Annotated in this window: 52 protein-coding genes (1 of these 52 only partly in view); 22 read left to right on the forward strand and 30 right to left on the reverse strand. The window is 66.6% G+C overall.

Translation table 11 applies throughout. The features are described 5' to 3' along the window. From AC5P7E_RS17965 to AC5P7E_RS18030, 14 genes are all read right to left on the reverse strand, one after another. On the reverse strand, window positions 1-140 hold a 140-nt coding region (locus AC5P7E_RS17965; RefSeq protein ID WP_482995120.1), incomplete at its 3' end, for a flagellin N-terminal helical domain-containing protein. Between the two features lie 72 nt (window positions 141-212). Beyond that, window positions 213-1,433: a flagellin gene (locus AC5P7E_RS17970; RefSeq protein ID WP_005413267.1), complete on the reverse strand. Its 1,221-nt coding sequence runs from the start codon at window positions 1,431-1,433 to the stop codon at window positions 213-215. 417 nt (window positions 1,434-1,850) lie between these two features. Next, complete coding sequence (flgL, locus tag AC5P7E_RS17975; RefSeq protein ID WP_005409566.1) at window positions 1,851-3,053, reverse strand: flagellar hook-associated protein FlgL; 1,203 nt, start codon at window positions 3,051-3,053, stop codon at window positions 1,851-1,853. Further along, the gene (gene flgK, locus AC5P7E_RS17980; RefSeq protein ID WP_114618422.1) at window positions 3,050-4,930 is read right to left on the reverse strand and encodes a flagellar hook-associated protein FlgK; all 1,881 of its coding nucleotides are present in this window, start codon (window positions 4,928-4,930) and stop codon (window positions 3,050-3,052) included. The genes flgL and flgK overlap by 4 nt, the downstream gene beginning before the upstream one ends. An 8-nt stretch (window positions 4,931-4,938) precedes the next feature. After that, window positions 4,939-6,138, reverse strand: a complete 1,200-nt coding sequence (gene flgJ, locus AC5P7E_RS17985) for a flagellar assembly peptidoglycan hydrolase FlgJ (protein ID WP_005409568.1) — start codon at window positions 6,136-6,138, stop codon at window positions 4,939-4,941. A gap of 1 nt (window position 6,139) precedes the next feature. Then, window positions 6,140-7,282 (reverse strand): flagellar basal body P-ring protein FlgI, encoded by a 1,143-nt coding sequence (locus AC5P7E_RS17990; RefSeq protein ID WP_111118370.1) that lies wholly within the window; start codon window positions 7,280-7,282, stop codon window positions 6,140-6,142. Window positions 7,283-7,284: 2 nt separating this feature from the next. Next, window positions 7,285-7,977 carry a flagellar basal body L-ring protein FlgH gene (flgH, locus tag AC5P7E_RS17995; protein ID WP_043033568.1) on the reverse strand — a complete coding sequence of 231 codons (693 nt, stop codon included), beginning with the start codon at window positions 7,975-7,977 and terminating at the stop codon, window positions 7,285-7,287. A gap of 22 nt (window positions 7,978-7,999) precedes the next feature. Next, entirely contained in the window at window positions 8,000-8,785 is a 786-nt protein-coding gene (gene flgG, locus AC5P7E_RS18000) for a flagellar basal-body rod protein FlgG (protein WP_005409571.1), read from the reverse strand. Window positions 8,786-8,887: 102 nt separating this feature from the next. Then, entirely contained in the window at window positions 8,888-9,637 is a 750-nt protein-coding gene (locus AC5P7E_RS18005; protein WP_111118371.1) for a flagellar basal body rod protein FlgF, read from the reverse strand. Between the two features lie 32 nt (window positions 9,638-9,669). Then, a complete protein-coding gene (flgE, locus tag AC5P7E_RS18010; protein WP_111118372.1) occupies window positions 9,670-10,893 on the reverse strand; it encodes a flagellar hook protein FlgE in 1,224 nt (407 codons plus the stop codon). A gap of 32 nt (window positions 10,894-10,925) precedes the next feature. Next, window positions 10,926-11,609, reverse strand: a complete 684-nt coding sequence (locus tag AC5P7E_RS18015; protein WP_012480127.1) for a flagellar hook assembly protein FlgD — start codon at window positions 11,607-11,609, stop codon at window positions 10,926-10,928. Window positions 11,610-11,632: 23 nt separating this feature from the next. Beyond that, complete coding sequence (gene flgC, locus AC5P7E_RS18020; protein ID WP_005409575.1) at window positions 11,633-12,040, reverse strand: flagellar basal body rod protein FlgC; 408 nt, start codon at window positions 12,038-12,040, stop codon at window positions 11,633-11,635. Window positions 12,041-12,043: 3 nt separating this feature from the next. Beyond that, window positions 12,044-12,439, reverse strand: a complete 396-nt coding sequence (gene flgB, locus AC5P7E_RS18025; protein WP_005409576.1) for a flagellar basal body rod protein FlgB — start codon at window positions 12,437-12,439, stop codon at window positions 12,044-12,046. Window positions 12,440-12,576: 137 nt separating this feature from the next. Beyond that, entirely contained in the window at window positions 12,577-13,521 is a 945-nt protein-coding gene (locus AC5P7E_RS18030) for a chemotaxis protein (RefSeq protein WP_005409577.1), read from the reverse strand. Window positions 13,522-13,787: 266 nt separating this feature from the next. Here AC5P7E_RS18030 and flgA point away from each other — a divergent pair, with 266 nt between their 5' ends. From flgA to AC5P7E_RS18050, 4 genes are all read left to right on the forward strand, one after another. Further along, the gene (gene flgA, locus AC5P7E_RS18035; protein WP_062606981.1) at window positions 13,788-14,444 is read left to right on the forward strand and encodes a flagellar basal body P-ring formation chaperone FlgA; all 657 of its coding nucleotides are present in this window, start codon (window positions 13,788-13,790) and stop codon (window positions 14,442-14,444) included. 75 nt (window positions 14,445-14,519) lie between these two features. Then, a complete protein-coding gene (gene flgM / locus AC5P7E_RS18040) occupies window positions 14,520-14,825 on the forward strand; it encodes a flagellar biosynthesis anti-sigma factor FlgM (RefSeq protein ID WP_005409579.1) in 306 nt (101 codons plus the stop codon). Continuing rightward, window positions 14,822-15,160 (forward strand): flagellar protein FlgN, encoded by a 339-nt coding sequence (locus AC5P7E_RS18045; RefSeq protein ID WP_005409580.1) that lies wholly within the window; start codon window positions 14,822-14,824, stop codon window positions 15,158-15,160. Before flgM ends, AC5P7E_RS18045 begins: the two co-directional genes overlap by 4 nt. 91 nt (window positions 15,161-15,251) lie before the next feature. Beyond that, on the forward strand, window positions 15,252-16,469 hold the full coding sequence (locus tag AC5P7E_RS18050; RefSeq protein WP_005409581.1) for an ATP-binding protein: 1,218 nt from the start codon (window positions 15,252-15,254) through the stop codon (window positions 16,467-16,469). Between the two features lie 621 nt (window positions 16,470-17,090). Here the strand turns inward: AC5P7E_RS18050 and AC5P7E_RS18055 are convergent. Both AC5P7E_RS18055 and AC5P7E_RS18060 read right to left on the reverse strand, forming a co-directional pair. Next, the gene (locus AC5P7E_RS18055; protein WP_005409582.1) at window positions 17,091-18,863 is read right to left on the reverse strand and encodes an EAL domain-containing protein; all 1,773 of its coding nucleotides are present in this window, start codon (window positions 18,861-18,863) and stop codon (window positions 17,091-17,093) included. A gap of 4 nt (window positions 18,864-18,867) precedes the next feature. Further along, window positions 18,868-20,970 carry a sensor histidine kinase gene (locus AC5P7E_RS18060; protein ID WP_114618421.1) on the reverse strand — a complete coding sequence of 701 codons (2,103 nt, stop codon included), beginning with the start codon at window positions 20,968-20,970 and terminating at the stop codon, window positions 18,868-18,870. A 131-nt stretch (window positions 20,971-21,101) separates the two neighbouring features. On the opposite strand from AC5P7E_RS18060, the gene AC5P7E_RS18065 reads away from it, so the two are divergent. Continuing rightward, complete coding sequence (locus AC5P7E_RS18065) at window positions 21,102-23,861, forward strand: bifunctional diguanylate cyclase/phosphodiesterase (protein ID WP_005409584.1); 2,760 nt, start codon at window positions 21,102-21,104, stop codon at window positions 23,859-23,861. 142 nt (window positions 23,862-24,003) lie between these two features. On the opposite strand, the gene AC5P7E_RS18070 is transcribed toward AC5P7E_RS18065, so the two are convergent. The 7 genes from AC5P7E_RS18070 to AC5P7E_RS18100 all read right to left on the reverse strand — a co-directional run bounded on the left by AC5P7E_RS18070 (window position 24,004) and on the right by AC5P7E_RS18100 (window position 28,999). After that, entirely contained in the window at window positions 24,004-24,510 is a 507-nt protein-coding gene (locus AC5P7E_RS18070; RefSeq protein ID WP_012480131.1) for a hypothetical protein, read from the reverse strand. A 137-nt stretch (window positions 24,511-24,647) separates the two neighbouring features. After that, window positions 24,648-24,863 (reverse strand): hypothetical protein, encoded by a 216-nt coding sequence (locus AC5P7E_RS18075; protein WP_032966708.1) that lies wholly within the window; start codon window positions 24,861-24,863, stop codon window positions 24,648-24,650. Between the two features lie 98 nt (window positions 24,864-24,961). Beyond that, window positions 24,962-26,152: a methyl-accepting chemotaxis protein gene (locus AC5P7E_RS18080; protein ID WP_005409587.1), complete on the reverse strand. Its 1,191-nt coding sequence runs from the start codon at window positions 26,150-26,152 to the stop codon at window positions 24,962-24,964. A 163-nt stretch (window positions 26,153-26,315) separates the two neighbouring features. After that, window positions 26,316-26,930 carry a high frequency lysogenization protein HflD gene (gene hflD, locus AC5P7E_RS18085; RefSeq protein WP_005413279.1) on the reverse strand — a complete coding sequence of 205 codons (615 nt, stop codon included), beginning with the start codon at window positions 26,928-26,930 and terminating at the stop codon, window positions 26,316-26,318. Continuing rightward, window positions 26,927-28,069, reverse strand: a complete 1,143-nt coding sequence (gene mnmA / locus AC5P7E_RS18090; RefSeq protein ID WP_099497870.1) for a tRNA 2-thiouridine(34) synthase MnmA — start codon at window positions 28,067-28,069, stop codon at window positions 26,927-26,929. The genes hflD and mnmA overlap by 4 nt, the downstream gene beginning before the upstream one ends. Beyond that, entirely contained in the window at window positions 28,066-28,527 is a 462-nt protein-coding gene (locus tag AC5P7E_RS18095; protein WP_005409590.1) for an NUDIX hydrolase, read from the reverse strand. Before AC5P7E_RS18095 ends, mnmA begins: the two co-directional genes overlap by 4 nt. Window position 28,528: 1 nt before the next feature. Next, window positions 28,529-28,999 carry a hypothetical protein gene (locus AC5P7E_RS18100; protein ID WP_114618419.1) on the reverse strand — a complete coding sequence of 157 codons (471 nt, stop codon included), beginning with the start codon at window positions 28,997-28,999 and terminating at the stop codon, window positions 28,529-28,531. Between the two features lie 112 nt (window positions 29,000-29,111). On the opposite strand from AC5P7E_RS18100, the gene clpS reads away from it, so the two are divergent. Next, entirely contained in the window at window positions 29,112-29,438 is a 327-nt protein-coding gene (clpS, locus tag AC5P7E_RS18105; protein ID WP_005409592.1) for an ATP-dependent Clp protease adapter ClpS, read from the forward strand. Between the two features lie 137 nt (window positions 29,439-29,575). On the opposite strand, the gene AC5P7E_RS18110 is transcribed toward clpS, so the two are convergent. Then, window positions 29,576-30,388, reverse strand: coding sequence for an APH(6) family putative aminoglycoside O-phosphotransferase (locus tag AC5P7E_RS18110; RefSeq protein ID WP_060380214.1), 813 nt, complete (start codon window positions 30,386-30,388; stop codon window positions 29,576-29,578). A gap of 138 nt (window positions 30,389-30,526) precedes the next feature. On the opposite strand from AC5P7E_RS18110, the gene clpA reads away from it, so the two are divergent. Beyond that, on the forward strand, window positions 30,527-32,812 hold the full coding sequence (gene clpA / locus AC5P7E_RS18115) for an ATP-dependent Clp protease ATP-binding subunit ClpA (protein ID WP_005409594.1): 2,286 nt from the start codon (window positions 30,527-30,529) through the stop codon (window positions 32,810-32,812). A gap of 78 nt (window positions 32,813-32,890) precedes the next feature. Here clpA and AC5P7E_RS18120 read toward each other — a convergent pair whose 3' ends face one another. The 3 genes from AC5P7E_RS18120 to aat all read right to left on the reverse strand — a co-directional run bounded on the left by AC5P7E_RS18120 (window position 32,891) and on the right by aat (window position 34,520). Next, a complete protein-coding gene (locus AC5P7E_RS18120) occupies window positions 32,891-33,274 on the reverse strand; it encodes a hypothetical protein (RefSeq protein WP_032966709.1) in 384 nt (127 codons plus the stop codon). A gap of 200 nt (window positions 33,275-33,474) precedes the next feature. Further along, window positions 33,475-33,693 (reverse strand): translation initiation factor IF-1, encoded by a 219-nt coding sequence (gene infA / locus AC5P7E_RS18125; RefSeq protein ID WP_005409596.1) that lies wholly within the window; start codon window positions 33,691-33,693, stop codon window positions 33,475-33,477. Window positions 33,694-33,779: 86 nt separating this feature from the next. Beyond that, window positions 33,780-34,520, reverse strand: coding sequence for a leucyl/phenylalanyl-tRNA--protein transferase (gene aat / locus AC5P7E_RS18130; RefSeq protein WP_032966047.1), 741 nt, complete (start codon window positions 34,518-34,520; stop codon window positions 33,780-33,782). A 72-nt stretch (window positions 34,521-34,592) separates the two neighbouring features. Between aat and AC5P7E_RS18135 the strand changes: the two genes are divergently transcribed. Beyond that, window positions 34,593-35,861 carry a hypothetical protein gene (locus tag AC5P7E_RS18135; RefSeq protein ID WP_114618418.1) on the forward strand — a complete coding sequence of 423 codons (1,269 nt, stop codon included), beginning with the start codon at window positions 34,593-34,595 and terminating at the stop codon, window positions 35,859-35,861. A gap of 123 nt (window positions 35,862-35,984) precedes the next feature. Here AC5P7E_RS18135 and AC5P7E_RS18140 read toward each other — a convergent pair whose 3' ends face one another. Together AC5P7E_RS18140 and trxB are read right to left on the reverse strand one after the other, a co-directional pair. Continuing rightward, window positions 35,985-37,109: a GNAT family N-acetyltransferase gene (locus tag AC5P7E_RS18140; protein ID WP_111189497.1), complete on the reverse strand. Its 1,125-nt coding sequence runs from the start codon at window positions 37,107-37,109 to the stop codon at window positions 35,985-35,987. Window positions 37,110-37,211: 102 nt separating this feature from the next. After that, window positions 37,212-38,183: a thioredoxin-disulfide reductase gene (gene trxB, locus AC5P7E_RS18145; protein WP_005409600.1), complete on the reverse strand. Its 972-nt coding sequence runs from the start codon at window positions 38,181-38,183 to the stop codon at window positions 37,212-37,214. A 232-nt stretch (window positions 38,184-38,415) separates the two neighbouring features. Here trxB and AC5P7E_RS18150 point away from each other — a divergent pair, with 232 nt between their 5' ends. The 5 genes from AC5P7E_RS18150 to AC5P7E_RS18170 all read left to right on the forward strand — a co-directional run bounded on the left by AC5P7E_RS18150 (window position 38,416) and on the right by AC5P7E_RS18170 (window position 45,723). Then, a complete protein-coding gene (locus tag AC5P7E_RS18150) occupies window positions 38,416-40,776 on the forward strand; it encodes a DNA translocase FtsK (RefSeq protein ID WP_005413288.1) in 2,361 nt (786 codons plus the stop codon). Between the two features lie 39 nt (window positions 40,777-40,815). After that, window positions 40,816-42,759 (forward strand): DUF3857 domain-containing protein, encoded by a 1,944-nt coding sequence (locus AC5P7E_RS18155; RefSeq protein WP_005409602.1) that lies wholly within the window; start codon window positions 40,816-40,818, stop codon window positions 42,757-42,759. A 111-nt stretch (window positions 42,760-42,870) separates the two neighbouring features. Further along, complete coding sequence (gene lolA, locus AC5P7E_RS18160) at window positions 42,871-43,509, forward strand: outer membrane lipoprotein periplasmic chaperone LolA (RefSeq protein ID WP_024958744.1); 639 nt, start codon at window positions 42,871-42,873, stop codon at window positions 43,507-43,509. 364 nt (window positions 43,510-43,873) lie between these two features. Next, window positions 43,874-45,172, forward strand: coding sequence for a replication-associated recombination protein A (locus tag AC5P7E_RS18165; RefSeq protein ID WP_005413290.1), 1,299 nt, complete (start codon window positions 43,874-43,876; stop codon window positions 45,170-45,172). 161 nt (window positions 45,173-45,333) lie between these two features. Continuing rightward, entirely contained in the window at window positions 45,334-45,723 is a 390-nt protein-coding gene (locus AC5P7E_RS18170; protein ID WP_005413291.1) for a DUF805 domain-containing protein, read from the forward strand. Window positions 45,724-45,796: 73 nt separating this feature from the next. Here AC5P7E_RS18170 and AC5P7E_RS18175 read toward each other — a convergent pair whose 3' ends face one another. Beyond that, window positions 45,797-46,171: a hypothetical protein gene (locus AC5P7E_RS18175; RefSeq protein WP_005413292.1), complete on the reverse strand. Its 375-nt coding sequence runs from the start codon at window positions 46,169-46,171 to the stop codon at window positions 45,797-45,799. Window positions 46,172-46,492: 321 nt separating this feature from the next. On the opposite strand from AC5P7E_RS18175, the gene AC5P7E_RS18180 reads away from it, so the two are divergent. From AC5P7E_RS18180 to AC5P7E_RS18220, 9 genes are all read left to right on the forward strand, one after another. Beyond that, window positions 46,493-47,521: an alpha/beta hydrolase gene (locus tag AC5P7E_RS18180; protein WP_024957363.1), complete on the forward strand. Its 1,029-nt coding sequence runs from the start codon at window positions 46,493-46,495 to the stop codon at window positions 47,519-47,521. 122 nt (window positions 47,522-47,643) lie between these two features. Beyond that, complete coding sequence (locus tag AC5P7E_RS18185) at window positions 47,644-49,020, forward strand: YncE family protein (RefSeq protein WP_114618417.1); 1,377 nt, start codon at window positions 47,644-47,646, stop codon at window positions 49,018-49,020. A gap of 51 nt (window positions 49,021-49,071) precedes the next feature. Beyond that, entirely contained in the window at window positions 49,072-50,121 is a 1,050-nt protein-coding gene (locus tag AC5P7E_RS18190) for a heme/hemin ABC transporter substrate-binding protein (protein WP_114618416.1), read from the forward strand. Further along, window positions 50,118-51,161, forward strand: a complete 1,044-nt coding sequence (locus AC5P7E_RS18195; RefSeq protein ID WP_114618415.1) for a FecCD family ABC transporter permease — start codon at window positions 50,118-50,120, stop codon at window positions 51,159-51,161. The genes AC5P7E_RS18190 and AC5P7E_RS18195 overlap by 4 nt, the downstream gene beginning before the upstream one ends. Further along, window positions 51,158-51,919, forward strand: coding sequence for a heme ABC transporter ATP-binding protein (locus tag AC5P7E_RS18200; protein WP_087803521.1), 762 nt, complete (start codon window positions 51,158-51,160; stop codon window positions 51,917-51,919). Before AC5P7E_RS18195 ends, AC5P7E_RS18200 begins: the two co-directional genes overlap by 4 nt. A gap of 64 nt (window positions 51,920-51,983) precedes the next feature. Then, the gene (locus AC5P7E_RS18205; protein ID WP_099473135.1) at window positions 51,984-52,733 is read left to right on the forward strand and encodes a hypothetical protein; all 750 of its coding nucleotides are present in this window, start codon (window positions 51,984-51,986) and stop codon (window positions 52,731-52,733) included. A gap of 455 nt (window positions 52,734-53,188) precedes the next feature. Then, window positions 53,189-55,225, forward strand: coding sequence for an elongation factor G (gene fusA / locus AC5P7E_RS18210; RefSeq protein WP_099473137.1), 2,037 nt, complete (start codon window positions 53,189-53,191; stop codon window positions 55,223-55,225). Window positions 55,226-55,475: 250 nt separating this feature from the next. Continuing rightward, window positions 55,476-55,748, forward strand: a complete 273-nt coding sequence (locus AC5P7E_RS18215; protein WP_005409616.1) for a hypothetical protein — start codon at window positions 55,476-55,478, stop codon at window positions 55,746-55,748. 110 nt (window positions 55,749-55,858) lie between these two features. After that, on the forward strand, window positions 55,859-56,277 hold the 5' portion of the coding sequence (locus AC5P7E_RS18220) for a SapC family protein (protein ID WP_012480151.1). 337 nt of this gene lie beyond the right edge of the window; only the first 419 of its 756 coding nucleotides appear in the window; it begins with the start codon at window positions 55,859-55,861; its stop codon lies beyond the right edge, outside the window.

Raw genomic sequence — 56,277 nt, forward strand, 5'->3', positions numbered from 1 at the left:
CCGGCGGCGTCGTCCTTGGCGCTGTTGATGCGCGAACCGGAGGACAGGCGCTGGATGGTGGTGGCCAGCGAGCTGCCGCTGGTGCTCAGGTTACGCTGAGCATTCAACGACATCGTATTGGTGTTGATGACTTGTGCCATGAGGAGAGGTCCTTGAGCGGTTGCACGTGAGTTGGGTTAGACGCCCCCGACGTGCCCCGGGGGCGGCTCATGTCAGCGCTGCAACAGGCTGAGCACGTTCTGCGGTACCTGGTTGGCCTGGGCCAGCATGGCCGTACCGGCCTGCTGCAGGATCTGGGTGCGGGTCAGTTCGGCGGTTTCCTTGGCGAAGTCGGTATCGCGGATGCGGCTGCGCGAGGCCGACAGGTTCTCCGAGGAGGTCTGCAGGTTGGCCACCACCGAGGTGAAGCGGTTCTGGATCGCGCCGAGGTCGGCGCGCACGCTGTTGACCGACTCGAGGGCCTTGTCGACGATCGACAGCGCCTTCTGCGCACCTTCGGCGGTGGTGACGTTCAGGTCCTTGACGAAGTTGGCCGTGGCGCCAGTCAGCAGGCCGCCGTTGGTGCTCGTTTCGGTCAGGCCCAGGCCGGCGATGGTCGCGGCGGTGGCGCCAGCCGGCGGGGTTGCGGCACTGACGCCCAGGGTGAAGGTCTGACCGTCCTTGACCGAGGCCAGGCTGATCACACCGGCATTGACCGAGGCCATGACGCCGGTTTCGCCCAGCTTGTTGTTGATCGCGGCGGAGGTGGCCGAGGTGATCGATTCGCCCGCCTTCACGGTGAAGTCGTTGATGGTGACCGTGGTGGCGGTGCCGCCCGGCGGGGTCACCGAGATCTGCAGGCCGGAGTAGGTGGTGTCGGCGGTGGCCTTGTCGGCGGCGGCCAGGCTGGTGCCGGTGTAGCCGTTGGCGAAGGTTGCCGCGCCCAGCGAATCAGCCTTGGCGTTGACCACGCTGTTGATGGCGATGGCCTGGCCGGCGTTGGCGCCGACCTGGAACAGCTGGCTGGTGAAGGAGCCGTCCAGCAGCTTGGTGCCGTTGAAGTCAGCCTGCTTGGCCACGCGGTCGACTTCCGAGACCAGCTGGGTCACTTCAGCCTGCAGGGCCTTGCGGTCGCTGGCCGAGTTGGTGGCGTTGGAGGACTGCACGGCCAGTTCACGGATGCGCTGCAGGTTGTTGCCGACTTCGCTCAGCGAACCCTCGGCGACCTGGGCCAGCGAGATACCGTCGTTGGCGTTGCGGATGGCCACGTCCAGACCGCGGATCTGGGTGGTGAAGCGCTCGCTGATGGCCAGGCCGGCCGCGTCGTCCTTCGCGCTGTTGATGCGCAGGCCGGACGAGAGGCGCTGGATGGTGGTAGCGAGCGAGCTGCCGCTGGTGCTCAGGTTGCGCTGAGCGTTGAGCGACATCGTATTGGTGTTGATTACCTGTGCCATGGGGTCGTCTCCTCTTATATGGAACCCGTTGGTGAATGAAACGAAGCGCCGCCTGTTTTTTTGTGTGGCTGTGTGCTTCGCTGTTGCCAAATGAATAACGGCGCTTTGTCAACAACCTTTAGCCGTGAATTCCGTCGACGCTGAAATCCGGTGCCGGAGGCTGTTTTTCCGGGGTTTTCCAGCCCTGGCCGGGCGTGAAGGCGACCCCGGAAGGGGCGGTTGGGCATGCCCAACCAGCGCTGATGAAGGTATCGGCGGGGCAGGGCCTGGCTTGATGGGCAATCACGGAAAATGCGTGCAGCATGTTTCCGGTAGCGCCAGCCCACGCCCGACGAGTGCGACGGAACGGGCACGCAGGAACGAAAAAGGCCGCGATGCAGGGCATCGCGGCCTTTCAGGGGTGACGCAGGAGATGCGTCAGCGGATCTTGTTGAACAACGACATCGACTGCATCTGCGAGAAGATCGTCTGTGCCGCCTGCAGCGCGGTGCTCTGCAGCTGGTACTGGCTCAGTGCATCGGCATAGTCCAGGTCGCGCATCTGCGACAGCGTGGTCTTCAGGGTCACGCTGTTGGCTTCACGCATGTCGGCGGCATTGTCCAGTGCCTTCAGCTGCGCACCGCCGGCCGCACGCGAATCGATCATCCGCTCCGACGCACGGGCCACATCGCGCAGGGCGCTCTGCAGTTCGTTCTGCTGCGCGCTCATCTTGGCGGTGGTGCCGGTGTCGGCATCAAGCGCGGCAATCAGCTTGTCCATGGTGTCGAAGATGTCGCGGCTGGTTGCCGGCTTCACACTGAAGCTGTCACCGGCAGCGGGTGCGCCGGTAATCTGCAGGCGGACTCCGTTGACTTCCACGTTGTCACCAGCCTTGAACGTGCCGGTGCCGGTCACGTTGCCAGCACCGTCCAGTACCTGGTACTGGTCGGCGGCGGTGAAGCGGATGCTGAAGGACTGGCCGTTCCAGCTGTCGCTGCCATCGCGGGTGATGTTGGTCAGCACGCCATTGCCGGTATTGCCGGCCGCGGCAACACCATCGACGAAGCCGTCGCCGGTAGGAATGCGCATGAAGATTTCGCTGCCGGGCAGGGCATCCCGCACATAGGTATCGGGGCCGACTTCAATCTGGCGCTGGGTCTGGTCGCCACGGTAGACCACCTTGCCATTGATCTTGGCGAACGGCGGATCGCCATCGTTGGTGCCGCCGAACACGTAGCGGCCGGTGCCGTCGTCGGCGTTGGCCAGCGACAGCAGGCCCTCGCGGATCTGGTTCAGTTCGGTGATCAGCGTTTTCTTGTCGGCGGCGCCCAGCGCCGGATTGCTGGCCTGGATGGTCAGGTCGTTGACGCGCGCCATCAGGTCGTTGACCTGGGCCAGGGTGTTTTCCTGTACGCCCAGTCGGTTCTGCACGTTGCCGGCATTGAGTTTCATCCGGTCCAGTGCGGCCAGGCTGCGGTCAAGCCCGACCGCCGCACCAGCGGCAACCGGATCGTCCTTGGCGCTGACGATCTTGCTGCCGGTGGCGATCTGCTGCTCCAGGTGGCTGAGCTTGGCCTGCTTGGCCATCATCAGCGACACGGACTGGTTGAACATCATGCTGGTGGAGATACGGCTGCTCATCGACGGACGGCTCCCAGGATGGTCTGGAACATGCTGTCGGCGGTGGAGATCAGCTGCGAGGCTGCCTGGTAGGCCTGTTGCAGGCGCAGCATGTCGGCCGCCTCCTCGTCCAGGTTGACGCCGGATACCTCATCGCGCGCTTCCTGCGCCTTGTCATTGATCACCAGCTGCGCTTCCAGCGAATACTCGGCCGAGCGGGCGGCTGCGCCGACCTGGGTGGTCAGGCCCCCCAGGGCGCCGTTGAGGGTGACCGTGCCGCTGTTGAATGCCTTGGCGCTCTCCACCTTGGACAGCCTGGAGGCGTTGCTGTTGTCCGACGAGCCCGCCGGAGTCGGGGTGATGTTGAAGGTGTCGCCAACCTTCGGCGCACCGTCCAGCACGAAGCTCCAGCCATTGGCACTGATGGTCTGGCCGGGAGTGTAGGTCTGCGGCGGGGCCCCATCGATGGTGTAGGTGGTGGCCGAGGTGAACACGATTGCGGCCGGGTTGCGCAGGTTGGCGTTGGTCGAATCGCTGACGGTGACACCGCTCAGCTTGCCGGTGCCCGTGTTGGACGTCGCCGCCGCGCCCTTCACCGCAGCGGCAGCGGCGATGCGCGACGGATCGGTGATCGCCACTTCCATGCTGCCGGCCACGCCTGCGGTCGGCTGCAGCAGGAAGCGGTCGTTGGCCGCCGGGGTACCGCCGACCACCAGCTTGACGCCGTTGATCACCAGTGGATCGGCGGCCGTACCGGTGCCGGTCAGCGGAACGTTGGCACCGGTGTCGGCACGACTGGCCTTCCAGTTGGTGCCATCGAACTGCAGCACCACGTTCTGCGCGTCCAGCTTGCCGAGGTCGCCGTAAGTGGCGCTGAGGCTGGCGGCGCCGGTGTTGGCATTGTTGGCGGTGACGCGCGGGTTGCCGATGTTGAAGAAGTCACCCCCCAGCTGGCCATACAGGTCCACGCCCTGGTGATGCACCTGGTTGAAGCTCTCGGCCAGGCCTACCGCCAGCTTGCCCAGTTCGGCCTGGGCAGGCGTCAGCACGGTGTCGCGGAATTCCAGCAGGCCGCCGATCTGGCCACCGACCGCCTTCGGGTCGAGGCGGATGGTGTTGCCCTGCGTTTCCAGCGCCAGCTGCAGGCGCTCGGGCTGGTACGGGTCGGCCACGGTGGTGACCTTGGTTGCCGTGGTGCCCACCACCAGTGCGTTGCCGCCGGCGGTGTAGACATTCATGATGCCGCCGTCCTGGATCACCGCGGTGCCACCGGTGTAGCCGATCAGCTGGGTGATCAGCTGATCGCGGCGGTCGAGCAGGTCCGGTGCGGCGGTAGCGATGTTGGTGCCGATCGCACCGTTGATCTGCGCGATCTCCTGCGCCAGCCGGTTGACCTCGGTGGCACCGGCCAGCAGGCCGTTGTTGACCTCGCTGTTGAGGTTGTTCAGGTGCGTATTGAGCTGCACGAAGCGGTTGGCCAGCGCCTTGCCACCATCCAGCATGTTCTGGCGGTCGGCGGTGCCGGCGGCATTGGAGGACAGGCCGCTGACCGAATCGAAGAACTTCGACCAGACGCCGGACACGTTGGTTGCCGCGTCGGAGAACAACGAATTGACCCGGTCGGCCATGCCGGAGAGCTGCTTCAGGCGCGCCAGCTCGCCGCTGCTGTCGAGCAGGCGCGAGATCGCCAGCTGGTCGGCGGTACGGCGGATGTCGGTGATGCGGGTGCCGTTGCCGACCGTGCCGTAGCCGTAGTTCTGGGGATCAGCCGTGGCGAAGTTGACCTTCTGCCGGCTGTAGCCGGGGGTATTGAGGTTGGCCACGTTGTGGCTGGTGGTCGCCAACGCACGCTGGAAGGCGAGCAGGGCACCGGTACCGGTGGAAAGTACGCTGGACATGGGGTTCCTCAACGACGGGTGATACCCAGCGCCGCGGTTGCGGTGCTGGCGAAGGTCTGGCCAAGGCGCGAGCCGGCATCGGCCACGGCGCTGACGGCGCGCTCGATGGTCGGTCCGCCGGCGATCGCGGCGATCTTGGCCGCGTAGCGCGGGTCGGTGGCATAGCCGGCGCGCTGCAGGCCACGGGCGAAGCCCTGCACGTCGGTGCCGGCCTGCAGGGCCTGCTGGTAGCGCGGGCTGGTCTTCAGCAGGCGCACGTAGTCGGCAAAGCTCTCGGCCGGCGAACTGTAGGCACGGAAGCTGGCGGTCTCGTTGCGGCGCACGCCATCGACGTACTCGTGGGTGCCGGCCACGGCGCGCTGGCCGTTCCAGCCATTGGCCTTGATGCCGAACAGGTTGTGCGAGGTGCTGCCGTCGGCATGCTTGATGTGGCGCTTGCCCCAGCCGGTTTCCAGCGCCGCCTGGGCGACCAGGGCGCGGGCATCCACGCCCAGTTCCTTGGCCGCACGCTGCGCGTGCTGCCAGATGCTGGCGACGAAGCCTTCCGGGGTGTGCTCGCCCAGCTGCGCGACGGCGGTACGGGTCGCCATTGCATCGGCCGGGCTGATGGCCGTGCCGCGGTTGCTGGCGGTGGCCGCCCACTGGTCGCTGTTGGCAGCCCAGTCCTCGCCTTGCAGGCCGCCGATGTACGGATCTTCGGTACCCAGCGAGCGGTGCATGCTGCTGCTTTCGCGCCCGGCGATCAGGTCCAGCGCCTGTTCCATCGGTGCAACCGCAGCGTGTGCGCCGGACTGGGCGCCGGCGGCCATCTGCTGCAGCAAATGCACGGCCTGGCTGCCGTCTTCCAGCGGCAGCGACGGTGCCGGCTTGGCCGGTGCATTGAGCTGATAGGCACGGCTGGCCTTGGCCGGGTCCACGCGGGTATCCAGCGCCGGGCCATCGGCGGCCTGGCCGGACAGCTGCCGGCTGATCATGCCGGACAGGCCCAGGCCTTTGCCGCGGGTCATCGCCTCGGCAATCTTCTGGTCGTACATCTCGCGGAACATCTTGTTTTCGCCGGGGAACAGCGAGTCGCCGAAGCTGGCGTCACGCATGCTCTTGACCAGCATCTGCGCGAACTGGCCTTCCAGCTGGCGCGCGACCTTGTCGATCTTCGCCGGATCGTTCTGTTGTGCCGGGTGCAGATCGAATGCGGGATTGATGCGCATATCAGATCACCTCGAGCTCGGCACTCAATGCGCCGGCCTGCTTCAGGGCTTCCAGGATCGCGATGAGATCGCCTGGTGCTGCGCCCACGGCGTTCACCGCGTGCACGATCTCGTCCAGGGTGGTGCCGCCGCTGAACTTGAACATGCGGCTGCCGTCGTTGGTGGCGGTGATGGTCGACTGCGGGCTGGCTACGGTACGGCCGCCGGACAGCGCATTGGGCTGGCTGACGTTGGTGTTTTCCTGGATGGTCACGGTCAGCGAACCGTGCGAGATCGCGGCAGGTCCCACGCGCACCTGCTGGCCGATGACCACGGTGCCGGTACGCGAATTGACCACCACCTTGGCCGGAGCGCTGCCCGGGGTCAGTTCCAGGTTCTCGATGCGCGCCAGCAGGCCGATGCGTGCGCCCGGATCGGTCGGCGCGGTAACCGCCACGGTCACGCCGTCGACCGCACGCGCCGCACCGTCGCCGAACGCATTGTTGAGTGCAGCGACCATGCGCGAGACCGTGGTGAAGTCATTGTTGTGCAGGTTCAGGGTGATCTCGCCGCCGTTGGCCAGCGGATCGGGCAGCGCACGCTCCACGGTGGCACCGTTGGGAATGCGGCCGACGCTGGGCACGTTCACCGAGACACGGGAACCATCCTTGCCCTGTGCACCAAAGCCGCCCACGATCAGGTTGCCCTGGGCGATGGCATAGATCTGGCCGTCGGCGCCACGCAGCGGGGCCATCAGCAGTGAACCGCCGCGCAGCGACACCGCGTTGCCGATCGAGGACACGGTGATGTCGATCGGCTGGCCCGGCTTGGCGAACGGCGGCAGTTCGGCGTGGATCGCCACGGCGGCCACGTTCTTCAGCTGCGGGTTGACGTTCGGCGGTACGTTCACGCCCAGCTCGCCGAGCAGGTTCTTCAGGCTCTGCACGGTGAAGGGTGCCTGGCTGGTGCGGTCGCCGCTGCCATCCAGGCCGACCACCAGGCCATAACCCACCAGCGCATTGCCACGCACGCCGCCGACCTGGGCCAGGTCCTTGATGCGCTCGGCGCTGGCCGGGGCCACCACCGCGAAGACCAGGAACACGCCGCAGTAGAGCGACGTCATGCGTCGCTGCCAGGAAGAAGAGGAGAAGAGTTTCATGGCCATACTCAGAACGGCGTCAGGCCGGAGTTGAAGAAGCGGCTCAGCCAGCCCATCGCGTTGGACTGCGCGACCGGGCCGCGGCCGCCGTAGACGATGCGGGCTTCGGCCACGCGGCTGGACGGAATGGTGTTGTCCTGGCTGATGTCGCCCGGGCGCACGATGCCCTGCACCTGCACCAGTTCATCACCCTGGTTCAGGCGCAGGTTCTTCTGCCCCTGTACCACCAGGTTGCCGTTGGGCAGGCGCTGGATCACCGTGACCGTGACGCTGCCCTGCAGGCGGTTGCTCTGCGCGCTGTTGCCCTTGCCGGTGAAGTCACGCGCGCCCTTGGCTGTCGCACTGAGGATGTCCTTGCCGCCCAGGGTGACCGGCGCACCGAGGATGGACGGCGTGCCCAGGCTCAGGTTCGATTCCTTGTTGGTGGCGGTATTGGCACTGGTCTGCGCGGTGGTGTTTTCCAGCAGGGTGATGGTCAGCAGGTCGCCGACATCGCGCGCGCGACGGTCCGAATACAACTGCAGGGTCGGGCCGGCCGCGTAGATCGCGCCGGCGGTCGGTTCGGCCTGCGGTGGCATGATCGGCTGGATCGGTGCCATTGCCGGATAGGGGCGCACATCGCCGGCAATCACGCAGCCACCGAGCAGGGCAGCCACGGTGCAGGCGAGGGCAGTGCGGGCGAAGTTGGAAATGTGCGACATGGCGGTTTCCCGGGTTGGCCGGTCAGAGCTTGTTGTTGAGGTAGCCGAGCATCGAATCGGTGGTGGAAATCGCCTTGGCGTTCATTTCGTAGGCGCGCTGGGTTTCGATCATCGACACCAGCTCTTCCACCACGTTGACGTTGCTGCCTTCCAGCGCGCCCTGCACGACGGTGCCGAGGCCGTTGAGGCCGGGGTTGCCGTTCTGTGCCGGGCCGGAGGCCGTGGTCTCGAGGAACAGATTCTCGCCACGGGCCTGCAGGCCGGCCGGATTGACGAAGTCGGTCAGGGTCAGCGCGCCGACTTCCACCGAGGCGGCGCCGTCGGCCATCTTCACGCTGATGGTGCCGTCGGTACCGATGGTTACCGACTGCGCGCCTTCGGGAATCTGGATGCCTGGCTGCACCGGGTAGCCGCTGTTGGTGACCAGCTCGCTGTCCTGGTTGATCTTGAACGAGCCATCACGGGTGTAGGCCGAGCTGCCATCAGGCATCTGAACCTCGAAGAAGCCGCGGCCATTGACCATCACGTCGAGGGCGCGGCCGGTCTGCTGCTGGCCACCCTGTTCAAAATTCTTGGCGGTGGCGACCACGCGCACGCCGGTACCCAGTTGCAGGCCGGTTGGCAGCTGCGTCTGTGCCGAGGAGGAGCCGCCGGGCTGGCGCACCTGCTGGTACAGCAGGTCTTCAAAACTGGCACGGTCCTGCTTGAAGCCGGTGGTGTTGGTGTTGGCGAGGTTGTTGGAAACCACCGACATGCGCATCTGCTGCGCATCCAGTCCGGTTTTCGCGATCCACAATGCCTGGTTCATCTTCGGTGTCCTGTCTGGTGGAGCCGGCCGCGCGGTGCGGCCCTTGTCTTCGGGTGTGCAAGCGGTGTGCCAGCGCCGCTGTCAGGTGGCGCCGGAATTCCGTCAGCTGCCCAGGCGCAGCATGCTGTTGGCGCTGCGCGCGTTCTCGTCGCCGTGCTTGATCACCTGCACCTGCATTTCGTACTGGCGCTGCAGCTGGATCATCTGCACCAGCGCGCCTGCGGCGTCCACGTTGCTGCCTTCCAGCTGGCCGCTTTGCACGGCCGTGCCCTGTGCCGGGGCGAACGGCTGGCGCGGGTCGGTGTTGCGGAACAGGCCATCCAGGCGACGCTCAAGGCGCTCGTCCGGCGCCTGCACCACCTTGATCCGGCCGATCTGCGCCATCGTCTGCGGGCCTTCGCCCTGTGGAATGATCGAGATCGTGCCGTCGGCACCGATCTCCATGGCCTGGTAGGGCGGAATGGCGATCGGGTTGTTGTTGTCATCCAGTACCGGACGGCCACTGGAGGTCACCAGCTGGCCGTTCGGCGTCACCGACAACGCCGCGCCGCGCGTGTACGCCTCGCTGCCGTCGCTGGACTGCACGGCCAGCCAGGTGCCGGTCTGCAGGGACAGATCCAGCGGCTTGCCGGTGATGTGCTGGGAGCCGGGCGTACGGTTGAAGCCGGCGTCGACGTGCAGCGCATCCACCCGCGAGGCAAAGCCCGGGCCCTTGATCGGGAAGGCTTCGGTGTTGGCCAGCGCTTCCTTGAAGCCAGGGGTGTCCGAGTTGGCGAGGTTGTGGCTGAGCGTTCCCTGCGCCTGCAGGGAGGCGCGGGCACCGGTCATCGCCACGTAAAGGGCTTTATCCATGCGGGGAGTTCCGTGACAGGGTCAGCAGCTCATCAACGGATGTTGATGACGGTCTGGGTGATCTGGTCCTGGGTGGTGATCATCTGCGCGTTGGCCTGGAAGTTGCGCTGCGCGGTGATCATGTTGACCAGCTGCTCGGTGAGGTCGACGGTGGATGCTTCCAGCGAGCCGGCCTGGATCTTGCCGAGATTGGAGGTGTCCGGCATTCCGGTGCGCGGGGTGCCCGAGCTGAAGGTGTCCACCCACAGGTTGTTGCCCTTCGATTCCAGGCCCTGCGGATTGTTGAAGGTGGTCAGCGCGACCTGGCCCAGCGGCTTGTCGGCGCCATTGGAATAGCGGGCATAGACCACGCCGGTTTCCGACACGGTGATCTCATTGAGCTTGCCGGCGGCGTAGCCGTCCTGCTGGGTGTTGCGCAGCGCGAACTTTTCGCCGTACTGGGTCGAGCCGCTCACGTCCAGCGTCATGTTCAGCACGCCGGCACCGGTGGTCGGGGTGTGGGTGCCGAGGCTGACCTTGCCGTTGGCAGGTGCGACCAGCTTGCCGCTGTTGTCGAAGGTGACCGGGGTCGGTGCGCCGGCCGGCTGGCCATCGACGTAATTGCGCACGGTCCATTCGTTGGGGTTGGCGCCCTTGACGAAGTACGAGACCTGGATGTGGCTCACGCCCAGCGAGTCGTACACGGTGATGCCACCGCTGGAGTGGTTGTAGCTGTTCGAATCGGCCGGGTCGAAGGTCGCCACCGTCGGTTGCTTGGCGTTGGCCGGCAGGGTGAAGCCAACCTTCACTTCGCTGGTCTGCTTCGGCGGGCTGTCGGTGGTCAGCAGCTGCAGGTCGACCAGGCGGCCGGCATCGAAGTTGGTGCCATCGGCATTCGGTGCGAACACCTGCAGGCGCGCGCCCTGCGGGTTGACCACGTAGCCCGATGCATCGGTCTGGAAGTTGCCGGCGCGCGAGTACACGCGGGTGCCGTTCATGTTCATGGTGAAGAAGCCTTCACCGGAAATAGCCATGTCCAGGCTGCGGCCGGTCTGTTCGTTGTGGCCCTGCTTGAACTGCTGGGCGACATTGGAAACGCGCACGCCAGAGCCGACCGCGTTCTTCGACAGGCCATAGCCGGTGGCCGAGAACAGGTCGGCGAATTCGGCGCGCGATTCCTTGAAGCCGGTGGTGTTGACGTTGGCGACGTTGTTGGCAGTGACGCTCAGGTCGGAATTGGCGGCATTGATGCCGGACAGCGAGACATTGAAGCCCATGGGATGCTCCTGGTAAGTGCGGGGTGTGCGGCTCAGCTGACGCGGAGCACGTAGTCGATCGGGGCCGTGCCCAGGCCCTTGAGGTTCAGGTACAGGCCGTCGGAACCGACGGTCACGCTTTCCACCGGCGCCTGCACGTAGGTGGAAAGCTTGGTGCTCTTGCCGGCGGTATCGACGTGGTTGGCAACGATGGAGTACTTGCCCGGCTCCATGCGCTTGCCGTTGGCATCCTTGCCGTCCCACTGGAACCCAGTCTCGCCGGCGGCCTTGGCTTCCACGCTCAGCGAGGTGACCTTGGCGCCGGTGGCATCGGTGATGTCGACGGTGATGATGCCGGCCGAAGGCGCGGCCACCGTGCCTTCAACGTTGCCTTCCTTTTCCAGCACCAGCTTTTCCGACGGCACCAGCACCTGGTGGCCGACCAGCGCCGCACCACGCAGCACCTGGTCGCTGGCCATCGATTCCTGGAAGCCCTTCACCGTCTTGTTCAGATCGGTGATGCCCTGCACGGTGGACATCTGCGCCATCTGCGCGACCATCTGCGTGTTGTCCATCGGCTTCAGCGGATCCTGGTGCTGAAGCTGTTCGGTCATCAGGCGCAGGAAATCGGCCTGGTCCAGCGTGTTCTTCTTCTTGGTGGCGTTGCTGTTCGGGGCGTTCAGACCGAGTGCGGTGTAGACGTCCTGGTTGGTCTGGTTGTTGACGGCGGTGGTCATGGCGGTATCCGGTACTGCGGGCCTCAGCGGCCCATGGTCAGGGTGGCCAGGGCCAGTTCCTTGGCGGTGGTCAACATCTCCACGCCGGCCTGGTAGTTGCGCGAGGTCGAGATCAGGTTGACCATCTGCGCCACCGGGTCGACGTCGGGCTGGTAGATGTAGCCATCGCCATCGGCCAGCGGGTGGCCCGGCTCATAGCGCTTGATCGGCGCCGCATCGCTCTGGGTGATCTCCTTCACCTTCACCGAGGTGATGTTCGGATCGTTCTTGCTGGTGACGGCCTGGAAGATCGGCTCCAGCGGCTTGTACACCGCGTCGGCGGAACCGGCGACGGTATCGGCGTTGGAGAGGTTGGAGGCGATGGTGCTCATGCGCACCGACTGCGCCTGCAGCGCGGAGCCGGCGATATCGAAGATCGGCAGGTTGCTCATGGCTTATTGCCCCGTGATCGCGGTCAACATGGAACGCACCTTGCTCTCGACGAAGCTGAGCGAAGCGCGGTACTCGAGCGCGGCGCGGCCATAGGCCGCACGCTCGGCATCGGGATCGACGGTGTTGCCGTCCAGGCTGGGTTGCACGCCCTCGCGCGCGATCTGGAACGGGTTCAGGCCACTACTGATTTCGTAGTGCTGCTCATGGGTGGTGGCCATCAGGCCATTGGCATCCTGCCCCTGGGCATGGCGCAGGGCGGCATCGAAGTCCAGGTCCTGGGCCTTGTAGCCGGGAGTGTCGGCATTGCCGAGGTTGCTGGCGATCAGCTTCATCCGCTGTTCGCGCAACGGCATGGCCTGGGCATGGACGCCCAGGTAGTCGGTAATCAGGTTGCGCACGGTGCACTCCCACGGGAACGTTGCCCGGGAAGCTGCAAGGGGTGTGCCAAATTCGAGAGGGTAGTGCCGGCCGCTGGCCGGCTCCCCGATGGATCTGCGGTTGCCGGCCAGCGGCCGGCACTACCGGATCAGTGGCCTCAGGCCGCCAGCGCCACCTTGCGCAGGCGGTCCAGCACGAAATCGGCCAGCTCGTGCGGCGAGTACTTGGCGACGAAGGCGTTGGCGCCCACGCGCTCGACCATGGCGTTGTTGAAGACGCCCGACAGCGAGGTGTGCAGCAGCACGTACAGGCCGGCCAGGCCCGGATGGCGCCGGATTTCCGTCGTCAGCGTATAGCCGTCCATGGCCGGCATCTCGATGTCCGAGATGACCATGGCATAGCGCTCGGCCGGGTTCTCGCCCGAGGCGTGGATCTGCAGCAGATGGTCCAGCGCCTGCTTGCCATCGGAGAGCAGGGTGGCACCCACGCCCAGCTGGTCGAGCACGCTGCGGATCTGCTGGCGGGCCACGCGCGAGTCATCCACCACCAGTACCTGCAGCTGCGGGCCGTCGGAGGGCATCGCCATCGCCGGATCGAGCACCGCTTCGCCGCGCACCTGGGCGATGTCGGCCAGGACGCTTTCCACGTCGATCACCTGGATCAGTTCACCCTGGAAGCGGGTCACGGCGGTCAGGTAGCTCGATTCGGCGCCCAGTTCCGGCGGCGGATGGATGTCTTCCACCGCGATGTTGACGATGCGCTCCACGCCGCTGACCAAAAAGCCCTGGATCGAGCGGTTGAACTCGGTAACGACCAAGTAGCCGGGCGAGGTGTCCGCCTCCGGCTCGCGCTCGGGATGGCCGATCGCCAGGCCGAGGTCCAGCACCGGCACCGAGCGGCCGCGCACGTCGGCCACGCCGGAGAACTGGCTGGGCAGCCCGGGCACCTGGAACAGTTCCGGGCGTCGCAGGACTTCCTGCACCTTGAAGACATTGACGCCAAAAAGCTGACGTCCGCCGAGACGGAACAGCAGCAGCGCCAGGCGATTGTGGCCGGCCAGACGGGTCCGCTGGTCGATCCGGTTGAGCAGGTCATGGGACATGGCTGCTGTATCGGCGGGGTAGGCGCCGAACTTGAGGGCGCTGTGCCGCCCGCGCGCTCCACACCGCTTCTGTAGAGTCGACTGTTGGTCGACTGCTCTTATAGTCGACTGCTCCTATCCGATCGCGGAAATCTCCCGCGCTTCGCGCGAAAGTCGACTGACGCGAAAGTCGACTAACAGTCGACTCTACAGGCCCCATCCCGAGACCCGGTCTCTGGCACACACCTTGCACGCAGCTGGGCCAGGTCCCATCGACAGGAGGCGCCATGCGCCGGGTCACATCTCTATTGGCCATCGCGCTTGCCCTGGCCTCGCCGTGGGCGGCGGCCGCCGACTGGCAGCCCGTAGCCAGCATCCGCGCCGCAGCGCTGACGACCTTGCCGGCCGGGAGTGAGGGTGAGGCCCAGGTGGCCGATGCGCTGCGCCTGCCCAAGTGTGGCGGCGCGCTGCAGGTGCAGCCTACCGCCAACACCACGGTGGAGGTCAGTTGCCCTGATGCGGGGGGCTGGCGCCTGTTCGTGCCGGTGAAGGTGCGGCGCAACCAGACCGTGCTGGTGCTCAATCGTGGAATCGGCACTGGAGAAACCCTCACCGCCGCCGATATCACCACTGCCCAGCGTGACGCTGCCCGGATTGCCGGTGCGGTGCTGGCCGATCCCAATGCAGCGATCGGCCGCATCGCCCGCCGTCCGTTGCAGGCCGGAGCCCTGCTGTCGAACAACGACCTGGTGGTTCAGCGTCTCATCAAGCGAGGAGACAATGTAGCCTTGGTGTCGCGTCGCGGTTCGGTCGAGGTCCGCATTGCCGGCCGTGCGATGGGTGATGCCGGTGAGAACGAGCGGGTCTCGGTCGAGAACCTGTCCTCGCGGCGGATCGTGCAGGGCACGGTCGATGCCGCAGGTGACGTAATCGTGGCGCGTTGAATTACCGCAAAATATCCCTAAAGATCACGGCCCTGCGGCCGTTATCCCTTGTGAACGGCAACTCCAGGACACCCCATGAGCCAGAAAATCGACGGCAACCTGCAGGTCCCCCAGGCACTGCGCAGCGTGACGACCCCGGCCAACAAGCCCGGCGTCAGCACCGATGCGGCGGCGCGCCCGGTCGAGGCGGCCGACAGCCTGCGCCTGACCGGCGAGGCCACCAATCTGCAGGCCATCGAGCGTGAGCTGACCACCGCCCCGGCGATCGACGCCCAGCGCGTGGCCGCCGTGCGCGAGTCGCTGCAGAACGGCACCTACAAGATCAATCCGGACGCGATCGCATCGCGCATGCTCGATCTGGACCAGCAGCTGCACGGATGACCGCGGCGATGAGCGAGCCGCTGCAGCGCCTCGCCCAGGCCCTGGACGTTGAACGCCAGGCCCTGGTCGAGCACGACGTACACGCCTTGATCCGGGCCACCGGCGCCAAGCTGGAAGCGCTGCGTGCGCTGGAAGGCGCGCCGCCGGTGGGGCAGGGCGAGCAGCTGCAGGAACTGGCCGAGCGCAACCGCGCCAATGGCGTGCTGCTTTCGCGGCGCCGACGCGAAGTCAACTGGGCATTGCGCCAGTTGGGCCGTACCGAAGACGCCTCGGCCTATGACGCCAAGGGCCAGTCACACACCGTCACTGCCCGCCGCCCACTCGCCGTCGCCTGACGCGACGGCGGTCGCACTACCCACCCCCGCGGGCTGAAGCCCGCTGCGTGACCGCGTATATTGGGCGCCTGTTCGAACGTCCCGAGTCGCCGTGTCCGCTGCCAACGCCCTGGTTACCGCCCCCCTTCCTCCGCAGCCGGTGCTGCAGGCCCTGCTTGAGCGCCTGCGCGAAGGGCTGCTGCTGTTCACTGAAGACGGGCAGGTGGCGCTGGCCAATCCGGCTGCGCAGAACCTGTTGGCCGGTGGGGAGGACGGTGCATTGCCGCCGCAGCGGCTGCGTGAGCTGCTGCCACCCGATGCGCTGGAACAGGCGCGGCAGCATGGTCACTGGAACGGCAGCCTGCCGCTGGGGGAGGGTGTGGTCATCGCCCACCTCTACCACCACGGCCCGGTCGGCCAAGGGCACTTCCTGGCGTTGTTCCGCCATATCGAAGGGCAGGAAGACTACGAGCGCGAGCTGCAGCAGCGCCATGCCGAGCTGCGGCAGGCCTACCTGCGCCTGAACGGTACCCAGGAAAAGCTGCTGCAGTCGGAGAAGATGGCCTCGATCGGCCAGCTTGCCGCCGGCGTTGCGCACGAGATCAACAATCCCATCGGCTACGTCCACTCCAACCTGGGCAGCCTGCAGGAATACCTGCGCAGCCTGTTCACCGTCATCGAAGCCTATGAGCGCGCCCTGCGCGCGCCGGACCCGAAGGCATTGATTCCGGAAATCGACGATATCCGTGACCGCCTGGACATCGATTTCATCAGCCGCGACCTGCCGCAGCTGATGGCCGAATCGCGCGAAGGCATCGAACGGGTGACCCGCATCGTGCGTGATCTGAAGGACTTCTCGTATTCCGGCCGCGACGAATCGTGGAAGCTGGTCGACCTGCACGCCGGGCTGGAATCGACCATCAACATCATCTGGAACGAGCTCAAGTACAAGGTCACCCTGGTGCGTGAGTTCGGCCAGCTGCCGCTGGTGGAATGCCTGCCGTCCGAGTTGAACCAGGTCTACATGAACCTGCTGCTCAACGCCGGCCACGCCATTGCCGAGCGTGGCACCATCACCGTGCGTACCGGTGTCGACGGTGATCAGGTATGGGTCGAATTTGAAGACACTGGCGGCGGCATCTCGCCGGAACTGCGCCAGCGCATCTTCGATCCGTTCTTCACCACCAAGCCGGTGGGCAGCGGTACCGGCCTGGGCCTGTCGATCTCCTACAGCATCATCAACAAGCACCATGGCCGCATCGACCTGGACAGCACCCCGGGCGTGGGCTCGCGCTTCCGCGTGGTGCTGCCGGTGAAGCAGCCGCGCTGACCCCTTCGGGTAGTGCCGGCCGCTGGCCGGCAACCTCATTGAACCGGGCATCGAGAGCAGCCGGCCAGCGGCCGGCTCTACCAGGGCTTGTCCCCGACCTGGGTTCGCGCTTTGGGTAGTGCCGGCCGCTGGCCGGCAACCTCTTTGAACCAGGCATCGAGAGCAGCCGGCCAGCGGCCGGCTCTACCAGGGCTTGTCCCCGACCTGGATTCGCGCTTCGGGTAGTGCCGGCCGCTGGCCGGCAACCTCTTTGAACCAGGCATCGAGAGCAGCCGGCCAGCGGCCGGCTCTACCAGGGCTTGTCCCCGGCCTGGATTCGCGCTTCGGGTAGTGCCGGCCGCTGGCCGGCAACCTCATTGAATCCAGCATCGAGAGCAGCCGGCCAGCGGCCGGCTCTACCAGGGCTTGTTCCCGACCTGGATTCGCGCTTCGGGTAGTGCCGGCCGCTGGCCGGCAACCCATTGAACCGGGCATCGAGAGCAGCCGGCCAGCGGCCGGCTCTGCCAGGGCTTGTCCCCGACCGGATTCGCGCTTCGGGTAGTGCCGGCCGCTGGCCGGCAACCCCTTTGAGCCAGGCATCGAGAGCAGCCGGCCAGCGGCCGGCTCTACCAGACGGGATCGTTACCGCAGCGGGCGATCCTCGCCGCCATCGCCGCTCTCCGCAGGCGCCGGACCGGCGTTGCTGCGACGCTGCTCCTCATAGGTGCGGAACGCCTGGTGGATGTGCTTGCGCAGCTCATCGTCGTTCCACGGTTTGGTCAGGAAGCGATAGATCGCGCCACGGTTGATCGCGTCGGTCACCGTGTTCAGATCGGTGTAGCCGGACAGCACCAGGCGGATCGTGTCCGGGTACAGCATCTTCACCCGGCCCAGAAACTCGGTGCCGCTCATGTCGCTCATGCGCTGGTCGGACAGGATCACCTGCACGTCGTTGATCGCCAGCAGATCGAACGCATCGCGCACGTTGCCGGCGGCCAGGATGCGGTAGCCATCGCGGCGGAACAGGCGCACCAGCGAGCGCAGCACGTTCTCCTCGTCGTCCAGCAGCAGCAGTGTGCGGTCCGGGCGGGTCTCGGCGAAGGCTTCCGGGCGCAGGTAGCGGCGGCGCAGGGTCATGCCGGCGGCATCGGCCGACATCGGTTCGCCGAACAGGTAGCCCTGGAACACGTCGCAGTCGTTGCGGCGCAGGAAGCCCAGCTGCGCCTGCGATTCCACGCCGTTGGCAATGACCGTCATGCCCAGCTGGTGGCCCATGGCGATGATCGCGCGTGCGATGGCTGCCTCGCGGTTGCCGGCTGGTGCACTCTTGATGAAACTGCGGTCGATCTTCAGCTTGTCCACCGGGTAACGCACCAGCGCACTGAGGCTGGAATCGCCGGTGCCGAAGTTGTCCAGGCTCAGGCTGATGCCTTCGTTGCGCAGGTTGGCCAGTGTCTCGTGCACGAAATTGACATTGTTGGTCAGCGCGCTTTCGTTGATCTCCAGCGTCAGCATCTGTGCCGGCACGCCCGCGGCCTGGATCAGGCCCATCACTTCAGCGAAGAAGTTCGGCCGCAGCAGCTGCAGGGTGGAGACATTCACGGCAATGGTGAAGTCGTCGAAGCCCTGGTCGCGCCACAGGCGGGCCTGCTTGAGCGCGCCTTCCAGCACCCAGGTGCCGATCTGCACGATGATGCCCAGCCGCTCGGCGGTGCGCATGAAGCGCTCCGGCACCAGCATGCCCAGCGTGGGGGACTGCCAGCGCAGCAGCGCCTCCATGCCCACCACATGGCCGTCGCGGGCACTGACCAGCGGCTGGTAGCGAAGTTTCAGCTCGCCGTTGGGGATCGCGTCGACGATCTGGCGCGCGATGATGCTCTCGCTGTGCGCGCTCGGCGGGGTATCCACTGCATGGATGCGCACCGCGTTTCCACCTTCGCGGGCCGCCTGGTACAGCGCATCCTCGGCGTGGTCGAGCAGTCGCGAGGCGTTACTGGCGTGTTCCGGGCACAGGCTCACCCCCAGCTTGCCAGTCATGAACAGCGTGTACGGCAGCACCGACAGGGGCAACTCCATCTGTTGCCGGATCTCCTCGGCGAAGTCCTCCGGCAGCGGCACGTCGGCGTTGCGCGGGACTGCGATCAGGAACTCGTCGCTGCCATGCCGCCACAGTTTGCCGCGACCCCGCAGGTAGGACTGCAGCCGCTGCGCCACCAGCACCAGCGCCTGGTCACCCACCTCGGCGCTCATGTTCTCGTTGACGGAAGCGAAGTGGTCGATGTCCACGTGCATCAGCATCAGCGCGGTGCCGCCGGAGGCCGCTTCGGCGACCATCGCCTGCAGCTCGGGGTTGCCGGCACCGAGGCGATCGGGTGCATCATCGATGCTGACCGGCGGCTGGTTGGGATTCCACATAGGCTCAGTATTCCGGTGACTCAACGGCGGCCATGCTGGCCGCCTGGTAGGGGAGGTGAACGTCGATCAGGGTGCCTTCGCCATGTGCGGACTCGATGCGCACATGGCCGCCGACACTCTGCGCGCGCTCGCGCATCACGATCAGACCCAGGCCGCGCGGGCCGTCCGGGTCGAAACCTTCGCCGTCGTCGCGGATCTGCAGGTGCAGGCTGCGCTTGCCGATGTCGCGCAGCTGCAGGTGTACCTGGCTCGCGCGCGCGTGCCGCAGCACGTTGGTCAGGCTCTCCTGTGCGATGCGGAAGCAGGCCTGTTCGATGCTGTTGTCGGGGCGATGCGGCAGGGGCTCGATCTCGGCCAGCAGCTCCACCTGCGAAGAACGGAACAGCACCCGTGCCTGCCAGCTGAGGGCCGCTTCCAGGCCCAGCGCGTCCAGCTGCGGAGGGCGCAGCAGGGTGGAGATGTCGCGCAGCTTGGCTACCGTGGTGTCGGCCAGGCTGACGATCTGTGCCAGGTCCTCGGCGCGGCGTTGCGGATCGTGCTCGTCCTGCGCGGCATGGGCGGACAATTTGATCGCCGTGATCGCCTGGCCGATGTCGTCGTGCAGATCGCGCGAGATCGCGCGGCGCTCGTCTTCCTGCAGGGAGAACAGGCGGCCGGCCATCGCCTGCAGTTCGCGGTTGCTGGTTTCCAGTGCACTGCGCGTCCGTTCGGAATCACTGAGGTCGCGCACGATCAGCAGCTTGCAGTCGCGGCCACCATAGCGAACCTCGCCCACCGCCAGGCCGGCATGGAAGCTGCGGCCGTCGGCGCGCTGCATGGCCACCACGCTGCTGTGGCCGGGGCCCAGGTGTGGCTGCCCTGCACGCAGCTGGCCGCGGACGCGGGCCAGATCACCGGCAGCGACCAGCGCCGACAGCGGCTCACCCAGCAGGGTATGGCTGCCATAGCCGAACAGGCTGGCCGCCCAGGCGTTGGTGTACAGCACGTGCTCGTCGGAGAGGATCACCACGCCATCGGGCAGCACCCGCACCAGTTCGCGGAACTGCTCCTCGCGCTCGCGTAGCAGGCGCCGCGATTGCTCCCGCTCGGTCACGTCCTGCAGGGTGCCCAGCACGCGGCTGCGGCCGGACTCATCGACACCACTGGCGGCACGCAGGTGCACCATCAGGGCGCGTCCGTCCATCGACAGCAGGGGCAGCAGTACGTCCACCTGCACCGGATCACCCGAGCAGAGGTCGGCCAGCAGCTGTTCGGTCTGGGTGGCGGTGGCAGGGTCGGCGGGAACCAGCAGCTCGTCGAAGCGGTGCCAGCGGCGGGCTTCCGGCGGCCGGCGGCCAAGCAGGCGGTAGACCTGGTTGGAATAGCGGCCCATGCCGGTGGACGGGTCCAGTTCCCAGGCGCCGATGCGCGCCAGTTCGTGGGCTTCTTCCACCCGCGCAAGCGCCTGGTCACGGCGCAGCTGGGCCAGGTCTTCGGCAGTGCGGTCGATGGCAATCAACAAGCGGGCGTTGTGGCCGTCATAGCTGATGGCGTTGGAGCGCAGTTCCATCTGCCGCAGCGAGCCGTCACGCAGCTGCAGCTGGGCACGCAGGATGCACAGTTCCTCCGGCGCCTCGCGGATCGCCTCCAGCTTGGTCTGCAGCGCCTGGTCCTGGCCTGGCGGCCACAACGCGTCGATGGTCTGCTCCAGCAGTTCGTCACGCTCCCAGCCGAAGGCGGTACAGGCAGCCGGATTCGCATCGAGGATCGCCAGCGTGTCCAGGTCGTAGACCAGGATCGGGCCGGGGTTGCCCTCGAACATCTGCCGCAGGCGCAGCTCCGAGGCCTGCTGGCGCGCATGGGTGTGCAGCACATGCTCGGCCAGCGGCCGCAACAGCAGATACAGCAGGCCGGCACTGGCCAGTGCGAAGAACGAGCCCTTCACGCTCTGCCACATCGCCGCCTGCTGCGGATCCGGCACCAGTGCCTGCACGGCACTGTCGGAGGCGATCATCCAGGCCAATGCCATCACCAGGTAGCTCAGCACCACCCGCCGCCGGTCGCGGCTGAGCGCCTGCGCCATCCGCGGGTCGGGAACTGGGGCGTTGCCGGTCGGTTCTGCAGGCATGGAGGGGCTGGATGAAAGGGGCGCCGGCCATCTTACCGCGCAGGTGCGCCCTGACCACTCAATTATCCGCCGCAGGCGCCGTTAACCACTGCGTGCCCCGCTGACGGGCGTGTCATCCGGAGCAAGATCGCGTGGACCAAGGGATCATCGCCAGCCTGCTGCAGCACCCGCTTGCGTCGGCGCTGGTCATCGTCGACCGCACGGGTCGCCCGCTGGCGGCCAATCCGGCTGCGCGCGAGCATGGCCTGCCGGCCACCGTGGCTGCGTATGCGCCGATGCTGGAAGATCTGCGCCTGATGGCTGCCGATGGCGGCATCGTGGCCTGCACGCTGCCGGGTGGCCCGCACGGGCACTACGATGGCCACCTGCGCGCTGTGCACGATGGCGCCGGCAACCTGCTGGCCTTCACGCTGAGCATTCCCGAACCGGTGCCGCTCGGCGGCGGTGGGCGCTGGGAGCTGGCGCTGGACAGTGCCGGCCACAGCCTGTGGGACTGGGACATTCCCAGTGACCGTGTGGTGCGCACCCCGGCAGTGGGCGATGAAACCGCCACCGAGATGCTGGCCCGCGTGCACGGCGAGGACATCGCCCAGGTGCGGGCCGCACTGGAAGAGCATCTGCGTGGCTTGAGCGAGCAGTACAGCGCGCAGTTCCGTTTCCGCCAGGCCGATGGCCAGTGGCGCTGGGTACTGGACCGGGGCCGCGTGGTCGCGCGCACCGCCGATGGCCAGCCGCTGCGCATGGTCGGTACCCATACCGATATCGAACAGCAGAAGCAGCTGGAAGGGCTGCTGCAGGAACAGCAGCTGCACCTGAGCGAGGCCCAGCGCATCGCCAGCATGGGCAGCTGGTCGTTCGACCCCAACAGTGGTCATTTCTGGTGGTCGCCGGAGCTGCGTTCGATGCTTGCGCTGGAGCAGGGCGCCGTACCCGGCCAGCGGCGCTGGCTGAAGCAGCTGCACCCACGTTCACGTGGCGCATTGCGTGCGGCGTGGCGGCGGTTGTGGCGCGATGGCCGTGCCGCCAATCTCGAACTGGAACTGACCCGGGGCAATGAGCCGTCGCAGCACCTGCGGCTGTGGATGCAGCCGTTGCTGGACATGGACGGACAGCCCAAGCGACTGCTCGGACAGGTGCAGAACATCACCGAGCAGCACCAGACCGACGCGTTGATCCGCTGGCGCACCGAGCTGCTCAACCGCGTCTCCGCGCTGGGCCGCATCGGCGGCTGCGAGATCGAGGTGAAGACCCGGCACATGCAGTGGACCGAGGAGTGCTATCGCATTCACGGCCTGCGCAAGGAACCGATCACCCTCGACCAGGCGCTGGCGTTGTACACCGAGGACTCACGCAACGCCTTCGAAGCGGCGTTGGCGCGCATCGCCAACGGCGGGCTGCCCGAGCAGCTGGACCTGTGCTTCTACCGCCAGTCCGGCCTGCGCGTCTGGGTGCAGGTGCTGATCGAGCTGGACCGCCGTGACGGCCTGCCGCCGCGCTTCGTGGTGCTGTTCCGTGACATCACCCGCGAGCGCGAAGCCAACGAGCGCATCGAACTGCTGGCCCACTACGATCTGCTGACCGGCCTGCCCAATCGCGTGCTGCTCGGCGAGCAGACGGCAGAGGCCATCGAAGAAGCACGTGACCGTGGCACATCGCTGGCGATGCTGTTCATCGACCTGGATGGCTTCAAGACCATCAACGACAGCTTCGGCCACGCCACCGGTGATGCACTGCTGAAGGCCGCTGCGACGCGCCTGCACCAGAACCTGCGCAACAACGATCTGTTCGGCCGCTTCAGTGGTGATGAATTCATCGTGGTACTGCGCGACCTGGCCGAGCCGGAAGACGCCGGCCACGTCGCGCGCAAGCTGATCGCTTCGCTGGCCGAGCCACTGCGTCGTGGCGAGACCACGTTGAAGGTCGGCGCCAGCGTCGGCATCGCGATGCTGGGCGATGCACAGACCGATTTCGATTCATTGCTGCGTGCCGCCGATGCCGCGATGTACGCGGCCAAGGAAGCGGGGCGCAACACCTACCAGTACTACAGCCAGGACGCATTGGCCCGCATCCAGCGCAAGCTGGAGCTGGAGCATGCCCTGCACGGCGCCATCGAGCGCGAAGAGTTCAGCCTGGCCTACCAGCCGCTGCTGCACGCCCACCACGGCGAGCCGCCGGCGATCGAGGCACTGTTGCGCTGGCACCGCCCCGGGATCGGCTACTGCAGTCCGGCCGAGTTCATCCCCATTGCCGAAAAATGCGGCGAGATCGTGCGGATCGGCGACTGGGTGCTGAATGAGGCCTGCCGCCAGGCAACCGCCTGGGACCGTGCCGGTCTGCGTTTCGACCGCATTGCGGTGAATGTTTCTGCGGTACAGCTGCGAGACCGCGGCTTTGCCGAGCGCGTGATCGAAATCTGCCACGCCCATGGCTGGCCACCGCAGCGGCTGGAGCTGGAACTGACCGAGTCGGCATTGATCCGTGACACCGACATCCTGCGCCATTGCTTCGACGTGCTGGAACGGCACGGCGTGCCGCTGGCGGTGGATGACTTCGGCACCGGCTTCTCCAATCTCAACTACCTCAACCGCTTCCCGGTGGGGCGCCTGAAGATCGACCGCAGTTTCGTGCAGGGCATGCTGCACGATTCGGGTACGGCCGAAGTGACCCAGGCCATCGTGCACCTGGGGCATGCGCTGGGCATGAAGGTGGTGGCCGAGGGCGTGGAAACGCACCAGGAAGAAGACATGCTGCGCCGCCAGGGCTGCGACGAGATCCAGGGCTACCTGTACTCGCGCCCGCTCAGCCCGCGCGACCTGGCGCAGTGGCTGCGCCAGCCACAGCCGGTTTCGCTGCGCACCGATGCCAGTGGGGAAGTGATGCTGGTGCGGTGATCAGCTGCACTGGTTGGAACTGACCCTGGCTGCTGTGTCCATCCACGCATGGCGTGGATCTACCACAACCCGCTTTGGTGGGTGCCGACCGTTGGTCGGCACGGATGCCTGTGCCTCTCGATCATCCACGCATGGCGTGGATCTACCTCGGAAAATCCGCCCTCAGCTGCATGCGCAGTGCTTCTACAATGGCCGCATAGCGCCGCTTCTGGACCAGATAGCTGGCCAGGAACAGCGGCAGCACCAGCAGCATGGGCGCCACCATCGGGCGCATCGCCACCAGCGGCAACAGCAGCAGCGACAGGATCGCCACGAACCAGCTGCACAGGCCGATCACCCGCACTTCGTGCCGTCGCGCGTTGAGTACGATGCGACCGCGCATCACCGGGAAGTAGCGCAGGCCGAAGCTTGGCGCGAAGCTCTCGCGGAACGCCATGCTGCCATCGGGCAGCGCATGGAAGGCCAATTGCAGCCATCTGTCCTGCGGCAGGTCACGTTCCAGGCTGCCCAGCGAGAGCCGGGCCTGCATGGCCGGTGACGCCGCGATGCGTTCGTTGAACAGGGTGATGCCCCAACTGAAATAACCGGCCACCCAGGCCATCAGAAGGACGGTCTCGATCAGCAGGAGTGCGATCAGGGTGATGGCCATCGGTCTTCCATGAACGGGATCGGTGGATCATGCCACAACGATTTCGCCACCCCGGTAGATCCACGCCATGCGTGGATGTTGCGGCGAGGGCCAGGCGTCACACCGGCGGATGAAAGCTGTCCACCCATGGCGTGGATCTACTTCAGCGCTTCCCCGTCCAACCCCAGGTCCCAGGCCAGTCCCAGCAGTGCCTCGTCCGCCCGCGACGGGGCGGGGCGCGCGTCCGCCAGCTGCTGCAGTTCGCGGATCTCCTCGCGTGCCACATCCTCCAGCTGCTGCAGCTGCTCACGCACGCTCGCGTTGCGCGGGCGCTCGGTATCGGTGAGAGAGGGCAGGGCGCGGATCAGTGTCATGGTGCGGGTACAGGATGCATCCAACGGCGGGTTACAGGCAAAGGCCCCGGTCGAACCGGGGCCTTGCGGGCTGCCGGCGAGGGCAGCGGACATCAGGATCAGAACAGCTCGACGGTGCCGGCGCCCATGCTCTGCTGGGCAACCGGCTTGTGCGGCGGGCGCTCCCATTCGCTGCGCAGTTCGCGCAGGCGGCTGCCGGTGCGCTGCAGGGCGGTGGCGATCTCTTCGTCGAATACGCCGCCATTGCGGTGCAGCAGTTCCTGCAGGGCCACCGCTTCGCGGTTGATCGCGGTCAGGCGGTCCAGGTGGGTGTGCACGCCGCCCAGCGCTTGGGTGGCGATGTCTTCGAACTGCAGGGCGCGCACGGCTTCGGCTACGCTGCCATCGATCGAACGGGCGCACTCGGACACTTCGCGCATGCCGTCACCCAGCGAGGCGTTGATCTGCGCGACGTTGTCGAGCATCGCCGCCGCTTCCTGGCGCGCTTCGCGGGAGCGGTCCATGTCACGCGAGGCCATGTGCGAGACCGTCTCGCGCACCTTGGCGATGGCGTCCTTGGAGCTGTGTGCCAGCTTGCGGATCTGCTCGTTGAAGGTGGTCGAGCGCTCGGACAGGTTGCGCACTTCGTCGGCGACCACCGCGAAGCCACGACCGGCTTCACCGGCACGTGCCGCTTCAATGGCAGCGTTCAGGGCCAGCAGGTTGGTCTGGTCGGCGATCGACTTGACGTCCTCCAGCAGCGCGAAGATGCCATCAAGGTGCTGCGCCATCTGGTCGATGTGCTGCACGGTGGTGCTGCTCTGGCCGCTCACCTGTTCCAGCGCTTCGACCAGCTGTTCCATGCGGTGGCTGGCGTGCTGGGCGAAACGGGCAACGTCGAGGCCGGCATTGCCTTCGTCACCGGCGCGGTCGACGATGCGCGACAGGGCCTGGCTCTGCTGGCGAGACTTGCGGTTCATCGCATCGAAGCTGCCACCGAGGCTGGAGACGGCCTGGCGGATCAGGTCACGGGCGCGTTCCACTTCGCCGCGCGAACCCTCGATCTCGTTGCCGACGAAATTGCGCAGTTCGGTCAGCAGCTGGTCCTGCTCACGCAGGACACGGGCGTGTTCCGGGGAACGGTGTGCCTGGGCGCGGGTGGTCCACCACGCAAAGCCGAGCCAGCTCAGCGTCATCGTGGTCAGGATCGCCCAGCGCAGGGCGGCCGGCCATTCGAAACCGATGGCGAAGGGGAGCAGCAGGGTCAGAGCCAGGGGGGCGGCCAGACGGATGAAAATGCGTGAGTACATGGACGTTCTCGGGAGGTGCACGGAGGATGTATCGGCCGTACCCCCTTTCTCTTTAACGTCGATATGCCTCGAAGTGCATTCTGAATGCGCCGGTTTTCCGGCGCCTTGGCGGCTTCGGGGTCAGAGCCCTTTCCGTGCTGGAAAGGGATCCGACCCCACACCCTCAGGCCAGCTGCCGGTCCACGGCCTCGATCATCGCCTTGCGGCTGAACAGGAAGTCCCAGTAGCTGCCGCCCAGCTGCCGCCACAGCACCGCAGCGCGCACCGCGGCCAGCAGCAGGGCGCGGATCTCGGCCACCACGCCAGCCTGGCCCAGGTAGTGCGGGTTGCCCTGCACCATGACCCGCGGCTTGAGGTGGCTGATGGTGTCGGCGTAAAGGCCTCCCAGGTTGGCCAGCACGTCCGGGTGGCCGCTGTCGCCCAGTTCGGTGGCCTGGCGCTGGGCGCGCTCGATGCCCGAGGCGACCTTGTTCACGGTGGCGCCATCCTGAACGAAGCGACGCTCCAGCTGCAGCACCGACAGGGCCAGCTTGGGCAGGATCGGGTCCTGGCCCTGGCTGCGGAAGTAGTTGTGCAGCAGGCGCAGGCCGGACTTCAGTGCATGGCGGTCACCGAACACCTCCTGCGGCGAGGACGCATCGACACGGAACACGCTGTCCACGGCGGTGCGCACGGCGGCGGCGTCGGAATGGCCGGTATCGGCGATACGGCGTACCTGCTGCAGGGCCTGGGCAATGCCGGCCAGGGCCAGGACGCGGTCGTCGACAGTGAAACTCATGCAGCGATTACCTCAAAAGGGGAAGGGGTGGTGCGCAGGCGCTGCTCCAGCGGCGCATCGGTGGCGGCGATCACCGCGCCACCCAGGCACACGTCACCGTCATACAGCACCAGCGATTGACCGGGGGTAACGGCGCGCTGCGGGCGCGCGAAGGTGACCAGCACGCTGCCATCGTCCAGCACCTGGACCGTACACGGCTCATCGGGCTGGCGGTAGCGGGTCTGGGCGGTGCATTCGAAGCGCCGTGCCGGCGGCGAACCGGCGATCCAGTGCGCGGTTTCCGAGCGCAGGCGCTCGGACAGCATCCACTTGCTGTCGCGGTCCTGGTCCACGTACAGCACGTTGCTGGCCACATCCTTGCCGACCACGTACCACGGCGCGGCCGGGCGTCCACGCACGCCGCCGATGTTCAGGCCCTCGCGTTGGCCCAGGGTGAAATAGAACACGCCCGGATGTTCGGCGATCACGCTGCCGTCGGCCGGGTCGAGGATCTGGCCGGGCCTGGCCGGCAGGTAGCGGCCGAGGAACTCGCGGAAGTCACGCTCGCCGATGAAGCAGATGCCGGTGGAGTCCTTCTTGGCGTGGGTCGGCAGGCTGACGTCACGCGCGATCCGGCGCAGGTCGGTCTTTTCCAGGTCGCCGATCGGGAACAGGGTGGCCGCCAGCTGCTCCTGGCCCAGCTGGTGCAGGAAGTAGCTCTGGTCCTTGGAACGGTCGGCGCCGCGCAGCAGCAGCCACTGGCGGCCGCGCTGGGTCACCCGTGCATAGTGGCCGGTGGCGATGCGCTCGGCGCCCAGCTCGCGGGCGGCATCCAGGAAGTGCTTGAACTTCACTTCGCGGTTGCACAGCACGTCCGGATTCGGGGTGCGCCCGGCGGCGTACTCGGCCAGGAAGTGCTCGAACACACCCTGCCAGTACTCGCTGGAGAAATCGCGGAAGTGGAACGGGATGCCGAGCAGGCCGCAGACAGCCACCGCATCGCGGCGGTCGTCCTCGGCGCGGCAGTCACCGCTGCCGTCGTCGGCCCAGTTCTGCATGAACAGGCCGGCCACGGCTTCGCCCTGCTGTACCAGGCGCCAGGCGGCGACCGAAGAGTCGACACCTCCGGAGACGCCCACCATCACGCGCGGAGTGCTCATGCGACCTCCCGGACCAGCGAAAGCGGATGGCGCTGGCCACCCAGGTAATCAGCCACCACCTGCCAGACCAGCGGGCTGCGCTGGCGCTCGCCGGCGGCCTGCAGTTCGGCCGGGGTCAGCCACAGCGCGCGGTCGATGCCGGTGTCCAGTGGCTGCGCCGGGTCGTGCGAGACCGGGCGCGCCGCGTAGCAGAAGCGCAGGAAGGCAGTGCCGTCGCCGGCAGTCCACTGGTAGCAGCCGATGAAATGGGTCAGCTGCACCGTCCAGCCGGTTTCCTCGCGGGTCTCGCGCAGGGCTGCCTCGGCCAGGCTTTCGCCCGGCTCGAGGTGGCCGGCCGGCTGGTTCAGCACCTGCCGGCCATCGATGGTCTCTTCAACCAGCAGCACGCGGCCGCCGTCGACCACCACCGTGGCAACGGTGGCGTGCGGTGCCCAGCGCGGGTCCGGCGTGGCGTTCAACTCAGAACTCGTCCTTCTTGGTCAGTTCCAGCTCCATGGCGTCGGCGGTGCGGATGGCCGCATCGATGGCGTCGCTGAGCTGGTCGGCAGTGGCATCGGCGTCGATCTTGACCACGAACATGGCGGTGGTGTCCTGCTTTACCCAGCCGCCCATCTTGGCATCCTGCGAATCTTCCAGCAGGCGGTTGGCCACGGTCACCGGGAACTGCTTGGTCTTCGCGTTGTAGGCCGGCGACCAGATCTCGCGGATGTTGTGGGTACCGAAATCTTCCACCGACGAACGCACGTAGACCATCTGGGTGCGGTCACCCTCGACGTCGAAGACCATGCGGTAGTCGCCGTCCTCATCGACTTCGTAGGTGTAGCCCAGCTTGTCCAGATGGCGGGCCACGGCCTTGTCGGCGTCTGCGGCGGCAGCGGAACCGGTGGCAGCCAGAGCGATCAGGAGGGCGGGGAGAAGGGTCCTTTTCATGAAGATCCTGTGAAACAGTGTTGAGAGAGGGTGCAATTGTGACGGTGGGCGTGCGTGCCGTCCAATCTGCGGCAGGCCGACGCAGGCGCGCCCGAGCCTCTATAATGGCCCGATGCCCCATGAGTCTTCCCCCGATTCCCAGCACGAGCACGGCGTCGCCGTAGAGGCCGCGCGCCCGGAAGTGGCGCCGCCGCCGTTCTACCAGGTGATGCTGCTCAATGACGACTACACCCCGATGGATTTCGTGGTGGATGTGCTGCAGCAGTTCTTCAGCATGGACCTGGACAAGGCCACGCAGGTGATGCTGCACGTCCATACCCGCGGCCGCGGCGTGTGCGGGGTGTTCACCCGCGAAGTGGCCGAGACCAAGGTCGCCCAGGTCAACGAGTACTCGCGGATGAACCAGCACCCGCTGCTGTGCACGATGGAAAAGGCCTGACCGGCTGCCGGTTCTCGTCCGGGCACATCGATCCCGGATGGGTGTGCCCACCAAGGTGGGCACCTACCAAGGCAGAAGCCCGTATCGACCGTGGATGGGGCGTGCCCGCCAAGGTGCGCACCTGCCAAGCGCGGGTCTCACCTCTCCGCCAGCGCCTCCAGGGCCATCCGGGCGACTGTCTCGTCGATATCGGCCGGGTCGCCGTCATCCCTGAACCACACTGCCGACAGCGCAGTGCTGGCCGCGATCCAGCGCAGCAGGCGTGTGCGTTCCAGTTCGGCCAGCGCACAGACCTGCTCAAGGCGGATCGCAAACCGCTCGGGCCGCGTCGCAACGTGGATGCCCGGACCACAGAGGTCCGGGTTGCTGAACATCGTCGTGTAATCGAACGCACGGTCCCCCAGCAGTCGCTTCGGGTCGATCGCCAACCAGCCGCGCGGGCCGAAATCCAGCACATTGTCATGATGCAGGTCGCCGTGCAGCGGGCGGATCTCCTGTTCGTCATGCAGCAGCCCCTCCGCCAGTGATCTGCACTGTTCCAGCAGTGGCGGCAGCACAGCCCTTGGCTGCAGCAGGTCGGCGAACCATGTACGCAGGCAGACCAGTTCCGCTGGCGGCGCGCTCCGTGGCCGGTGCAGCCGCTGCAGGACCTGGCACAGGATCGCGGTGCAGGCGTCATCGTCGCCCTCGATCGAGCGTTGCCGCAGCGAGTCACCGCGGGCACGCTCGATCAGGATCGCAGGCCCCTCGTGGGCCAGCAGGCGGGCGGCGCCATCGCCGTTCCACCAGCGTAGCAGGCGATGACTGTTCTGCTCCTCGGTCTCGCTGCTGATCTTCAGCATCGCTGGCTCGCCCGCAGCGGTCAGCACCGGCCAGAGCCGGGCGTGAGGCGTACGGAGGGCCGGGCCATCACGCCGCAATCGCCAGCGGCTCAGGTAGGGTTCGCTCATGCTGTGTGGGCTGTCCTGGAGTGAATGAAGATCAAGCGATCTGTACTGCTAACGCCATCTGAACGCAGCAATCCGCTAGGGTGATGGAAATCGCGTAGTCAGGCCGCATATTGTCCCCATCTGCCGCCGGAGTAATCCATGTTCAGCAAAGACCTCGAACACACCATCGGCCAGTGCTACAAGCGCGCCCGTGAGGCCCGGCATGAGTTCATGACGGTCGAACACCTGCTGCTGGCACTGCTCGACAACCCGTCAGCCCAGGCCGTACTGAAGGCCTGTGGTGCCGATGCCGACCGCCTGCGCCAGGAGCTGGAGCAGGCCATCGAGGCCTCCGTGTCCCGCCTGGCGGAAGACGATGGCCGCGACACCCAGCCGACGCTGGGCTTCCAGCGTGTGCTGCAGCGGGCCGTGTACCACGTGCAGTCCTCGGGCAAGAAGGAGGTCACCGGCGCCAATGTGCTGGTCGCCATCTTCGGCGAAAAGGACTCCCACGCCGTCTATTACCTCAACCAGCAGGATGTGACCCGGCTGGATGTGGTCAATTACCTGTCCCATGGCATCGCCAAGCTGGGCGATGAAGGCGAGCAGTCGTCTTCGTCCCCGGAGGGCGAGAGCCGCATGGAAGGCGGGGAGGGCGAGCCCAAGGGGGATGCGCTGACCGAATTCGCCAGCAACCTCAACGACCAGGCCCGGGCAGGTCGCATCGACCCCCTGGTCGGCCGTGCCGACGAGATCGAGCGCACCATCCAGGTCCTCTGCCGCCGCCGCAAGAACAATCCGCTGTACGTCGGTGAGGCGGGCGTAGGCAAGACGGCCATCGCCGAGGGCCTGGCCCGCCGCATCATCGAAGGCTCGGTGCCCGACGTGCTGGCCGACGCGGTGATCTACTCGCTCGACCTGGGCGCACTGGTGGCTGGTACCAAGTACCGTGGCGACTTCGAGAAGCGCCTGAAGAGCGTGCTGACCGCGCTGAAGAAGGTGCCCAACGCGGTGCTGTTCATCGACGAGATCCACACCATCATCGGTGCCGGTTCGGCGTCGGGCGGCACCATGGATGCGTCCAACCTGATCAAGCCGGCGCTGGCGTCGGGCGAGCTGCGCTGCATCGGCTCGACCACGTTCCAGGAATACCGCGGCATCTTCGAGAAGGACCGCGCGCTGGCGCGCCGCTTCCAGAAGATCGACATCGTCGAGCCGACGGTGGGCGAGACCTACGAGATCCTGCAGGGCCTGAAGTCCAAGTACGAGCTGCATCACGGTGTGACCTACTCCGACGAGGCCCTGCAGGCCGCAGTGGACCTGTCGGTGAAGCACATCGGCGACCGCCTGCTGCCGGACAAGGCCATCGACGTGATCGACGAGGCCGGTGCCCGCCAGCGCCTGCTGCCCGAGGAGCAGCGCAAGGAGCTGATCGACGTCGAGGAGGTCGAGGCGATCGTGGCCAAGATGGCGCGGATCCCGGCCAAGCAGGTCAGTGCCACCGACAAGGATGTGCTGCAGCACCTGGAGCGCAACCTGAAGATGGTGATCTTCGGCCAGGACCCGGCCATCGAGACGCTGTCCTCGGCGATCAAGCTGGCCCGTTCGGGCCTGGGCAACCCGGAAAAGCCGATCGGCAATTTCCTGTTCGCCGGCCCGACCGGTGTCGGCAAGACCGAAGTGACCAAGCAGCTGGCGTTGCAGCTGGGCATCGAGCTGGTCCGCTTCGACATGTCCGAGTACATGGAGCCGCATTCGATCAGCCGCCTGATCGGCGCGCCTCCGGGCTACGTCGGTTTCGACCAGGGCGGCCTGCTGACCGAGAAGATCGTCAAGACGCCGCATTGCGTGCTGCTGCTGGATGAGATCGAGAAGGCGCATCCGGACATCTTCAACATCCTGTTGCAGGTGATGGACCGCGGTGTGCTGACCGATACCAACGGTCGCGAAGCGAACTTCAAGAACGTGGTGCTGGTGATGACTACCAATGCCGGCGCCGCGCAGGCCTCGCGGCGGTCGATCGGCTTCACCAAGCAGGACCATGCCACCGACGCGATGGAGACCATCCGCCGCAGCTTCACCCCGGAATTCCGCAACCGTCTTGACGCGGTGGTGCAGTTCCAGGCGCTGGGCTTCGAGCACATCCTGCGCGTGGTCGACAAGTTCCTGATCGAGCTGGAGATGCTGCTGCAGGACAAGCACGTCAGCCTGTCGGCCACCCCGACCGCGCGCGACTGGCTGGCCCACCATGGTTTCGACCCGCTGATGGGTGCCCGTCCGATGGCCCGCGTGATCCAGGACAAGATCAAGCGTCCGCTGGCCGACGAGCTGCTGTTCGGCAAGCTGGTCAACGGCGGCAAGGTCAGCATCGACGTGCGCGACGACGAGCTGGTGGTCGAGACCCAGGCCGAGCCGGAGCGGCTGCTGCCGGTCACGGTGGAATGAGCTGACGCCGCAGGCTTGGCGTGAAAGATTGGAAATGACAAGGGCGGCTTCGGCCGCCCTTGTCGCATGCACTGCAACTCAACGCCCCTGCTGCGCCAGCCGCCTGAAGGTCGCCGCATCGATCGGTTCGATCCGGGTCACGGTGCAGTGGTTGCTGTCGGTTTTCAGTGTGCTGCGGGCATCGCCGCAGATCCGTTCAGGGGTGCTGGGCGTGAAGAAGACATAGCTGGCCGAGGCGGCAGCGCCCAGGCAGCGCTTCTGCAGGTGCACCCGATAGTGGTTGTCACCGTCGCGCAGCAGCACCTCGCGTTCCGTGCTGGAGGGGCGGATATCGCGATTGGCGCCGAGGGCAATGCACTCGGACGCGTTGGAGGGCTTGCTGGGTTCAGCGGCGAATGCCGCCAGGGGGAGGCTGACCAGCAGAACTGCCGGCAGCAGGACGTGCGGGAGCAGGGCGTTCATGATCGGGAGGGGGTGGCGATCCGGACTGGATCGGATCCCACGATGCCGCGGCGGCTGCAGGCGCGAATCTGCCGCAAGCGGGGCTGACCGACGCCACGGTGAGCTCGGTCATGGTGACCTCCGGCAGGGCCGGATTCCGGGCATGACAAAAGGCCAGCAACCAGGGCTGGCCTTGTCGAGTGGCGCCAGGCGCCGACCGCTTACTTCATGCGGTAGGTGATACGACCCTTGGTCAGGTCATACGGGGTCATTTCAACCTTGACCCGGTCACCGGTGAGGATGCGGATGTAGTTCTTGCGCATGCGGCCGGAGATATGGGCAATGATTTCGTGCCCATTTTCCAGGCGAACGCGGAAAGTGGTGTTCGGCAGCGTCTCGCTGACGGTGCCCTCGAACTCGATGGAATCGTCTTTCGACATGTAGTCCTGTGCGGTTCAGAAAACGGCCACGCTGGGCCTAAGGCGCGGTATTTTACGCGTGACGGCGCCAGCTTGCAAAGTTTGTGTTAACCCCCGGCCAAACGCCGTGCTGGCAAGCGTCCAACCGCCTGGGTCCATGGGCCTTCCCGGCCGTCACCGCGCACGGCGCGGCGCACGTGCTGCAGGAATTCCGCGCGCGGCAGGTGCTCGGCGCCCATCCGCAGCAGGTGCGGATTCTCCACCTGGGCATCGATCAGTTCCCAGCCCCAACCATGCAGGGTGGATGCCAGGGCGGCCAGGGCGATCTTGGAGCCGCCGCTGGCGCCACTGAACATGCTTTCGCCGAAGAACATCGACCCGATTGCCACCCCGTAGATGCCACCGACGAGGGTCTGCCGGTCCCAGACTTCAAACGAATGGGCGAAGCCCAGGTCGTGCAGCTGGCCGTAGGCCTCGACCATCGCCGGGCTGATCCAGGTGCCGTCCTGGCCGGGCCGCGGTGCTGCCGCACAGGCGCGCATCACGCGGCTGAAGGCGGTGTCGGCGGTGACCTCCCACGTACTGCTGCGTAGCTGGCGGCGGAACCGGCTGGACAGATGCACGCCCTCGGTGCGGAACACCATGCGCGGGTCCGGCGACCACCACAGGATCGGCTCGCCCTCGCTGAACCACGGAAAGATGCCGCCAGCGTAGGCATTGAGCAGGCGCACCGGGTGCAGGTCACCGCCGACGGCGAGCAGGCCATCGGGCTGGCGCAGCGCGGTCTCGGCTGGAGGAAAGGGGGCGTCCGGCGCATCAGCCAGGCGCCAGGGCAGCTGGCGGGTCATGCCGCCATTGTATTCGCCGTGGTGACCGCTGATGTCTGGCACCATCAGCGTCCAACGGCAAGGAGCCCACGCATGAGTGACGCGATCACCGCCATCCTCGATGTGCACGACAACCCGCGCACGTGCAACGACAGCCAGAGCATGCTGCTGGCGTTGGCGACTGAGCAGCCGGGCCAGCTCGGTGCGCTGATGCGGCTGGCCCTTGCCCGGCGTTCACCCAGCTCGGCCTTTCTCGACATGGCGCTGGATCTGCTGCCCGACGAAGCGGTTGCGCCGGTCTGTGCCGAGGCCTGGCATCGCTATCGTGATGGTGAGCGCGGCGAGCTGCTGGCCAGCGTGATCGAATTCGCCAGCTACCAGGCGCCGCAGGTGCTGCAGGACGACTGGGAGGCCTTGCTGGCGATTGCCAGTGAGAATGAGCTGCAGCTGGCTTCGCAGGTGTGGCGGGGCCTGCCGTCTGCCACTGCCGTGCAGTGGGCGCAGATTCTGGCCGAAGCCGATGACGATCGCGAAATGGCGCGGGCCAGGGCGCTGCTGCTCGCGGCGCAGCCCGAGAGCTATGCCGTTGCCCGCGGCTACCTCGCTGACTGGGGCGCGCTGGCTGCTGAGGTCTGGGCGCATTGGGCCGGCGTGGCTGATGGGCCGCTGCCGCGCCGCCTGCATGGGGAGCGGCCGCTGCACATCCGCTTTGGCCGCGAGCAGCATCGCGCGCAGCAGGCGGACGAACCGAGCTGGCGCAAGCGTATCTGGCGCCTGCACCCAACCTGGAATGGTGGGCAGGTGCACCATGCGGGGCAGATGGGAGGGCCGCTGGAAGCGTTGTGTGGCAGCTGCCATGCACCGCTGCAGCGCCTGATGCGAACTGACGCTGCCGCGCTGCAGCCGGGCGCGGCGGGTGAGATCACGCTGGGCCTGTGCCTGGACTGCTGCGGCTGGGAAGACCCGCCCGTGCGCTTCTATCGCCACGATGCCGTCGGCCTGCCCAGCTGCCACCCCAGCCAGCGTCTGGAGGTGCCGGCCACGCCGACCGACAGCGGTGACCTGATGCGTGCCGAGATCGGCCTGGTCGCCATGGATACCATGCGGTGGCAGCAGCAGGACTGGGGCCAATCCAACCATCGGCAGAACCTGTCGCGCGTGGGCGGCGCGCCCAGCTGGGTGCAGGGTGCCTGGTACCCGGCATGCATCGATTGCGGCGAGGAGATGCCCTTCGTGATGCAGCTGGATTCGACACTGCCGACCACCAGTGGAGGCGCGCTGCTCTGGGGTAGTGGCGGCATGCTCTACACGTTCTGGTGTGCGAAGTGCCGGGTGAGCGGGCACTTCTGGCAGTGCACCTGAGCACAGCGCCCTCGCCATTGTCCTGATAGGTGCCAACGTTGGTTGGCGCGCCCCACTGCCCTGGTAGGTGCCAACCTTGGTTGGCACGCTTCTCGGCGCCGCGCCAGTCGAGCAAGCCCGACTCTACGGCTCTACGCGGAACGGCCCATGCCCCTGCAGCTCCTGCTGGTAGCGCCGCACATCGCGCCGCTCCTGCCGGCACCAGTCCTGCAGCGCTTCTGCGAATTCCGCATCAGCCACCCAGTGCCGGCTGCGCACCAGCGTCGGCAGGAAACCGCGCGCCAGCTTGTGCTCGCCCTGTGCACCCGGTTCGAATCGGGTCAGCCGTTCGCGCAGGCAGTATTCGATTCCCTGGTAGTAGCAGGCCTCGAAGTGCAGGCCGGGCAGGGTGGCGCCGCCCCAGTAGCGGCCGTACAGCGTGTCGCCACCGCGCAGGCACAGCGCGCCGGCAATCGGCTCGCCGTCCTGTTCGGCCAGGAACAGCACCAGCCCCCGGCCCAATGAAATGGCCAGATGGCGCAGGAAGGCCTCGGTGAGCGCCGGGGCGTTGCCGTACTCGAGGAACGTCTGCAGGTAGAAGCGATACATCGCCTGCAGGTCGGCACGGCGGGCTTCATCGCCGTGCACCACGCGGAAGGTGATGCCCTGGCGGGTGACCTTGGCCCGTTCCTGGCGGATGTTCTTGCGATGCTTGTGGTTCATCGCACCGAGGAACTGGTCGAATGTCGCCCAGTCACCCGGGTTCTGCCACTGGAACTGCACGTCTTCGCGCAGCAGCCAGTCATCGCCGAACAGCGCCTCGTCCCCTGCGGTGTGGAAGTTGATATGGGCCGAGGACACGTCCAGTGCCGGCAGCGCCTCGCGCAATGCCGACAGCAAGGTGGCGCGATCTGAATCGTGACGGGCCAGCAACCGCGGGCCGGTGACCGGTGAGTACGGCACCGCGCCCAGCCACTTCGGATAGTAGTCGCGGCCATGACGGGCATACGCGTTGGCCCACGCATGGTCGAACACGAACTCGCCGTGCGAATTGGTCTTCAGGTAGCCCGGAATGGCGCCGACCAAGCTGTCGCCTTCCCAGAGCGTGAAGTGCCGGGGCTGCCAGCCCCAGTCCTCGCGCAGGCAGCCGTGCTGTTCAAGGCCTGAGAGGAAGGCGTGGCTGACGAAGGGGTTCTGCCCGTCGTGCAGGGCATCCCAGTCGGTGGCGGGGATGGACTGCAGGGAGTCGAGGAAGCGGGGGGAAGGCATGAGGGAAGGATAGGGCAGATGAAACAGAAAGGCCGACGTACTCGCGTCGGCCTTTCATCCGGAGTCGGGCGTGGCTCGGCCCTACCGGAGCGGGTCAGCCTCTCAGCTGGCCTTGCCCTGTGCGTCCAGGTAGCGCTCTGCGTCCAGTGCGGCCATGCAGCCGAAGCCGGCCGAGGTGATCGCCTGGCGGTAGTGCTGGTCGGCCACGTCGCCGGCGGCGAAGACGCCTTCCACCGAGGTCTGGGTGGCATTGCCGCCCAGGCCCGAGCGGATTTCCAGGTAGCCGTTGTTCATCGCCAGCTGGCCGTCGAACAGGGTGGTGTTCGGGTGGTGGCCGATGGCCACGAAGAAGCCGTGGGCGTCGATGTCGCGGGTGCTGCCGTCCAGCGTGGACTTCACGCGCACGCCGGTCACGCCGGCGTCGTTGCCCAGCACTTCTTCCACCTGGTGGTGCCAGACGGTCTCGATCTTGCCTTCGGCCACCTTCTTGAACAGCTTGTCCTGCATGATCTTTTCCGCCTTCAGTGTGTCGCGGCGGTGGACCAGGTAGACCTTGCGGGCGATGTTGGACAGGTACAGGGCCTCTTCCACGGCGGTGTTGCCGCCACCGACCACGACCACGTCCTGGTCGCGGTAGAAGAAGCCGTCACAGGTGGCGCAGGCGGACACACCGCGGCCCTTGAACTCGTCTTCGGTCGGGATGCCCAGGTACTTGGCGGTGGCGCCGGTGGCGATGATCAGCGCATCGCAGGTGTACTCGTGGCTGTCGCCGATCAGCTTGAACGGGCGCTGCGACAGGTCGGCGGTGTGGATGTGGTCGAAAATGACCTCGGTCTCGAAGCGTTCGGCATGGGCCTGCATGCGCGCCATCAGGTCCGGGCCCATCAGGCCGTGGGCGTCACCCGGCCAGTTGTCCACCTCGGTGGTGGTCATCAGCTGGCCGCCCTGCTGCAGGCCGGTGATGACGACCGGCTTCAGGTTGGCGCGGGCGGCGTAGACGGCGGCGGTCCAACCGGCCGGGCCGGAACCGAGGATGACGAGGCGCTGGTGGCGGGAGGGCAGGCTGGTGCTCATGTAAACTCGCGAAAAGGTAGATGGGACAAGGCGCTGGCGATGTTTGCGCAGCATCCTTGGCTGGTCATAGAGTGGCGGCTGGGGCAGGGCGATTCAAGCCGATGAACGGAACGCCGTCATCCAGCAGTGGTTTCGGCCCCCGGTTGGCCTGCCGGACGTCGCATAACTGAAAACTGACGCCGTCTCATTTATTATCAATCACTAACAGCGCATTCCAAAGGTATGGTCTAAGGTGGCGAAGCAGGTCCCCGAACGCTCCAAGTCCGACGACAGCAAGGCGTCACGTCGCACGGCCGCGGCGGCGACGACCGACAATCCACGCCGCCAGCGTCTCTGGCGCGATCTGGGCCTGATCGCCATCGCGCCGGCCCTGCTGTACCTGGCGGCCAGTCTTTTCACCTATTCAGCGACTGATCCGGGCTGGTCGCATACCGGCAGCGTGGTCGCGCCGGTGCACAACCTGGGTGGCCGCGCCGGGGCCTGGATCGCCGACGTTCTGCTGCAGCTGTTCGGCTACATCGCCTTCCTGCTGCCGGTGGTGCTCGGCGCGCTGGCGTGGATCGCCATGTTCGGGCTCAAGCGCGAGAGCAAGGGCGAGAACGACCTGGATCCTGCGCTGCGCCTGGTCGGCCTGGTCGGTTTCCTCATCGCCGGCACCGGCTTCCTGCACGTGCGCCTGTTCAGTGGCGACGTCTCCAGCGCCGGCGGCATCCTCGGCAAGCTGGTGGGCAATTCGCTCACGGTGGGCTTCGGCGCGCTGGGCGCCAACCTGTTCGTGCTGGTGCTGCTGCTGGCCTCGATCACGCTCGCGACCGGGCTGTCCTGGTTCACGGTGATGGAGAAGATCGGCCGCGGCGTGATGTCGCTGGCGCCGTTGCTGGAACGCAAGAAGGAAGAAGTCACCGAGTGGAAGCAGACCCGGGTGATGCGCGAGGAGCGCCAGGAAGTGCGCAAGGCCGACGCCGAGGTGCGCGCCAAGCGCGAGCCGGTGAAGATCGAGCCGCGTCCGGAGCCGGTGATCGAGAAGAGCGATCGCGCCAAGCGCGATACCCAGATTCCGATGTTCCGCGGCGTCAACGGTGATGGCTCGGACCTGCCGCCGCTGGCGCTGCTGGATGATCCCAAGCCGCAGCCCAAGGGCTACGACGAAGAGACGCTGGAGACCCTGTCGCGGCAGATCGAGTTCAAGCTGAAGGACTTCCGCATCGATGCGCAGGTGGTCGGCGCCAATCCCGGCCCGGTCATCACCCGCTTCGAGATCGAGCCGGCACCGGGCATCAAGGTCAGCCAGATCAGTTCGCTGGACAAGGACATCGCGCGCGGCTTGTCGGTGAAGTCGGTGCGCGTGGTCGACGTCATTCCGGGCAAGTCGGTGATCGGCCTGGAAATCCCCAACGTCACCCGCGAGATGATCTTCCTGTCCGAGCTGCTGCGCTCGAAGGAATATGACAAGTCGGCCAGTGTGCTGACCCTGGCGCTGGGCAAGGACATCGCCGGTCGCCCGACCGTGGCCGACCTGGCACGCATGCCGCATCTGCTGGTGGCCGGTACCACCGGTTCGGGCAAGTCGGTGGCGGTCAACGCGATGGTGCTGAGCCTGTTGTTCAAGGCCTCGCCGAAAGACCTGCGGATGCTGATGATCGACCCGAAGATGCTCGAACTGAGCGTCTACCAGGGCATCCCGCACCTGCTGGCACCTGTGGTCACCGACATGAAGGAGGCCGCGAACGGCCTGCGCTGGTGCGTGGCCGAGATGGAGCGCCGCTACAAGCTGATGAGCGCAGTGGGCGTGCGCAACCTGGCCGGCTTCAACAAGAAGGTGAAGGAAGCCCAGGACGCAGGACAGCCGCTGATGGACCCGCTGTTCAAGCCGAACCCGGAACTGGGCGAGGCGCCGCGCCCGCTGGAAACGCTGCCGTTCATCGTCATCTTCATCGACGAATTCGCCGACATGATGATGATCGTCGGCAAGAAGGTGGAAGAGCTGATCGCGCGCCTGGCACAGAAGGCACGTGCGGCCGGCATCCACCTGATCCTGGCCACGCAGCGCCCGTCGGTGGACGTGATCACCGGCCTGATCAAGGCCAACATCCCGACCCGAATCGCCTTCCAGGTCAGCTCCAAGATCGACTCGCGCACCATCCTCGACCAGTCCGGCGCGGAAACACTGCTGGGCCACGGCGACATGCTGTACCTGCCGCCGGGCACCGCGCTACCCGAGCGCGTGCATGGTGCGTTCGTGTCCGACGATGAAGTGCATCGCGTGGTCGAGCACCTCAAGGCGATGGGCCCTGCCGACTATGTCGACGGCGTGCTGGACGAAGTGCAGACGATGGGCGACGGCGTGGTCGTCGGCGCCACCGGCCTGCCCGAGAACAGTTCGTCCGGCGACGAGTCCGACCCGTTGTATGACGAAGCGCTGCGGGTGGTCACCGAGACCCGCCGTGCATCGATTTCCGGCGTGCAGCGCCGGCTGAAGATCGGCTACAACCGTGCAGCGCGACTGATCGAGGCCATGGAAGCGGCCGGCGTGGTCAGCCCGCCCGAGCACAACGGCGACCGCACGGTGCTGGCACCGCCGCCGCCGAAGTAGGACCCGACGTATCCCCCACGACGTCCAAGGAACCGACGCATGCTTCACCCCGTACCAAGCGCGCTGGCACTGGCGCTGGCAGCCTTCCTGGCTGCCGGCCCGGCACTGGCAGACACCGCCACCTCCGCGCCCGCCACGGCGCCGCCTTCCACCAGCGGCGATACCGAAGCCAGCAATAACTTCAGCATTGTCCGTTACCGCGCCGACTACCAGGTGCGGCCGGATGCCGGCAATGTGCAGACCGAAACCTACGAAGTGCTGCTCAAGACCAAGGCCTCGGTCGAGCAGTTCAGCCAGGTGCGGCTGAGCTACAGCGAGAAGATGGAAACCCTGGAGGTGCTTGGCGCCTACACCATCACCGCCGACGGCCAGCGCCGTGACGTGCCGGCCGACCGCATCTACACCCAGGAAAGCTACTCCAGCGCCTCGGCGGCGATGTATGCCGACCGCAAGGTGCGGGTGATCGTGTTCCCGAACCTGGCCCCGGGCACCCGTCTGTACTACCAGGTGCGCCGCACCCAGGCCACGCCGTACTTCCCGGGCTATTTCGGCCTGTGGGAGACCTTCAATGTGTTCACCGAGTACGAGGACGCCGAAGTCACCCTGAGTGCGCCGGCCAACCTGCCGATGTTCATCGACAGCCGCGGCGTGCAGGGCAGCGATCGGCCGACGGTGAAGAACGGCCAGGCGCAGTGGCGCTGGCGCTACCAGCGTCGCGAGGCGATGCCGGCGCAGAACTGGTCGGCGGCGGGCTGGGAGTTCGGCCCGAACATCATGGCCAGTACCTATCGTGACTGGTCGCAGATGGGTCGCGCCTACCAGCTCAAGGCGGGCCCGGCGGCCGAGGTGACCCCGGCGCTGCAGGCGCTGGCTGATGAGATCACCGCGGGTATCAGCGACCGCCGCGAGCAGGCTGATGCGCTGTATCGCTGGGTTGCGCAGAACATCCGCTACGTCGCGGTGTACCTGGGCAATGGCGGGCTGGAGCCGAACAGCGCGCAGAGCATCCTCGACAACCACTACGGTGACTGCAAGGACCACGTGACGATCCTGGAGGCGCTGCTGGCAGCCAAGGGCATCGCCAGCTCGCCGGTGCTGATCGGTGCAGGTGGCGGCCCGACGTTGCCGAAGATTCCGGTGCTGGGCCGCTTCAACCACGCCATCACCTACATTCCCGAGTTTGATCTCTACCTGGATTCGACCACCGCGTGGGCGCGCTTCGGTCAGCTGCCGGAAGGTGATCTGGGTGCGCCGGTGATGCGTACCCGCGACGCCACGCTGGCACGCACCCCGGCCAATACGCCGGAGCGCAATGCCACCTCGATGGAGGTGCGTTTCACCTTCGACGCCAACGGCAACCTGCGCGGCGAGACGATTCCGAAACTGGGCGAGAACGCCGAGATCGGCATGCGCGCCCAGTTCTCCCAGCTCAACGCGCAGAACCGTGCGCGCGCTGAAGAGCAGATCATGGCCGCCTCAGGTTTCGATGGGCGAGGGCAGCTGCAGATCCAGGGCGTGCCGGTCGATCTGACCCGGCCGTTTGGCTATCGCATGGCGTTCCAGGCCGAGGACTACGCCGACTTCAGCGTGGCCGGCGGCATGGCCGTGCCGGACCCGCCGGGTGGCGAGTCGGTGCGTGGCTTGTACGCCACCGCCTCAGCGCCGGCCAACGAGACACCGTTCTACTGCAATGCCAGCCTGCGCGAGGAAACCTATCGCCTGCAGTTCCCGGCCAATGCGCCGATCATCGCCATCCCGGCCAGCCAGCGTTTCGCCAATGCCGCCGGCGAGTACCGGGTGGACTGGAGTCGCGAGGGCCAGGAGGTGATCGTGCACCACCGCTTGCAGCAGAATGCAGTGCGTGGGCCAGAGGCGTTGTGCCAGCCGCAGGACTATCCGGCGTTCCGCGCGCTGTATCGCGAAGTGCGGCGTGGCTTCCGCGGCCAGGTGCTGTACGGCAAGCTGCCGGGATCCGGTGGCTGAATCGCCGATGGACGTTCAGGGCGGCATAATGTCGCCCTGATCGCCCATTCATCTTTCCCCGGGCACACTGGCAACCACCTTTCCTGGCGCCCGCGCCCACAGGATTCCCGCATGAACTTCCGCTTCCGCCGTTTCCTTGCCACCACCACCCTGGCCGTGGCCTGCGCCGCCGCCGGCAGCGCCTGGGCTGGCGCCCGCGATGACCTGAAGACCTTCACCAGCGGCCTGAAGGGCCTGGATGGCCAGTTCAGCCAGCAGGTGTTCGACAGTCGCGGCAAGGTGAAGGAATCAACCAGTGGTCGCGTGGCCCTGTCGGCGCCGCGCCTGTTCCGTTGGGAATACGTGCGCCCGCACGAACAGCTGATCGTGGCCGACGGCAGGAAGGTCTGGATGTACGAGCCGGACCTGGAGCAGGCCACCGTGCGCGAGCAGGGCAAGGAAGAGCAGAACAGCCCGCTGACCGCGCTGATCAACCCGGCGCTGCTGGAGCAGCAGTACGACGTCAGCGAAGAGGCCGCGCAGCGCGACGGCCTGCAGTGGCTGTCGCTGTCGCCGAAGCGCGAGACCGAAGCCAGCTTCCAGTACGCCGCGCTGGGCTTCAACGCGCAGGGGCTGGCCAAGATGGAAATCACCGATGCGGTTGGCCAGCGTACCGTGATCAGCTTCAGTGGCTGGAAGCGCAACCCGGGCTTCGCCGCCGGCACCTTCAGCTTTACGCCGCCGAAGGGCACCGACGTCATCGGTAATTAATGGTGGTCGCCGGGCATGGCCTGGCGCTACCTGCTCTGGTGGGTGCCAACCGGCACCGCCTTGGTGGGTGTCAACCTTGGTTGACACGCTTTTGATCTGCCGGCCAGCGGCCGGCACTACCGAATCCTGTGGCCCGGCGCCAACCGCTCTGGTGGGTTTCAACCGGCACCGCTTTGGTGGGTGTCAACCTTGGTTGACATGCTTTTGATCTGCCGGCCAGCGGCCGGCACTACCAGACATCGCGTCCCGCCCGCCGGGCACGGTCCGGCGCTACCGTTGGGCGGCGCGGTACAATGACCGGGTGCCAAGACATCGCTCCACTTCATTCCCCGGACCCGATCTGCTGAGCGTCGATCGGGAACACATGCGCCCGCTGGCCGAGCGCATGCGCCCCCGCACCCTGGACGAAATGGTCGGGCAGAAGCGCCTGCTGGCGCCGGACAGTGCGCTGCGCCGCGCGGTCGAATCCGGTCGCGTGCATTCGATGATCCTGTGGGGGCCGCCGGGCTGCGGCAAGACCACGCTGGCGCTGCTGCTGGCCGAGTACGCCGATGCGGAATTCCGCGCCATCTCTGCCGTGCTGTCCGGCCTGCCGGAGGTGCGCCAGGTGCTGGCCGAGGCCGCGCAACGCTTCGCCGAAGGCCGCCGCACCGTGTTGTTCGTGGATGAGGTGCACCGCTTCAACAAGGCGCAGCAGGATGCGTTCCTGCCGCATATCGAGCGCGGCACCATCCTGTTCGTCGGTGCCACCACCGAGAATCCATCCTTCGAGCTGAATTCGGCGCTGCTGTCGCGTTGCCGCGTGCATGTGCTGGAAGGCGTTTCGCCCACAGACATCGTTGAGGCGCTGGAGCGTGCGCTGGGTGACCGCGAACGCGGCCTGGGTGAAGAGCACATCGAGGTCGCTCCCGAGCTGCTGCTGGAAATTGCGACCGCCGCCGACGGCGACGTGCGCCGTGCGCTGACCCTGCTGGAGATCGCCGCTGAGCTGGCGGGCGGGGAGGGTGGGCGCATCACGCCGCAGACCCTGACCCAGGTGCTGGCCGATCGTACCCGCCGCTTCGACAAGGGCGGCGAGCAGTTCTACGACCAGATCTCGGCGCTGCACAAATCCGTGCGCAGCTCCAACCCGGACGCCGCGCTGTACTGGCTGACCCGCATGCTCGATGGCGGCTGCGATCCGTCTTACCTGGCGCGCCGGCTGACCCGCATGGCCATCGAGGATATCGGCCTGGCCGACCCGCGTGCGCAGAGCATGGCGCTGGAAGCGTGGGACATCTATGAGCGGCTGGGCAGTCCGGAGGGAGAGCTCGCGTTCGCCCAGCTGGTGCTTTATCTGGCCAGCACGGCGAAGTCGAATGCCGGCTATGCGGCCTTCAACCAGGCCAAGTCCGATGTGCGCGAGAGCGGCACAGAAGAAGTGCCGCTGCACCTGCGCAATGCGCCGACCAAGCTGATGAAGGAACTGGGCTACGGCGCCGAGTACCAGTATGACCACGATGCGGAGGGTGGCATCGCGCTCGACCAGACCGGTTTCCCGGATGCGATGGGCGAACGGGTGTACTACAACCCGGTGCCGCGCGGGCTGGAAATCAAGTTGAAGGAAAAGCTGGATCGTTTGCGCGCCGAGCGCGAGGCTGCGCGCGCCGCGAAGGGCCGCTGACCCGGTTCATGTGGCGTCGAGCCATGCTCGACTTCGCTCTTGGCAGGCTTGTTGGCATATTCGGTAAGGCAGTCGAGCACGGCTCGACCCTGCAGTGGCAACATTGTTCCCGGCACGTTCATTTGGCACACTGCGCGGCTACTTTTTCAAGGATCGATGCCGTGCAGGAAATGATTCTGCCGTTGAAGCGCTACGCCCAGTTCGAGGGCCGCGCGAACCGCCGCGAGTACTGGATGTACCAGCTGTTCCTGTTCCTGGTCGCAACGGCAGTGATGCTGCTGGCCGGCGTGCTGGCGATCCTCCTGCGCAACAGTGCCGAAGCGCTGGCCGGCATCCTGATCGGCATGGTGGTGCTGCTGTGTGTGATGTGGCTGGCCACGATCGTGCCGCTGATCGCAGTGACCGTACGCCGCCTGCATGACTGCAACCAGTCGGGCTGGCTGTTCCTGCTGGCGCTGGTACCGGGTGGCGGGATCGTGATCATGATCTTCTCGCTGCTGCCGGGCACGCCGCAGGAGAATGTGTATGGTCCGGTGCCTACGGGGCCGTGATGATGCATGAGTCGAGCATGGCTCGACGCTACAGAGGCAAAGAAAAGAAGCCGGCATTTTGCCGGCTTCATCTTTACTTGATGGTGCAATCGCCGAAGGACAGGTAATCGGTGCCCGAGCTGAACTGCAGCGTGCAGCTGGCGGTGAAAGTCGCGCCTTCTTCCAGTGCGCCCAGCTTGGCCGCCTGCTGTTCGTCGTCGCTGGTCAGCCGGGCCAGGACATTGCCCTGGTCATCGCCGGCCTCGATCAGTGGCTCGCCCGCCAGGTTGCTGGAAACGCTCAGTGCGACGGCAGTGAATGTCACCGTCTGGTTGAGTTGGTCCATGCCCAGTGACGAATTGCCGGCCTCTTCAAAGGCCTGGTAGAGCGTTGGCAGGTCCTGTGCGGCATGGGCGGCCAGCGGTGCGAGCAGGCCAAGGGAAAGGGCGATCAGGGTGGTGCGCTTCAAGGTGTTCTCGCAGTCACGGGATCCATTCCCGTGGGTGGTGGTCAGTAGATCCACGCCATGCGTGGATAGGTTTGGCAATAGACAGGGCGCGGCCGATGGCTCGATCACCCATCCATCCGCAGCCCTGCGAGGGTAGGGCGCTCCTGCGCCCCGCTGCCGGGCAAAATAGTGGATTCAGTGTTTCCGGTGCAACCGGGAAAATGAACGTATCGCGCGCGTGATACACAGTGTGACGTTTGATCGATGTGATAATCATTCGCGTTTAAGGTAGACTGCGGTCCCCTATGAACCGGCGGCCATTGGTCGCTCCTGCCGCCGCTGATGATGCATTTCGTCCCGCCTTCGCGCCGTGGTCCGCTGGCCCGCGGCCTGGCCGCCTTGATGATGGGTCTGCTCCTGGCCACCCCGTACGCCCATGCGCAGCAGCGCAATCCACTGCAGAAAATTGGCCACACCGTACTCGACGAGCCGGCGGCCAGCTATCGCTTCGAGCATTTCGTGGTGGACAGTCCCGACCAGCAACGCCGCTGGCGGGTGAACCTGGTGATTCCGGCCAAGGCCGGCAAGACGCCCTCCCCGGTGCTCTACGCGCTGGACGGCAATGCCGTCGCCATGGTGCTGGATCAGCCGTTGCTGGCCGAGCTGGCCGCGCGCAAGGCGCCACCGGTGCTGGTGCTGATCGGCTACGACAACGACCTGCGCATCGATTCCAAGGCGCGCACCCGCGACTACACCGCGTGGATCGACCGCGCCGACGATGAGAGCGGTACGACACAGGCGGTCGGCGGTGGTGCTGCGGTCTTCCTGGATGTGATCGAACGCCGCATCAAGCCGGAAGTCGAGCGTCGCGCACGCATCGATACGCAGCAGCAAGCGCTGTGGGGCCACTCGCTGGGTGGGTTGTTCGTGCTCAATGCGCTGTACACCCGTCCCGCCGCCTTCCAGTCCTATCTGGCGGCCAGTCCCTCGCTGTGGTGGAGCCAGGGCGCGGCGCTGGGTGATCCGGAACAGCAGTTCGTGCAGAACGTGCATGGCCAGCCGGCAAAGCTCTGGTTGATGCTGGGCGGTGCCGAGCGTGTTGGCGATCGTGGCAAGCGCGACCTGAGCAACCCAAGGGTGGTCGCGCACCTGCGCCGCATCGGTGGCGCCACGCCGGATGCGGCGTGGCAGTTGTCAGAACGGTTGGCCAAGGTGCCGGGCATGAGCGTGCAGTACCGCGAGTTCCCGGGGCTGGGACACGGCCCGATGCTGCCGGCCTCGTTCCATGCCGCGCTACATGAACTGTACGGCGTGACCGACCGCAGCGCCGGTGACGGTGCCCCCACGGATGGTGACAACGCCGCCGAGTGAATCCCTTCGCACGCGATGCCGTGCGACCCCACTACCCAGGCGAGGCTGCCGGCGTGCAGCGGCCCAGGCAACCGATGAATCCCGCGTCACGTGGCGCGGCCTACGTGTGCAAGGAGCCTTCCATGTCGTTCCGTCCGTCTTTCCGTCTCACCTCTCTCGCCGCCGGCCTGTTGCTGGCGGTGACCGCCACCGCGCAGCCGGTGTTCGACCAGCCGGCCAACGCCACCTTCAAGGGTGAAGTCGTCTCACGCGGTGAGAACGTGGTTCCCGGCAGCACTGCCGACGTGGTCGGCCGCGGTTTCGTGCCGGGCCAGAAGGTCAGCCTGCTGCGTGGCGACAGCGTGCTCAACGCGCAGCCGCTGGTGGTCGACGCTGATGGCAACTTCAAGGCCCAGTTGAGCATTCCGGCCGACGCGGTGCCGGGCACCCATCCGGTGGTGGTGCGCGCCAGCCAACCGGCTGCGGCCACCGTGCTGAAGCTGCGCGTCTCGCCGCAGCTGCCGCTGTCCGGCCAGGCGCAGTTCGCCACCCAGTCCAACAAGCTGGTGCCGGGCCTGTACCAGTCGGCCTACAGCGCCGCCAGCAATGCGGTGTTCGTGACCTCGGCGGTGGGCCGCCCGCCGGTGACCCAGTCGCAGCTGCTGAAGCTGGACCCGAAGTCGCTGAAGGTGACCAAGGCGATCACCCCGGCGCAGGTGCCGGGCAGCACCAATGGTGCGGTCTATGCGGTCTACGGCGTGGGCGTGGATGACACCAACGGCAATGTCTGGGTCACCAACACCCGCCAGAATTCCATCGCGGTCTATCGCCAGAAGGACCTGTCGCTGGTCCATCAGTTCCCGGTCGATGCCGTGCCGCACGCGCGCGACGTGGCGGTCGACGGCACGCGCGGCAAGGTGTTCGCTTCTGCCACCGGCGAGGACCACCTGTCGGTGTTCGATGCGAAGACCTTCAAGGAACTGCCGCAGGTGACGCTGGAATCCGGCGTGGACGACGGCAAGTTCACCCCGATGAGCCTGGTGCTGGATGAGAAGGGCGGCAAGCTGTTCACCGTCAGCATCGGCACCCCGGAGGCGGCAGTGATCGATGTGGCCAGCGGCAAGGTCGAGAAGGTCATCGATCTGGGCAATTCGATCAGTGCCTCGGGCGTGGCCTTCGACGCGGCGCGCAACCGCCTGTACGTGGCCTCGCAGGGCACCGACAACCTGCTGATCGTCGACGTGGCCGCCGGCAAGGTGCTGCACGATGTGCCGGTCGGCGCCGGCGCGCTGAACGTCGCCTTCGATGATGCCTCCGGCCTGGCCTACGTCAGCAACCGTGGCGCTGGCACGGTCACCGTGGTGAACGGTGACGGCAAGGTGGTCGCCAATCTTGATGGCGGCACGCTGCCGAACCACGTCCGCGCCGATGGCAAGGGCAACGTGTTCGCGGTGAACAAGTCGCGCGGCGCTGAAGACCCGAAGGGTGACCGCATCACCCGCATCACCCCGAAGCAGTAAGTCACACGGTGGGGCGGCGTGCGCGTCGCCCTGCCAGCAAGGAGAATGTGCATGAACATCGCGTCCCGTCTGCGCCTGTGTGCGCTTCCGTTGGCTGTTTCGCTGGCGTTGGCTGCCTGTGGCGGCTCGTCGGCTCCCTCTGATGCCAATACGCCTGCCGAGTCGCCCGCAGCAACGGCGGCCGCTGCGGAAACCGCGCTGCCGGCAGGCTGGCAGCGCGTGGCAGGAGCCGAAATGCCGGCCGTGCACGGCCAGAAGGCGGTGCTCCCAGCCAAGGTGCATTCCGATGATGGCGCCGATATCGAAGTGGCCGATACCAGCCGGATCATCGCCGGTGGCGACGACGTCATCGCGGTGATCGAAGCACTGGGGCTGGGCAAGCAGGTATTTGCCGCGCCGACCAACACCACCACCCAGGCCGGCCTGGCCGCGCCGCACCAGTTCCTGTTCAACCGAACCACTGGCGTGGAGGGCGTGCTGAGCCTGCAGGGCTCGCTGTTCCTCGGCAACAGCCTGCGCCGCCATACCGAACTGGCCAAGAAGCTGCGCGAAGTGGGCGAGCCGGCGGTGGTCATCGATGACCTGCAGCCAGCGCCGGACAAGGTGCGCAAGGTCGCTGCTGCACTAGGGCTGGCCGAGGCAGGGCAAGCACTGGCCACGCAGGTGCAGCGTCAGCTCGACGAGGCTGCAGCGATTGGCAAGGGCCTGGGCCATGCGCCACGACTGATCCACGTGTCGGCCACCGGCGCTGGCGGCTCACCGACTGTTGCCGGTGCCGACAGCGCCTCGGCGCAGCTGATCGCGCTGGCTGGCGGCGTCAACATCGGCACCGAGGCGGGGGTGAAGAACTACTCGCAGCTGAGCAATGAAGGCGTGGTCGCCGCAGCGCCGGAGGTGATCCTGGTGACCGAGCATGACCTGCAGCTGTTCGGCGGTGCCGAGGGCCTGTGGGAGGCGTACCCGACGCTGAAGCAGACCCCGGCCGGGCAGGCCAATCGGGTTTGGGTGATGCCGGACGTGCAGCTGAAGTACACCAGTGTTGGTTCCGGTGCGGGCGCGCTGGCGCTGGCCAAGGCCCTGGCGGCGTTGCCGAAGGCATGAGTCCGGCGGATCGGCGCCGCCGTCGCGGGCGGACGATGTTGCTGGTGGCGTTGCTGGCACTGCTGGCTGCGGTGCTGGCCTCGTTCGCCGTGGGCCCGCTGCGGCTGCCGCCGCTGGAGGTGATGCAGGCATTGGCGGTGAAGCTGGGCCTGCTCGATCCGCAGGCGGTCAGCAGCCGTGATCTGGCGGTGGTCTGGCAGCTGCGCATTCCGCGTGCCCTGCTGGGTGCGATGGTCGGTGCGTCGCTGGCGATGGCCGGTGCCAGCCTGCAGGGCCTGTTTGGCAATCCGCTGGCCGACCCCGGGATCGTCGGTGTCAGCCAGGGCGCTGCGCTGGGTGCAGTGGCTGCCATCGTGCTGGGGGCCGCCGGTGCGGCAGGCTGGCTGGTGCCGGTGGCCGCGTTCGTTGGCGGCGCGCTGGCGATCGGCCTGACCTATGCGCTGGCGCGGCCCGGGAAAGGCAGTGGCAATGCCACGCTGCTGCTGGTCGGCATCGCGATGGCCGCGTTCTGCTCGGCGCTGATCGGTTTCCTCACCTACATCGCCAGCGAAAGCGAACTGCAGTCGCTGGTGTTCTGGCAGATGGGCTCGCTGGCGCGTGCCAACTGGGCCGATGTGGCGGCGGTGGTGCCCCTGTTTGCCATCGGCGTGTTCGCGTTGCAGCGGTTGGCCACGCCATTGGACATGCTGGCGCTGGGCGAACGCCAGGCGCAGCACCTCGGGCTGGACGTGACCCACACGCGGCGTCGCCTGGTGGCGTTCAGTGCGCTGCTGGTGGGCGCGGCGGTGGCCTTTGCCGGTTCGATCAGTTTCGTGGGCCTGGTGGTGCCGCACGTGGCACGCCTGCTGGTCGGCCCCGGGCATCGCTGGTTGCTGCCGTTGTCCGGCCTGCTCGGTGCGCTGCTGATCGTAGTGGCCGACACCGCGGCCCGCACGCTCGATCCGCCGGCGGAGATTCCGCTGGGCTTGTTCTCGGCCGCGCTGGGCGCGCCGTTCTTCCTCTGGCTGGTGCTGCAGCAGCGCCGCAAGGCGGCGCCATGAGCGTACTGCTGAAGCTGCACGAGGTGGTGGTGCGCCGCCAGCAGCGCGAGATCCTGCATGGCATCTCGCTGGCGTTCGAGCCGGGTACCGTGACTGCGCTGGTTGGCCCGAACGGCGCAGGCAAGTCCACGTTGCTGGCGGTAGCGGCCGGCGACCTGCGCGCCGATGCGGGCGAGGTGAGCCTGTTGGGCAAACCGCTGGCCAGCTACAAGGCCGGGCCGCTGGCGCGCGAGCGCGCGGTAATGCCGCAGGAGCACGGCGTTCGTTTCGCCTTCAGCGTAGAGGAGGTGGTGGCGATGGGCCGGTTGCCACACCCGCCGGACCCGGTCACGGACGAAGCCCGGGTGGAAGCGGCCATCGATGCCGCCGAACTGCAGGCGCTGCGCCTGCGCGAGGTGCAGCAGCTGTCCGGTGGCGAGTCCGCCCGCACCACGTTCGCGCGCGTGCTGGCGCAGGACACGCCGTTGCTGCTGCTCGATGAGCCGACCGCCGCGCTGGATCTGCGCCATCAGGAGCGCACGCTGCGCAGTGTGCGCGCCTGTGCCGAAGCCGGTGCGTGCGTGATCGTGGTGCTGCACGACCTCAATCTTGCCGCCGGCTATGCCGATCGCATCGTGCTGCTGGAGCAGGGCAGGGTGGCAGCCGATGGCACGCCGCTGCAGGTGCTGACCGAAGACAACCTGCAGCGGGTCTACCAGCAGGATGTGGTGGTGCTGGAGCACCCGCGGCGCGGCGTGCCGCTGGTGGTGGTGACCTGAGCGAGGGCCCGCCAGGTTGCTCCGGGTATCATGATTGCTTCGTTTTCTTCAATGGACTGATGCCATGTTCCGCACCGTTACCTGCAGCGTGCTGCTCGCCGCAATGATTGCTTCCGCTTGCGCTGCCAATGCGGCGTCGACCTCTCAGGTTTCGCTGACCGACGCGGCCGAGAACGCCTCGCTGATCGAGACCCGACATTCCAATAGCGACGGTGCCGCTGTGACGTCGATGAAGACGCAGTACTTCGCCAACGAGGAAATGTCGGTGAGCTGGGACGACCAGCAGGTGCTGGTGCTGTGCAGGGAGACGGCGTACCTGAAGATTCCTGCGACCAAGCTCAAGGTCGGTGCGTTGACCTCCGAACAGCGGCAGATGATCGTCTATCAGGCGCTGATGTCAGGCCTGGGGGCTGTCGCGGGCGTCATCGGGCCGGCCGGCGAGGTGGTGGCCGTGGCCGATGACGGCAGCGAGACCCGCAGCGTTGGCGAAAGCAGCTGGGCGTATGGTGTTGAGCGATACGAGGTGATCACCCAGCGGTTGCCGGACGGTGCACTTCGGGTCCGGACCCGCAAGACGGAAACCGTGAATACCGCGCCTCCGGCGGGCCTGGACGACATGTTCAGTACCGAGGACGATCAGGCGGCACGCCTGTCCGAGCTGGCGCCGGTGGGGAGCTGGACCGAAGTGCTGATCCACGGTGGCGCACGGCTGCCGCACATGGACCCGGCGACGTCGCTGAAGGGCTGGATCTCGATGGGGGATGACCACGCTGCGACGGTGGGTGAGGCGCGCAAGCTGCACGACTGCAAGTAGGACATGGCAGGGGTCAGAGCCCTTTGCTTTGGGCAAAGGGATCCGACCCCGATGTCGTTCGGCCTCATCGTTCTATTAATGTGTGCAATATTCACTTGCGCGCCAGATTGGCAGGTCTAGAATGCGCCCCATGAACCGGATGCCGCTCCTGAAGTTTTTCACCCTGACCCGCGCAAGCGCGGAACGGGCGTGTCTGCCTGGAGCCCCACGAGGCCGTTGAAGCGGCCATCGCTGGACCTTCGACAGAGCGCCCTCCGGGGCGCTCTTTTCGTTTTTGTTTTTTGTGAGTCGACTAACAGTCGACTCTACCCAGTCGACGCTACCTGCTCGACTCTACCCAGTACTGCGAAGGAGAACGTGCCATGCACCAGATCGCCGAGACCGAACGCTAGCCGCGCACCCTGTCGCCAACCGGGGTGTGCGGCCCCTGAAGTTGGCTTTGCAGGAACCTCTTTATGAACACCCACGTCCTTTCCCGTCGTCGCAACCTTGGCATCATTGCCCACATCGACGCCGGCAAAACCACGCTGACCGAACGCCTGCTGTGGAAAAGCGGCGAGATCCACCGCGTCGGCGAAGTGCACGACGGCAATGCAACCACCGATTTCTCGGCGATCGAGCGCGAACGCGGCATCACCATCGGCGCTGCCGCCGTGCAGGCGCAGTGGGCGCCACGTGACCTGCCGCCGCATCGGCTGACCCTGATCGACACCCCCGGCCATATCGACTTCGCCATCGAAGTCGAGCGTTCACTGCGCGTGCTCGACGGCGCGGTGGCCGTATTCTCGGCCGTGGACGGCGTGCAGCCGCAGTCCGAGACGGTGTGGCGCCAGGCGCGTCGCCATCGCGTGCCGCTGATCGCTTTCGTCAACAAGATGGACCGCGTCGGCGCGTCGTTCGCGCGCGTGCTGGAGCAGCTGCAGGACAAACTGCAGGCGCGACCGTGGGCGTTGGGCGTGCCGTTGGGCAGCGAAAGCGGCTTCAATGGCTGGGTCGACCTGGTCGATGAGCGCGTGCTGCAGTGGCAGGATGGCGCCGCAACCACGGTGGCCCCGTGGGACGACGCGGCACGCGCGCAGTGGCAGGCTCAGCGCGATGCGCTGGTCGAAGCCGTGGCCGATCACGATGAACAACTGGCCGATGCCTGGCTGGAAGGTCGCGTGATCGATGCCGAACAGCTGCGCGCGGCGATCCGCCGGGCGACGCTGGCGGGTGCGGGCGTGCCTGTGCTGGCCGGTGCTGCGTTCAAGGACAAGGGCATCGAGACGCTGCTGGATGCGGTGGTCGACTACCTGCCGTCGCCGCTGGATCGCCCTGCCGTCAGCGCTGAAAGCGATGAGGGCGAGGTGGTGCTGCCGCCGGATCCGGAGGGGCCGCTGGCCGGCCTGCTGTTCAAGATCACCCACCAGCAGCACGGCGCGCTGAGCTTCGTGCGGCTGTACTCGGGCACCTTGAAGGTGGGCGACGCCGTGGCCAGTTCGCAGCATCCGCAGGGTCGGCGCGTCAGCCGGCTGGTGCGGGTGCAGGCCGACCAGACCCACGACATCGAGCAGGCCGTGGCCGGTGACATTGTCGCGGTGCTGGGCTGGAAGGATGCGGTCAGTGGCGAAACGCTGAGCGGCCGTGCGCAGCCGCTGCGCCTGGAGAATATCCAGGCCCAGGCGCCGGTGCTGGCGTGGCGCCTGGAGCCGGCGCGTGCGGCCGACCTGATCCGGATGGCGCAGGGCCTGGCCAGCCTGGCCCAGGAAGACCCGTCGTTCCGCGTCGAAACCGATCGCGACACGGCGGAAACCCTGGTCTGGGGCATGGGTGAGCTGCACCTGGAGGTGATGGTCGAGCGCCTGCGCAGTGAGTGGAAGGTGGACGTGGGCGTAGGTGCGCCGCGCGTGGCCTACCAGGAGACGCCGCTGCGTGCGATGACCGGCGTCGTCGGGCGACTGGTCAAGCAGACCGGTGGACAGGGCCAGTTCGCGCACGTGGTGCTGGATGTGTCGCCGCGTGAGGACGACCAGGTGGTGTTCAACGACCGCATCGTCGGTGGCGTGGTGCCGCGCAGCTTCATCGCTGCGGTCGAGAAGGGTGTACGTGCCGCGCTGTCGGAAGGGCCGCAGGGTCATCCGGTGGTCGGCATCGAGGTCAGTCTTGTCGATGGCCAGACCCATGCCAAGGACTCTTCGGAGATGGCGTTCCATCGCGCGGGTGCCGAGGCGATCAAGGCCGCGCTGGCCGAAGGTGGCACGCAGCTGCTGGAACCGGTGATGGCGGTGACGGTGCATTCGCCGTCGGCGTCGGTGGGCGATGTGGTCGGCGACCTCAACCGGCGCCACGGTCGCATCGCCCGCATCGAGGACCAGGACGGTCGCGCTGAGGTCAGTGGTTTTGCGCCATTGGCGCAGCTGGTGGGTTACACCACGTCGCTGCGTTCGCTCAGCCAGGGGCGGGCGAGTAGCGAGGCGCACCTGCACGGCTACGAGCCGGTACGCGCTGCATGAGGAAACGTGGGGGGAGCCCGTTCGCGGGCTCCCCTTTTTGTGTTCGGGGGCGCGCATCCACGCATGGCGTGATCTACAGGGCGATCGGGTCGCGAGCTCTGCAGTAGATCCACGCCATGCGTGGATGGGGTCCTCGGGATGCGATTTTTTGCATTGCATCGCAACAAAACTGCAGAAAAGGCTGGATTAAAGTGATGCCTCACGATAAATTGCGCACCCCCCGTTGCTCGCCGCCGCCCGCACCCTTCTCATGCGTGATGACAAAGACCCCGGAACCCTGGAGCTGACCCTGCCGCGAAAGCGCGGCCGTCCGCCCAAGTTCGGGTACGCCATGAGTGACGCGCAACGGGCCGCGCGCTACCGCGCGCGCCGGGCAGGGCAGGCCAACCACGCGGATGTGCGGTCCTGTTCGGACATGGTGCTGCTGGACAAGATCCGCGCGGCGGTCAGCGCGCGTGACACCGAACTGGCCGGTTTCCTGGTCCATGTGCTCTGGCAGCGCTACCCCCTGCAGCTGAAATAGGCCGACGATGGGGTGGCCGTTGTCATCGAGCTTGTTGATAATGCGGGATTCAGGTTGTTCCCGCTGGCGCGCCCGGGATGGCAGGCGCGCATGATCGAACGGTTCCCAAGATGACCACCACCAGCGACACCACCACCGAAGCGGCGCCGAGCAACGCCCCCCTGTTCTACACCCGTCCGGTGCCGCTGCAGGCCGATGTGCACGCCGACCTGCGCATCCTGCCGGGCAGGCTCGAGTTTGCCGCGGGCAACAACGCCATTCCGCTGGTGCTCGGCGAGTTCTCGCTGGCGCTGCACCACTTCCCGATCCTCTTCGCTGGCCCGACCGCAGTGCCGATGGCTGCCGTTGGCGTATCCGACCAGAACCTGTTCATCAAGGATGGCCTGTGGGAAGACGAGGCCTATATCCCGGCCTACCTGCGTCGCCACCCCTTCATCTTCATCGACACCGGCTCGGACAATGATTTCCTGCTGGGCATCGACGAAGAGAGCTCGCGCGTGGTCAAGGGCGGTGACGAAGGCCAGCCGCT

The sequence above is a fragment of the Stenotrophomonas sp. YJH_SMC_25 genome, assembly GCF_059369595.1.

Bases quoted from the DNA above. Each gene is read 5' to 3' on its own strand.
- AC5P7E_RS17970 (WP_005413267.1), bottom strand. From the start codon at position 1,433: ATGGCACAGGTAATCAACACCAATACGATGTCGCTCAACGCTCAGCGC.
- flgL (WP_005409566.1), bottom strand. From the start codon at position 3,053: ATGAGCAGCCGTATCTCCACCAGCATGATGTTCAACCAGTCCGTGTCG.
- flgK (WP_114618422.1), bottom strand. From the start codon at position 4,930: ATGTCCAGCGTACTTTCCACCGGTACCGGTGCCCTGCTCGCCTTCCAG.
- flgJ (WP_005409568.1), bottom strand. From the start codon at position 6,138: ATGCGCATCAATCCCGCATTCGATCTGCACCCGGCACAACAGAACGAT.
- AC5P7E_RS17990 (WP_111118370.1), bottom strand. From the start codon at position 7,282: ATGGCCATGAAACTCTTCTCCTCTTCTTCCTGGCAGCGACGCATGACG.
- flgH (WP_043033568.1), bottom strand. From the start codon at position 7,977: ATGTCGCACATTTCCAACTTCGCCCGCACTGCCCTCGCCTGCACCGTG.
- flgG (WP_005409571.1), bottom strand. From the start codon at position 8,785: ATGAACCAGGCATTGTGGATCGCGAAAACCGGACTGGATGCGCAGCAG.
- AC5P7E_RS18005 (WP_111118371.1), bottom strand. From the start codon at position 9,637: ATGGATAAAGCCCTTTACGTGGCGATGACCGGTGCCCGCGCCTCCCTG.
- flgE (WP_111118372.1), bottom strand. From the start codon at position 10,893: ATGGGCTTCAATGTCTCGCTGTCCGGCATCAATGCCGCCAATTCCGAC.
- AC5P7E_RS18015 (WP_012480127.1), bottom strand. From the start codon at position 11,609: ATGACCACCGCCGTCAACAACCAGACCAACCAGGACGTCTACACCGCA.
- flgC (WP_005409575.1), bottom strand. From the start codon at position 12,040: ATGAGCAACCTGCCGATCTTCGATATCGCCGGCTCCGCGCTGCAGGCG.
- AC5P7E_RS18030 (WP_005409577.1), bottom strand. From the start codon at position 13,521: ATGTCCCATGACCTGCTCAACCGGATCGACCAGCGGACCCGTCTGGCC.
- flgA (WP_062606981.1), top strand. From the start codon at position 13,788: ATGCGCCGGGTCACATCTCTATTGGCCATCGCGCTTGCCCTGGCCTCG.
- flgM (WP_005409579.1), top strand. From the start codon at position 14,520: ATGAGCCAGAAAATCGACGGCAACCTGCAGGTCCCCCAGGCACTGCGC.
- AC5P7E_RS18045 (WP_005409580.1), top strand. From the start codon at position 14,822: ATGACCGCGGCGATGAGCGAGCCGCTGCAGCGCCTCGCCCAGGCCCTG.
- AC5P7E_RS18055 (WP_005409582.1), bottom strand. From the start codon at position 18,863: ATGTGGAATCCCAACCAGCCGCCGGTCAGCATCGATGATGCACCCGAT.
- AC5P7E_RS18060 (WP_114618421.1), bottom strand. From the start codon at position 20,970: ATGCCTGCAGAACCGACCGGCAACGCCCCAGTTCCCGACCCGCGGATG.
- AC5P7E_RS18070 (WP_012480131.1), bottom strand. From the start codon at position 24,510: ATGGCCATCACCCTGATCGCACTCCTGCTGATCGAGACCGTCCTTCTG.
- AC5P7E_RS18075 (WP_032966708.1), bottom strand. From the start codon at position 24,863: ATGACACTGATCCGCGCCCTGCCCTCTCTCACCGATACCGAGCGCCCG.
- AC5P7E_RS18080 (WP_005409587.1), bottom strand. From the start codon at position 26,152: ATGTACTCACGCATTTTCATCCGTCTGGCCGCCCCCCTGGCTCTGACC.
- hflD (WP_005413279.1), bottom strand. From the start codon at position 26,930: ATGAGTTTCACTGTCGACGACCGCGTCCTGGCCCTGGCCGGCATTGCC.
- mnmA (WP_099497870.1), bottom strand. From the start codon at position 28,069: ATGAGCACTCCGCGCGTGATGGTGGGCGTCTCCGGAGGTGTCGACTCT.
- AC5P7E_RS18100 (WP_114618419.1), bottom strand. From the start codon at position 28,999: ATGAAAAGGACCCTTCTCCCCGCCCTCCTGATCGCTCTGGCTGCCACC.
- clpS (WP_005409592.1), top strand. From the start codon at position 29,112: ATGCCCCATGAGTCTTCCCCCGATTCCCAGCACGAGCACGGCGTCGCC.
- AC5P7E_RS18110 (WP_060380214.1), bottom strand. From the start codon at position 30,388: ATGAGCGAACCCTACCTGAGCCGCTGGCGATTGCGGCGTGATGGCCCG.
- clpA (WP_005409594.1), top strand. From the start codon at position 30,527: ATGTTCAGCAAAGACCTCGAACACACCATCGGCCAGTGCTACAAGCGC.
- AC5P7E_RS18120 (WP_032966709.1), bottom strand. From the start codon at position 33,274: ATGAACGCCCTGCTCCCGCACGTCCTGCTGCCGGCAGTTCTGCTGGTC.
- infA (WP_005409596.1), bottom strand. From the start codon at position 33,693: ATGTCGAAAGACGATTCCATCGAGTTCGAGGGCACCGTCAGCGAGACG.
- aat (WP_032966047.1), bottom strand. From the start codon at position 34,520: ATGACCCGCCAGCTGCCCTGGCGCCTGGCTGATGCGCCGGACGCCCCC.
- AC5P7E_RS18135 (WP_114618418.1), top strand. From the start codon at position 34,593: ATGAGTGACGCGATCACCGCCATCCTCGATGTGCACGACAACCCGCGC.
- AC5P7E_RS18140 (WP_111189497.1), bottom strand. From the start codon at position 37,109: ATGCCTTCCCCCCGCTTCCTCGACTCCCTGCAGTCCATCCCCGCCACC.
- trxB (WP_005409600.1), bottom strand. From the start codon at position 38,183: ATGAGCACCAGCCTGCCCTCCCGCCACCAGCGCCTCGTCATCCTCGGT.
- AC5P7E_RS18155 (WP_005409602.1), top strand. From the start codon at position 40,816: ATGCTTCACCCCGTACCAAGCGCGCTGGCACTGGCGCTGGCAGCCTTC.
- lolA (WP_024958744.1), top strand. From the start codon at position 42,871: ATGAACTTCCGCTTCCGCCGTTTCCTTGCCACCACCACCCTGGCCGTG.
- AC5P7E_RS18165 (WP_005413290.1), top strand. From the start codon at position 43,874: ATGCGCCCGCTGGCCGAGCGCATGCGCCCCCGCACCCTGGACGAAATG.
- AC5P7E_RS18180 (WP_024957363.1), top strand. From the start codon at position 46,493: ATGATGCATTTCGTCCCGCCTTCGCGCCGTGGTCCGCTGGCCCGCGGC.
- AC5P7E_RS18185 (WP_114618417.1), top strand. From the start codon at position 47,644: ATGTCGTTCCGTCCGTCTTTCCGTCTCACCTCTCTCGCCGCCGGCCTG.
- AC5P7E_RS18190 (WP_114618416.1), top strand. From the start codon at position 49,072: ATGAACATCGCGTCCCGTCTGCGCCTGTGTGCGCTTCCGTTGGCTGTT.
- AC5P7E_RS18195 (WP_114618415.1), top strand. From the start codon at position 50,118: ATGAGTCCGGCGGATCGGCGCCGCCGTCGCGGGCGGACGATGTTGCTG.
- AC5P7E_RS18200 (WP_087803521.1), top strand. From the start codon at position 51,158: ATGAGCGTACTGCTGAAGCTGCACGAGGTGGTGGTGCGCCGCCAGCAG.
- AC5P7E_RS18205 (WP_099473135.1), top strand. From the start codon at position 51,984: ATGTTCCGCACCGTTACCTGCAGCGTGCTGCTCGCCGCAATGATTGCT.
- fusA (WP_099473137.1), top strand. From the start codon at position 53,189: ATGAACACCCACGTCCTTTCCCGTCGTCGCAACCTTGGCATCATTGCC.
- AC5P7E_RS18215 (WP_005409616.1), top strand. From the start codon at position 55,476: ATGCGTGATGACAAAGACCCCGGAACCCTGGAGCTGACCCTGCCGCGA.